Raw genomic sequence first — 53,842 nt, 5'->3', positions numbered from 1 at the left:
GGACTCGAATGCGAACAGCAGGGCGAGCACCTTGGATGTGACCGTGCGGCCGGGCTCGTTGCTGCCGCCCGCCATTCGCGCCTCCTCAGCCGGCGCCCGTCGCAACGCGCCGTGTCACGGCAACTCTAGCGCCGTCCGCTCGGGCCACAGGTTGGCCGACTCGATTGCCGCCAGGCCCCGCGCTAACGCCTTCGCCGCATCCGTGAACAGGTGCCCCTGCACGCGCGACGCGCACAGCCGCAGCGCCTGCCCCCTGTCCAGCCCGAACCAGTCCATGACCGTGTCCAGCCCGTGCGGCGAGAGCCGCCACACCTTGTCCGCGTCCTTGACAATCGCGTCCTCGACCGAGAGCGACTCCCGCCGCGAGTCGTGCCCGTCCACGATGTCCACGATCCGATCCGCGCGTTCCACCGGCACGCCGGCGTCCGCGAGGATCACCGCCGCGAGCCGCGCGCCCTCCTTCTCGTGCAGCAGGACCAGCTCCGGCCTCCCGCCGCCGGGCGCGATCGCCTCGAGGACCTCGTCCTCGGGCACCTGCGACCAGCCCACGTCGTGCAGCATTATCGCCGGGAGCACCACGGACGCATCCGCCTCCGGGTGCGCTGCGAGCAGCGACCGCGCGATCGCCACCGCGTACAGGGTGTGGGCGTCGTTGCTGCGCACCTTCAGATGCACCGCGGCGCGCGGCCAGATCCGCTCCAGTTCGCCCTCCAGCCTGTCACCCGGCCCGCAGGCAAGGCCGAAGACGCCGTCCGCCTCGGCGGGGACGGACGCGGTCAGGTCCCGCCCCGCGTGATTGGCGGACGGAGTGAGCTTGAGTGGCATAGCGACAGTGGACCCGAAAAACGCCGCGCATGCCACCCCGGACTTCCACTGGACGAAACCTAGACTGTGCCCCATGGCATCCCGCATCAGCGAACTTGTCCTCAAATGCGCCGACGCCGAGCTGCTCGCGCGGTTCTGGAGCTCGGTACTCGGCTACGTGGAAATCGACCGGGAGGACGGCGGCCTCATCGAGATCGGTCCGCCCGACGCCGGCTTCGGCGGCCTGCAGCCCACTATCCTCCTGATGCCCAGCGAGGACCCGCGCTTTGGACGGCTCCCGCTGCACATCGACGTCAATCCGGTGGACCGCGACCAAGACGACGAACTAGAACGGCTCCTCGCCCTCGGCGCTCGTCCCCTCGACATCGGGCAGCCCGCCGACGCGCCATGGCATGTCCTGGCCGATCCCGAGGGCAACGAGTTCTGCCTCCTGCGCCGCCAGCTAGAGCCCTGATTGGGCGGCGTGCGGCGCGGCCCCGCAGGGGTGTCAGCAGAGGTACCGTCCTCCTCGATCAGGACGGCGGTCGCGGGCGCGCCGCCGTCGAAGCCGCGTGCGATCTCGACCGTGGTCCCTCCGCCGTTTTTCCATCGTGTGGAGCGGAGGTCGGCAAAGCGGATGATGCGTGCGGGCAGGGGGCGCGTCTTTCTGATCGTCGGCAGGGCGCGGCCGGGGGCATCGAGGTCATGGCGCGTCATTGGCCAGGAGCGACGGGAGATCCCGGACGCCGCCCAGGATGTGCCCGTGCGGATGGGATTCCAGGTCAGCGCGGCTCAGCTTGCCGGTCAGGACGCCGACGGCGGTGACGCCCGCGTTGGTGGCCGCGAGGAGATCGTTGACCGTGTCGCCGGCGGCAAGGACCTCGCGCACGTCCTGGACGCCCGTGCGCTCCATGGCCCGGTGGATCATGTACGGGGCGGGGCGCCCGGCGGCGACCTCGTCCGAGCAGACGACTGCGTCCAGCAGCAGCCGAGGCGAGGCTCCGACGGCTGGGCCGCCGTTGCCGGCCACGTCGCCGGCCACGCGCTGAGGTGCGCTGGTCTCCGAAGCCACAGCCCATCCAAGGCATGCGAGCAGTGGTTCGGCGACATCCCGGGAAAAGCCGGTGGTCAGGGCCACCTTGACCCCGCGGCCGCGCAGTTCGGCCAGCGCCTCCTCGACGCCCGGCAGGGCGACCGGCGGCTGCTCGGTGTAGTACCTGGCAAGGACCGCCTTGAAGGCATCGAAACCGCGACGCACGAGCTCGGGGGTTGGCGTGCCTCCCACGGTCAGGACCAATGCCCCGATGGCCTCGGCCTTGTCCGCTCCCATCCAGTCCTGCACATCCGCGTCGCTCGGCCGGGCGCCGGCGATGTGCTGGACGGCGTCCGCGAGGGCGCGGTAGACCAGACCGTGCTCGTCGATGGTGGTGCCGGCCATGTCGCAGGCCACGAGTGTGATCATCTTGTCCTCATTCGCTCGAGGGGACGCGGGCCAGGCGGGCCCGGCTGTCCACGGTGTTGTTGATCGTGAAGCTCGTCAGTTGCGGCAGGTAGCGGTCGTCGGAGTACTCGATGGGCAGGACCTCGCGGGTTACAGTGACGCGACGCTCGCGCAGGAGCGCCGCTCCCATGGCACAGCCCAGAAGGGTGCTGTCCACGTCGTCCGCCAGAACCGCGTCGATCGTGTGCTGTGCCCCATGCAGGTCCGCTCCCCGGGCCTTGAGGAAGGCGAAGATCGACCCCGAGTCGGCGTCGAACTCGAAGAGGTGCCGACCCACATCCTGCACGAAGCTCGCGCGCTCCACCATGGCGGGAGCACCGTCGAGCGAACGCACGCGGAGCACGTTCACGACCTTCTCGTCGCCGTCGAGGTGTAGGGCCGCGGCCGCGGCAGCACCCGGCGCCCGCAGTGAGACCTCGATGGTCCTCTGGCCGGGCGTGCGTCCGATCCCGTGGGCCCATTCAGTGAAGGACATGAACGTCTCGAACGGCTGCGAAGGCACGGTTCCGCGAACTACGGGCGGACGCCCGCGTCCGCCCGTCACGAGGCCCTCGGCCCGCAGCGCCTGGAGCGCCTGACGGACAGGCCCCCGTGAGGTCCCGAACTCCTGGCAGAGCTCGGACTCGCTGGGGATCTTCGCCCCTACTGCCCAGACTTCCGCCGCGATCCTGTCCCGGAACTCCTCTGCGAGGAGGTGGTGGCGGGGTTCGGCGGACGGGGACGTGGTCATGAACTTGAGAATACAAGTTGTCCAGCCATCCACCAATCGTTTGATCCCCCTCGGTAAACACCATGTGAATCTTTGGCTGACGGTTGTAAACGCTCGGCCAACTTATCAATACAAGTGTCATTTGGATTTGAAGAAGTCGCCCTTCGCACCGCACGCTCTAAAGCGTGAACGATCAACTACCAGCTGTAGGGCCGGCACGCGCAGGCCTCTCCGATGATGTGGACCTCGTCGTCATCGGCGCTGGCATCGTAGGCCTCGCCCATGCCTCACTCGCCCTCGCAGAGGGGTGGAGCGTCGTCGTGGTCGATCGCGACCACGAGGCCGTCGGGGCCTCGGTCCGCAACTTCGGACACGCGTGCATCACGGCGCAGTCCGGCGACCTTCACACGATGGCGAAGTCCTCCCGCCGTCATTTGCTCGCCATGGCCGAGAAGGCCGGGTTCCGGGCAGCGGAAGCGGGGGCCGTGGTGATCGCGCGAACCCCAGCAGAGCTCGCCATCCTCGAGGAGCTCGCCGCGGCTCGCGAGGCGGGCGAGGTCCAGCTCCTCGATGCCGAGGAGACCTCGAGCCGGATCGGCCGCTCGGACGCCGAGGGCATCCTCGGCGGAGCCTGGCTTCGGGACGACCTCAGGGTCGACCCCCGCACCACGGTCGCGGCCCTTGCCGCATGGGTCGACGCCCAGCCCCGTGGAGAAGTCCGCTGGAACACGACGGCCCTCGGCGCTGATGGCGCGTCAGGTGCGCAAGGCGACCAGACCGTCGTCGTGCGCACCTCGCGCGGCACGCTGCATGCCCGCCGCGCCATCGTGTGCGTCGGGAACGATGTCGACCGGCTCTGGCCCGAGCTCGCCGCCGAGCATCAGATCCAGCGGTGCGTGCTCCAGATGGCCCGCGTCCAGATGGCCCACGACGAGGCCTCCGCGGAGCCCGAGATCGTGCCGGCCGTCCTGACTGCCACGTCGATGCTCCGCTACCCGGCGTTCACGGACATGCCTTCGGCGCAGGGCCTGCGCGAGCAGGTCGTGGCCGCGCAGCCCGAGCTGCTCGAGATCGGCGCGAACGTCATGTGCACGCAGCGTCCCGACGGCACACTCCTCGTCGGAGACTCCCACGCCTACTCGCTCACGGCCGCGCCGTTCCTCGACGAGCGCACGAGCCAGATCCTTCTCGACGAGCACCGAGCCGTGCTCGGGCGCGACCTCACCGTGATCGAACGCTGGCAGGGCGTCTACGCGTCGTCCGACGTCGCCCCCTACCTCGTGCGCGACGTCGCGCCGGGCGTCACGGTCGTCTCGGTGACGTCCGGCGTCGGCATGACGCTCTCCTTCGGCCTCGCCGAGCGCACGCTGGCCGCCATGGCCCCGACCCCCTGACCGCACCACAACACCCACCTCCGGAAGGCACAACCCATGAAGTTCCCCCTGAACCGGCCCATCAAGGCTGTCGCGCTTGCCCTCGGCGCCATGCTCGCGCTCAGCGCCTGCGGCGCCTCCGCCGCGAGCACCCCGTCCGCCGGCGCGGGCACGTTTGCGAAGGACTCCTCGACCCTCATCATCGGCATGGTCCCGGACGAGAGCGCCGCGACCTCGACGTGGCAGCCGATTGCCGACTACGTCGGCAAGGTCACCGGCAAGAAAGTCGAGGTCAAGGAGTCCTCGAACTACGCCGCCCTCATCGAGGCCTCCGTGGCCGGCCAGGTCGACGTGGTCTCCTTCTCCGGCTTCACCTACCTTCAGGCCAAGGCCAAGGGCGCGCAGTTCACACCCGTCGGCGCCTCCGTCGACGCGAGCACCCACGAGCCGGGCTACTACTCGACCGCGATCGTGCCGGCGAGCTCGTCCATCACGGACGTAGCCGGGTTCAAGGGCAAGAAGGTCTGCTTCGTCAACGAGAACTCGACCTCCGGCTACCTCTTCCCGACCTACATGCTCACCAAGGCCGGCCTGAACAAGGGCGACTACACACCTGTGTTCGCCGGCAAGCATGACGTCTCCGCCCAGAAGACCGCCCAGGGCACCGAGTGCGAGGCAGGCTTCGCGCAGGAGATCACGGTGACCACCACAGGCCCCGCGGCCGGCCTGTTCAAGAGCGGCGACCTCAAGGTTGTCCACAAGGAGTTCGTCCCGGGCCCGCCGTTCGCGGTCTCCGACGCGCTCCCCGCGGATCTCAAGGCCACGCTCAAGGACAAGATGTCCACCGTGACGACCAAGGACATCAAGGACGCCGGCATCACCACCACGGCCGCCTTCGACAAGTTCTTCGGCGAGGGCAACAAGCCGGTCGACGACAAGTACTACGACAACCTGCGCGACCTCTGCCACAAGCTGCCCGACGTCAAGACCTGCCAGGGAATCTGAGCCATGCCCGAGTCTCACGCCGTCGTCGAGATCAACGACCTCGTCAAGCAGTACGGCGACCTTCGCGCTCTCGACGGCGTGAGCCTCACGGTCGGGGAGGGCGAGATCGTGGTCCTCCTCGGCCTGTCCGGGTCAGGCAAGTCGACGCTCTTGCGGCACATCGACCAGCTCGACCTCCCCACCTCGGGCTCCATCCGAGTCCTCGGCGAAAACGTCCCCGCCTTGCGCGGCAGGGCACTGCGCCGGCTCCGTTCGCGGATCGGCGTGGTTTTCCAGCAGTTCGAGCTCGTCGGCTCCCTGTCCGTCCTCGAGAACGTGCTCTCGGGTGCGCTCTCCACCCTCGCCGGGCCGCGCCTCGGCGTCTGGTCCTACCCGACGTCATTGCGCACGACGGCGCTCGGTCACCTCGAGCGCGTCGGCCTGGCCGGGCGGGAGTATCAACGGGCCGACACACTGTCCGGAGGGCAGCAGCAGCGCGTCGCGATCGCGCGGGCGCTCATGCAGTCGCCTGAGATCCTGCTCGCGGACGAGCCCGTCGCGTCCCTCGACCCAGAGTCCTCGAGGCAGGTCATGGACCTCATCCGCGAGATCGGACGTGAGCGGGGCCTCACGGTGGTGTGCAGCCTCCACCAGATCGAGCTTGCGGCGTCCTGGGGAGACCGCCTCATCGGACTCCAGAGCGGGAGGGTCGTCCTCGACACGCCGGCTGCGGCCGTCGACCGGGAGGCTGTCATGCGGATCTACGGTCCGGTCGGCGCTGCACTGTGACCATCGCACCCCCCGCCCCGCCGCGGGCCAAATCGCCCGCGTCCGCGGTGACCACGCGCCGTCGTGCGGCGGGCATCACCGTTGCAGCGGTCCTCGGCGCCTTCGTTGCTGCCGGGGTCCTCGCGTTCATCGAGCTCGACTTCACCGGCGTGAGCCTGAACAAGAGCCTCGTCTCCGCCCAGCGGTTCTTCGCGCGCATGATGCCGCTCGACTTCTCCGAGCCCGGTGAGCTCCTGCGGCTCACCATCCTGACGCTCGCGATCGTCATCTGCGGAACCGTTGTGGCCGCCATCATCTCGGTGCCGGTCGCCTACTGGGCTGCAGGCAACACGAGCCCGCACCCCGTGCTCCGGTGGATCGGCCGGGCCATCACCGTGCTCGCGCGCGCCTTCCCCGAGCTGATCCTCATCATCATGCTCGCCACGATGTTCTCCCTCGGCTCGCTGCCTGGGATCCTTGCGATCGGCCTCCACTCGGTGGGCATGGTGGGCAAGCTCTTCGCGGACGCGATCGAGCAGATCGACGAGGGCCCCCGCACCGCCATCCGTGCCGCCGGCGCCACGAAGCTGCAGGAGTTCGCCACGGGGATCCTCCCGCAGGTCACCCCGAGCTGGATCGCGACCGTGCTGCACCGCAACGACATCAACCTCCGGGCGTCTGCGATCCTCGGCTACGTGGGCATGCCCGGTCTCGGGTACGAGCTGTCCGCGAGCATCCAGCGCCTCGACTACAAGAGGGCCATGGCCGTGGCGCTCATCCTGTTCCTCCTTTGCGTGGCCATGGAGCTGATCTCCACGGGCATCCGACGCATGGTGATGGGCTCTGGGAAGGCGTCCTCCATCAGCCCAGACGCCTGGCGTCGACGCCGCGGACCCGTCCTCGGGTGGACTGCGGCGGCGGTCGTGGTTGGCTCGACTCTCCTCGCGCAGCCAGCATGGGGAGACTTCCTCACGGTGTGGGGGGTCCTCCCGCAGCGGCTCGCGGCGTTCTTCCCGCTCTCGACGGGCGAGTACACGGCGGCCCAGGTGGTCAAGATGCTCTGGGACACGATCGCGATCGCGCTGGCGGGCACCCTCGTGGGCGCCGTCCTCTCCGGGATTGTCGGCTCCCTTGCCGCGTCGAATGTCGCGCCCGGCGGCGCCACGCACGCGGTGGCGCGTTTGGTCCTCCTTGCTGTCCGCGGAATCCCGGAGCTCATCCTCGCGATCGTGCTCATCCTCGTCACGGGGCTCGGTGGGAGCGCCGCGGCGTTGGCCCTCGGCATCGGCACAGTGGGTCTGCTCGGCAAGCTGCTGGCTGATTCCATCGAAGAGGTCGACCCCGGACCTGAGCGCGCGCTCAAGGCCGTGGGTGCCACCCGGCCGCAGGTGTACTTCTCGGCGACCCTCCCGCAGGCCGCCCCGGCCGTTGTCGGGCACCTGTTCTACGCGCTCGACGCCAACGTGCGTGCGGCGACCGTCCTCGCGGTGGTGGGCGCCGGCGGTGTGGGGCAGGCGATGTTCACGGCAGCCCAGCTGAGCCATTACAACGTGGTTGCGACCTTCGCCCTCCTCGTGGTCGCCGTGGTCCTAGCCCTGGAGGGCATCGCGGTCTTCCTGCGGAGGCTCCTCGCCGAGTAACCGGCACGCGCGGCGCGTGATGCACGAGGTTCACGCCGCGCCGGCGTCCCCGACCACGGAGACGACTGCAAGGAACCCGCGGCCGGACACCTCGGGCGCGGCACCCTCATCCGGCCCACCGAGAACGGTGTCGTACTGGGCGAGGGGAGTGGCGGCGTCGTGTGCGTCCGCGGCCTGGACCGCGGCCTGGCCGTGGAGGAGAACCCCCAGCTGGCCTGGCCCGAGTGGCAGGGGGCGCTTCTTGGAGAGTTCGAGGATCGTGACATACCCCGTGAACGCGCCGCGGCGGGTGATGAGGCCGAGGTCGCGGACCGAGCCGGTGGGCAGAATCGCGCTCGCCGGCGCACCGCCGTCGAACCGGAACGGACGGAAGCGCTCAAGGCCTTGCTCGGCTCCGCCGACGGTCAGGACGAGCAGCTCGCCTTCAATGACCGTGAGGACCCGCTCCATGCCGGGAAACTCGGAGAAGTCGCCAGCCCGCTCGACGTCCGCGATGCTGAGGCGCCAGTCCCAGTCCGCACCGGCCGCGCCTGCCGGGCCGCGGGCGATCTCGACGGTGGTGCCTCCACCGTTCGTCCAGCGTTCGGGGCGGAGCTCGGCGAAGCGGATGATCTGGGCGGGCATGGGTGTCCTTCCGTCGGTGCTCCAAGGCTACGCGGACCCGGCACTGGGTGTTTCCGCTGAGGGGCTATGATCCGCTTCCATGAGGCAGGCTGTGATCACCGCCCCCGGCGGCACCGACCGGATCGTCCTGAGGGACGCGCCGGACCCCACTCCGAGCGGACGCGAGCTGCGCATCCGCGTCCGCGCGAGCGGGGTGAACTTCGCGGACATCCTGGCGCGGCAGGGGCTCTACCCGGATGTGTCCAACTTCCCTGCAGTCGTGGGGTACGAGGTCTCGGGCGTCGTGGACGCCGTGGGGCCCGACGCCGACCCGCGTTGGGCGGGGCGCGACGTCGTCGCCGTCACCCACTTCGGCGGATACTCGGATACGGTGTGCGTGCCCGAGGATTGGTCGTTCGCCAAACCCGCGGGGCTCTCCCACGAGCAGGCGGCCGCTGTGCCCGTCACCTATCTCGCGGCCTGGCAGCTCATGGTGGTCATGGGCTCGCTCTCCGCGGACGAGACCGTGCTGATCCACAACGCCGGCGGGGGAGTCGGGCTCGCCGCCATCGACATCGGCCGGCACATCGGCGCACGCATGATCGGCACCGCGAGCTCGCACAAGCACGAGTTCCTCACGTCCCGGGGCCTCGACGAGGCCATCGACTACCGGACCAATGACTGGGCGGCGGAGACGATGCGCCTGACCGGCGGACGCGGGGCGGAGCTCATCCTCGACCCGTTCGGCGGAAGCCACTGGAAGCAGAGCTATAGGGCGCTGCGTCCTACCGGCCGGCTCGGCATGTTCAGCGTCTCCGGCGCGGTCTCCTCGAGGCTGCCCGGCAAGCTCAAGCTCCTCGGGCTCGTGGCGCGGATGCCGCTGTTCAACCCGGTCCCGCTCATGAACCGGAACCTCGGGGTGTTCGGCGTGCACGTAGGGCACCTCTTCGGCGAGGCTCAGAAGGTCCGCGGCTGGATGGGCTCGCTCCTCGAGGGCGTCGAGGACGGCTGGGTGCGCCCGCACGTGGACCGTTCCTTCCCGCTCGGGGCCGCGGGGGAGGCGCACGCATACCTGGAGGGGCGGCACAACATCGGCAAGGTCATCCTCGTGCCGTGAGGCGTGGCCGGCGACTTACGCTGGGAGCCATGACCACCGCCGCGCATGCTACGAGGACGTTCGGCCCCCGCGTTGCCGAGGCCGTGCAGACGCTGACGCCGGGGTACTTCGCGCTCACCATGGCCAGCGGCATCATCTCCGTGGGGCTCGAGCTCGAGGGCGTCCACTGGCTCTCGGCGGCGCTGCTGGCGGTGTGCCTGGTCTCCTACGCCGTGATCCTGGTGCTGAGCCTCGTGCGCCTGGTGCGGTTCCGCGCGGACATCACGCAAGACTTCATGGACCCCGGGCGTGCGTTCGGGTTCTTCACGTTCATCGCGGGGACGGACGTGCTCGGCGTGCGGCTCGGCATGGCGGGTTGGCCGGAGGCGACGGCCGTGCTCCTCGTCATCGCGGTGCTCGCCTCGGTGGTGCTCGGCTACGTTGTGCCGTGGACGGCCGTGCTGGGACGGGACGAGCGCCCCGTGGTGAAGGACGCCAACGGGACGTGGTTCATCTGGTGCGTGGCGAGCCAGTCCGTCGCGGTCGCGTCCGCGGCGCTCGAGCCCCTCGCCGGGCCGGACTGGCGGGCGGCCCTCGCGCTCGTGGCTGTGGTGGCCTGGTCGGTCGGGCTCATCCTGTACGCGGCCGTGGGGATCTTCGTCTCCCTCCGGCTCATGACCTACCCGATCCGGCCCGAGGACCTCCGCCCGCAGTACTTCGTGGCCATGGGCGCCATGGCCATCAGCGTGCTCGCGGGGGCGCGGATCGTGGAGATGGCCGGCGCGCCGATGGTCGACGCGACCCGCGGGCTCGTGGCCGGCTCCTCCGTGGTGTTCTGGTCCTTCGCCTCATGGCTGTTCCCCGTGCTGCTCGCGGCGGGGTGGTGGCGGCATGTCGTCCACTACGTGCCGCTGGCCTACGAGCCCGGCCTGTGGAGCGTCATCTTCCCCCTCGGCATGTACGCGGTGGCCGGGATCTATCTGGGCCGCACGGACCACCTGCCGATCGTCGCATTCATCGGCCGAGCAGAGCTGTGGGTCGCGGTCGCGGCGTTCCTTCTCACCTTTGGCGGAATGCTCTGGCATCTGTGGGCCACGCTCGTGCGGACGCGCGTCAGGGATTGACGTTCCGTCAGGCACAACCCACGCGCGCTTGGGCCCGGAAACGGCCTACCAGCGGCGTGAGTTGTGCTTGACAGGACGCGCCTACAGGTCCTTCCCAGCCACCACGTGCGGCACGGCCACGAGTGCGAGCACAGCCAGCACCGCCGCAGCGGCGAACACATAGAAGCCCCACGGGTAGGCGATATTGAGCGTCACGAGCGTGCCGGTCACCGCCGGGCCGAGGATCGCGCCGATGCGGCCCACGCCAGCGGAGAAGCCGAGCGCCGTCCCGCGCAGGTTGGCCGGGAAGAGCTGGGAGACCCATGCGTACACGAGCACCTGGGCGCTGAACACGAACACGCCGGTGACGAACACCGCGGCATTGAGCAGGAGCTCGTTCTGCATCTTGATGCTCAGCGCTGCCAGGAGTACCGCCGATAGCCCGAACCAGAGCAGCACCACGCGCTTGGCGCCGTGCCTGTCCGCGAGCCACCCGGCGAGGATGAGCCCCGCCACCGCGCCGACGTTGAGCACGAGCAGCAGGGTCAGCGACGAGCTCAGCGAGTAGCCGGCCTCGGCCATGAGCGTGGGCAGCCATGTGTTGAGCCCGTACACGAGCAGCAGGCCCATGAACGACGCCACCGCGATCCCCACCGCCACCACGGGGTACGGCTTCTGCAGCAGCGCACGGATGCCGTGCTTCTCGCCGGGCGCGGCGTTCGTTCCCGAGCCGGCCGGGTTGGACGGCGAGGTGGACGACGCCGGCGAGTCGCCGCCGTCGTGCGCGGAACCGTGCGCGGAACCGGCGGCGGTGCCCGCGGCAGAGGGCAGCGACTCGGGGAGCTTGGCCCACAGGAACGGGATGAGAACGAGGCCTGCCGCGCCGCCGGCAATGAACATGGCGCGCCAGTTCGGCATGATGAGCAGCGCGAGGAACGCGGTGGCGACGGCGCCTGCGTGGTAGCCGGTCATGGTGCGCGTGGTGTTGGAGGCGCCGGAGCCGGCCTTCGCGTAGTCGTTGATGTACGCGAGCGCAGCAGGGAGGCACGCGCCGAGGCCGAGCCCCGCGAGCAGGCGGAACGTGCTGAACAGCGCGACATTGGGTGCCACGACCACGGCCAGAGTGAAGACCGAGAACCACGCGACGCACGCGATGAGCAGCCGTCGCCGGCCGAACCGGTCCGAGAGCGGCGCGATGAACAGCGCCCCGAGGCCCACGCCCACGAGCGAGATGGTCGCCGCGAGGGTCGCGCCGACGGGGTCGAAGCCAATCTCGTGGGTCTTCAGGAGAGTGGGGATCACGGCCCCGAGGACCACGAGGTCGAAGCCGTCCAGGACCATCGCGAACCAGCAGAGCCACACGGGCCATGAGGAACGCGCGGAGGCGCGGGTCGTTGCGGGAAGGGTTGTGGACATGGAGAACCTCGCGGTGTGTTTCGGGGACCTGAGAGTTGTATCACCGATCGTCGTGGCCTCTGACACGTGAGACCATTGAACGGAATCTGCGGCTGTTGCGGACGTCATACAAGGGGGAGCGGGAATGGCGAATTCGATATCCGGCGACTCCGTCGTGGACAGAGTGGTGCGGATCCTCGAGGCCTTTCCGGAAGGTGTCAGCTCGCTGCCGCTCGGGGAGCTCGCAGCGCGTGCGGGACTGCCGCTCACGAGCGCGCACCGGCTCGTCAAGCAACTCGCGGAGCACCGCCTCCTCGAGCAGGCGCCGGGCGGGAAGGTGCAGCTGGGCCTGCGGCTGTGGGAACTGGTGAACCGGAATTCGCCCACGCTCGTGCTGCGCCAGGCCGCCCTGCCGTTCATGGACGACATCCACCAGGTGCTCAATCAGAACGTGAATCTCGCGGTGCTCCAGGGCGACGACGTGCTGTTCGTCGAGCGCCTCTCGCGGCGTGGTTCGGTGGCCAACCGGGCCAAGGTCGCCGGGCGCATGCCTGTGCACGTCTCCTCGGCCGGCGTGGCGCTCATGTCCGCGCAGCCCCCGCACGTCCAGGCCGCGTACCTCGCCCGGTTCCGCGACCCCACGGGCAAGGCGACCACCGAGCACGTCCGCCAGATTCTCGCCGCGGCCTCGACCCACGGGTACGCGGAGCTTGCGGGCGTGGTGGATCCGGACACCTGGGGGATCGCCGTACCCATCCATGACCGGCAGCGGCTCGCGGTGGCGGCGATCGGCGTCGTCGTGCCTCTCGCGGAGGTGCGGATACAGCAGCTGGTGCCCGCGCTCAAGACCGCCGCACGGGGAATCGGACGGCAGCTCGGGGCGCCGGGGGAGTAGGCCCCTCTCGGGCGCACGACGCCGGGAGTGCAGCTCTCGATTCACTCCCTCGCCGTTCCGATCAACGGAATTGGGGTTCGCCCTCGGAGCGAGCCGCGTCACACTCGATGCAGACGCTTCGCCGCTGCGGATCCCGCACGGCCCAGAACCCCCGAAAGGAACGATCATGGGCGATCGCACCGTCATCACCACCCAGGTGGCCATCATGGGAGCCGGGCCGGCGGGCCTCATGCTCTCCCACCTGCTCTCGCAGGCCGGGATCGACAATACGGTGGTGGAGATCCGCTCCCGCGCGGACATCTCGGCGACGATCCGCGCGGGCATCCTCGAGGCCGGCTCCGTGGACCTGCTCGTCAACTCCGGTGTGGACAACGTGCTCCGCAACGGCCACGAGCACGAGGGCACCGAGTTCCGGGTCAACGGCGAGGGCCACCGCATCGACTTCAAGGGCCTCGTGGGCCAGTCGGTGTGGCTGTACCCCCAGAACGACGTGTTCGACGACCTTGCTGCCCGCCGTGAGGCCGACGGCGGCGACGTGCGCTACTCGTGCTCCAACACCGAGATCGAGGACGTCCTCGGCAGGCCCAAGGTCCGCTTCACGGATTCGGAGGGCCGCGACTTCGAGCTGCAGGCCGAGATCCTCGTGGGCTCGGACGGCTCCCGTTCGCAGTGCCGCCGCCACGTCCCCGAGGCCAACCGCAAGACCTACTTCAACGAATACCCGTTCGCGTGGTTCGGCATCCTCACGGACGCCCCCCGCAGCGCCCCCGAGCTCATCTACGCCAACTCGGCCCACGGCTTCGCGCTCATCTCGCAGCGCACCGACACGATGCAGCGGATGTACTTCCAGTGCGACCCCACGACCAACCCCGATGACTGGACCGACGAGCAGATCTGGGAGCAGCTGCGCCTGCGGGTCAACGGCAACGGGTTCGAGCTCAAGGAGGGGCCGGTCACCGACAAGGTGGTGCTGCCCTTCCGCTCGTTCGTGCAGGCGCCGATGCGGCACGGCAACCTGTTCCTCGCCGGCGACGCCGCCCACACCGTCCCGCCCACGGGCGCCAAGGGCCTCAACCTCGCGCTGCACGATGTGGCGCTCCTGTTCGAGTCCCTCGACTCGTACTTCAAGTCCGGCTCCTCGGCTCTGCTGGACACGTACTCCGAGCGTGCCCTGGACCGCGTGTGGAAGGCGCAGTACTTCTCGTACTGGATGACCACGCTCCTGCACACCGTCCCGACCGAGAGCAACCACGAGTTCTTCCGCGCCCGGCAGCTCGGCGAGCTCCGCTCGCTGCTGGAGTCCGAGCGCGGCCGGGCCTACATCGCCGAGTGCTACACGGGGTGGCAGACCAAGTAGCAGCTGGCCCCTACTCTGGGGCGGCGTCCGCGCCGGGAGCCTGGCGCCCGGCATGATGGATCCATGACCCACGTGCCCGACCCTGACGAGCCCTCCTTCTACCTGGACAAGGCCAATCCCGCGGCGTGGAAGGCGCTCAACGGACTCGCCCTCGCGGTGCGCAAGGCGACCGACGACGCCGGCCTGCCGCGCGCCGTCGTCGAACTCGCCGCGGTGCGGATCTCCCAGATCAACGGCTGCGCGTTCTGCCTCGACCTGCACGGCAGGCTCGCGGTCGAGGCGGGCGTGCCTGAGCGGAAGCTCCACGTGCTCGCGGCGTGGCGCGAGGCCGGCCTCTTCTCGGTGCTCGAGCGCGCGGCGCTCGACGTCGCCGAGGCCGTCACGCTCCTCCCGGACGATGAGGCGCGCCTCGAGACGTTGGCCGGCGCCCGGGCCGAGCTCGGGGACGCCCGGTTCTCCGCCCTGTGCTGGGCGGCCGTGACCATGAATGCGTTCAACCGGGTCTCGATCGTGAGCCGGCACAAGGTTCAGCCGTAGCGCCCCAGTCCACCATGGGCCCATCGGGCTTCCCGAGCACCCTCCATCCCTGAACAGCTGCCCTCGCCCTCATGTGCTGCCCGGATCCGGGCAGCACATGAGAGCGAGGGCAGTTCGCGTTCCGGAGGATCTCCGGCAGCCTCTTGCCTTCCGACATTCATCGATATATCGTTAACTATCGGTTCCAGTCGGAGCCGCCCACGCATCGATTCGACAAGGAGAACACCATGCGCGGACATCAAGAACACTGCCGCCGAGAGGCGATGCACCACCACGACGGCCCTCGCCACCCCGGCGCTCGCGGCTTTGATCCCGGAGCCCCCGCCGGCTTCGGCCCCGGATTCCCGGGCGGCCCCGGTGGCTTCCCCGGGTTCGGTCCCGGGTTCGGGGGTCACGGCTTCGGCCCTGGGGGCCACGGCCACGGCCCAGGAGGCCACGGCTTCCCGCCGGGATTCGGCCCCCGAGGCGGACGGCGCGCAAGCCGCGGCGACGTCCGGGCCATGATCCTCTCGCTCCTGTCCGAGCAGCCGCTCACCGGGTACGGGATCATCCAGGCCGCGAATGCCAAGACCAACGGCGTCTGGCGCCCCAGCCCCGGCTCCGTGTACCCGACACTGCAGCAGCTCGTCGACGAGGAGCTCGTGGAGCAGGCCGGCGAGGGCAAGCGCACCGAGTACACGCTCACGGACGGGGGCCGCACATACGTCGCGGACCATGCTGAAGAGCTCACCAACGCGTGGGAGGCAGCGCCAGGAAGGAGCGAGGCCACCGAGGCGTTCATGGACAGCGTCGGCAAGTTCATGGGCGTCGTGCACCAGTTCCGGGCCGCAGCCACGGACGAGCAGCGCACTCTGGCCGCAGCGAAGCTCGACGAGGCCCGCAAGGCCCTCTACCTGATCCTCGCCGAGGACTGACCACAGCCAGCCCGGTCCCGGTGAACACCAAGAACTTGGGAGAACGCAGGAACCGGGCGGAAAGTAGGAGCATGTCACAGACCTGGCGAGGGGGAGCACCCAGCCGCGGAGGCCGCTTCTCCAGCGGCGATGCGGCCCTCCAGCGCAAGCTCAACGCCGAGGCGCCGAAGATCCCGCACCTCTTCCGGCGCACGGCGGAGCTGTTTGCGCCCCACCGGTTCGCGCTCGTGCTCACGGTGGTCCTGGTCCTGGCCTCCGCGGCGCTCTCGGTGGCCCCGCCGCTGCTGACCCAGCGCATCTTCGACCAGGGCCTGTTCCCCACGAACGGGCACCCGGACCTGAACATGCTCGTGGAGCTCGTGGCCCTCATGGTCGGCGCCTACGTCTTCTCCGCGCTGCTCGGGGTGTGGCAGACGTACCTCACCTCGACCGTGGGGAACGCGGTCATGGGGTCCCTCCGGGTGCGCCTCTTCACGCACCTGCAGGCCATGGAGTTGAGCTTCTTCACGCGGACCAAGACGGGCGTGATCCAGTCCCGACTGCAGAACGACGTGGGCGGCGTGGCGACTGTCCTCGCGAACACGGTGAGCGGCGTCGTGGGCAATATCGTCACTGTCATCGCGGCGTTCGTGGCGATGGTCGCGCTGAACTGGCAGCTGACGCTCATCGCTGTAGTGCTCATGCCGTTCCTCGTCGTGGCCCAGCGCCGCGTTGGCCAGGTCCGTGCGCGGATCGCCACGAAGACGCAGGAGTCCCTCTCGGACATGACGGCCATCACCCAAGAGTCGCTGAGCGTCTCCGGCATCCTCCTGTCCAAGAGCTTCAATCGGCAGCCGGACGAGATCGAGCGGTATTCCCGCGAGAACGGCAACCTCGTCAGCCTCCAGATCCGCCAGACCATGAGCGGGCAGTACTTCTTCGCGCTCGTGACGATCTTCATGTCCTCGATCCCCGCGATCGTGTACCTCGTGGCCGGGTGGCTCCTGACGGGCGGCGCCGGCCTCGGTGGCCCCGGAGCCATCACCGCCGGCACGATCGTCGCGTTCACCAATGTCCAGGCCCGCCTTCTCTTCCCGCTCATCGCACTCATGCGCGTGGCCCTCGACCTGCAGACTTCCGGCGCCCTGTTCGCCCGCATCTTCGAGTACCTCGATCTCAGGCCTGCCATTGCGGATACGCCCGACGCCGCGCCGCTCCCCGACGGGGACCCTCGTCTGGGCGAGGTGGCGTTCGACGGCGTGACGTTCCGCTACCCGGATTCCCGCGGCGAGGACCGGGCTACTCTGGACGGCGTCTCGTTTTCCATCGAGCCGGGCCAGTTTGCCGCGTTCGTGGGCCCGAGTGGCGCCGGGAAGACCACCGTCTCCTACCTCATCCCGCGCTTCTACGAGGCGAGCTCCGGCTCTGTGAGGTTCGCGGGGCACGATGTGCGGGACCTCCAGCGGGAATCGCTGGTGGGCCATATCGGCGTCGTGAGCCAGGAGACGTACCTGTTCCACGCCACGATCGCCGAGAACCTCCGGTACGCGAAAGTGGACGCCACGCCTGCGGAACTCGAGGCCGCGTGCCGCGCTGCGAACATCCACGAGACGATCGTTTCCTTCCCGGACGGCTATGGCACGATCGTGGGCGAGCGCGGCTACCGGCTCTCCGGCGGCGAGAAGCAGCGCATCGCCATCGCGCGAGTGCTGCTCAAGGACCCCGAGGTGCTCATCCTCGACGAGGCCACGAGCGCCCTCGACACCATCTCCGAGCGCGTGGTCCAGCAGGCCCTCGACGCGGCCTCCCATGGCCGGACCACGATCGCGATCGCGCACCGGCTCTCGACAGTGGTGGGGGCGGACGTCATCTACGTCGTGGACCGGGGGCGGATCGTCGAGCACGGCACGCACTCCGAGCTGCTCGCCGTAGGGGGTGCCTATGCCCGGCTGTACGCGGAGCAGTCGACGGCGCCCTCGCCGGCGCGCCACGCGTGACAGGAGATGTAGGCCCCGACCGGGCGGACTGGGCCGCCGGGGGGCGGATCGAGAGCGGAATCATAGTGCCCCGATTGGGCTTGGACCAAACGGGCGTGGGATGATGGACAGGATGACTTCCCCCACGCGAACCACGAACACCGAGAGCCAGTCCGCGAACAGAACGGCAGACCGCGCACAGGTCATGCCTACCGCGGAGGGCTGGGAGCAGCAGCGCACCTCCGAGGGACGCCCGCTGCTGCAGTTCGCGTCCCCGCGGGCCAAGCAGCCTCCCCAGCACCTTGCGGACCTGAGCCTTGAGGAGCGCCAGGCCAAGCTCAAGGAGCTCGGGCTCCCGGCATTCCGCGCCAAGCAGCTCAGCACGCACTACTTCCAGCACTGGACCACGGATCCCGAGGCTATGAGCGACCTGCCCAAGGCCGGCCGTGAGGAGCTCGCGAGCGCCGTGTTCCCGCCGCTGCTCACCGAGGTCCGCCGGCTCCGCACCGACGACGGCAACACGATCAAGGTCCTGTGGCGCCTCTTCGACGGCGCGCTCGTCGAGTCGGTGCTCATGCGCTACCCGGGCCGCATCACGCTGTGCGTCTCGTCCCAGGCCGGCTGCGGCATGAACTGCCCGTTCTGCGCCACGGGCCAGGCGGGCCTGACCCGCAACATGTCCGCGGCGGAGATCGTGGACCAGGTTGTCGCGGCGAACCGGCTCATCGTGGCCGGGGAGCTTGGCACCCCCGAACACGATCAGGAGCGCGTCACCAACATCGTCTTCATGGGCATGGGGGAGCCGCTGGCCAACTACAAGCGCGTGATGAACGCCGTGCACCGCTTCGTGGACCCGGTCCCGATGGGTCTGGGCATGAGCGCCCGCAACATCACCGTCTCGACCGTGGGCCTCGTTCCCGCGATCCGCAAGCTCGCGGACGAGGACCTTCCAGTCACGTTCGCTCTCTCCCTCCACGCGCCTGACGACGAGCTCCGGGACGAGCTCATCCCCGTCAACAACCGCTGGAAGGTCGACGAGGCCCTCGACGCGGCCTACGACTACTACGCCAAGACCGGTCGCCGCGTGAGCATCGAGTACGCGCTCATCAAGGACATGAACGACCACGCCTGGCGCGCCGCGCTCCTGGCCAAGAAGCTCAACGAGCGCGGCCGCGGCTGGGTCCACGTGAACCCGATCCCGCTCAACCCGACCCCAGGGTCGATCTGGACCTCCTCCGAGCGCCCCGTGCAGCAGGAGTTCATCGAGACGCTCCGCGCTGCGGGCGTCCCTACGACTCTGCGCGACACGCGCGGCAAGGAGATCGACGGCGCCTGCGGGCAGCTCGCGGCCGCCGAATGAGCCGTCCCTCCTCGAGTACTCCAGCGCACGACGGCGCCACCCACCAGGGCGTGTCCGATGGCTCCTCCTTCACTCGCCTCCGGGAGTTCCTCCGCCGGCTGTTCTTCAGCATCGGCCCGATGAAGAATGACCACCATGTGGCGGTGCGGGCCGCCGCGGGCGTCTTCATCCCGCTCATCACGCTTGCCCTCTGGGGCCGGCTGGACCTCGCGATCTTCGCGAGCTTCGGCGCGTTCACCGGGATCTACGGGCGCAACGAGCCCCACCGCGTGCGCCTCGTGACCCAGGTCCGTGCGGGCCTGCTGATGCTGGCCGTGATCCTCGCGGCCACGCTGACGGCCAGGCTCAGCCCGGGTGAGGCCACGAGCCCATGGACGATCGTCGTCGGCACCACCATCGTTGCCTGGGCCGCCACGATCGTGGTGGGCTACTGGCGCCTGCGGCCGGCCGGATCCCTCTTCCACATCTTCGCGTACGCGGCCGTCGCGTCCGTGCCGCACCAGCCCCCGTTGGGGCAGGCCATGTTCACGGCCGCGGTGACCGTGGTGCTATGCCTGCTCATCGGCGTCATCTCGCGCGTGCGCCCGTCGCGACGCACGCCACTCACCTGGGCCGGGATGCGGGCGGCCGCGCGGGTGCGCCTCGGCACCGAGGCGCGGCACGTTCTCTGGCTCGAGTCCGTGGGGTACCTCGTGGCGGCTGCGATCGCAGGCACTCTTGCGACCATCGTGGGGCAGTCGCTCGGGTTCGGGCACAACTACTGGGCGATGGTCGCCGCCGTCGTGCCCCTCGTGGGCCACACGACCCGGCACCGCGTGGCCCGCGGCCTGCAGCGTATCCTCGGCACGATCGTGGGCCTCGTGATGTTGGCCCTCATCGTCGCCGTGCGGCCGGACGCGTGGCTCATGGTCGTCTTCATCGCGGTGTGCCAGTTCGGGGCCGAGATGCTCATCGCGCGGCAGTACTTCCTCGCGCAGGTGTTCGTCACGCCGCTCGCGCTGCTCTCGACCCTCCTCGTGGTGCGCGTGAACCCGCTCGACCTCCTGCACGACCGCTTCATCGACACCGTGATCGGCGCGGTGATCGGCGTGGCCGTGGTGCTCGCGCCGAGCGTCTGGAGGCGGTGGACCCGTAGCCAGGCGTGATTTCTGGGCTGGATGTGGCTACGCTCACTCCCGGCCACTCCTGCGGAATCGGCCAGTCCACCTGCGGAAGGAACCCCCATGGAATACCGTCGGCTCGGCAGCAGCGGCATGTACGTCTCGGAGATCGCCTACGGCAACTGGGTCACGCACGGTGACCAGATCGACCAGGACACGGCCACCGAGTGCGTCCGCACCGCACTCGACCTCGGCATCACCACGTTCGACACCGCAGATGCCTACGCGGGCACGCGTGCGGAGTCAGCGCTCGGCGAGGCGTTGACGGGCGTGCGCCGTGAGGGCCTCGAGATCTTCACGAAGGTCTACTTTCCCACCGGCGAGGGCAAGAATGACCGCGGTCTCTCCCGCAAGCACGTCATGGAGTCGATCAACGGGTCTCTGCGCCGCCTGCGCACCGAGTATGTGGACCTCTACCAGGCCCACCGCTACGACTATGAGACTCCCCTCGAGGAGACCATGCAGGCGTTCGCGGACATCGTGCACGCGGGTAAGGCGCACTACATCGGGGTCTCGGAGTGGACCCCGGACGAGATCCGCGCAGCCCACGAACTCGCGACCGAGCTGGGGATCCGCCTTGTCTCGAACCAGCCGCAGTACAACATGCTCTGGCGTGTCATCGAGCCGGAGATCGTGCCGCTCTCCGAGGAACTCGGCCTGGGCCAGATCGTGTGGTCGCCGATCGCTCAGGGCGTCCTGACGGGCAAGTACCTGCCGGGGGCCCAGGCCGCGCCGGCCGAGTCCCGATTCTCCACAACCGAGGGAACCGTCAAGGCAGACCACCGCTACCTGCAGCCCGCCGTCCTCGAGCGCGTCCAGGCGCTGCGCCCGCTCGCCGAGGAGGCCGGGCTGTCCATGGCGGCGTTCGCGGTGGCCTGGGTGCTGCAGAACCAGAACGTCTCCGCCGCGATCATCGGCGCCTCGAAGCCGGACCAGATCAGGGACAACGTGACCGCCTCCGGTGTCACGCTAGACCCGGCGCTCCTCGCGCGCGTCGACGAGGTGCTGGGCGGCATTGTTGAACGCGACCCCTCCAAGGTCGAGTCCTTCCTCAGGCGCGCCTAGGACGCCCGGCATGAGAACAATCACCGGCTCACGCCCAAGGGGATGCTGAAGCTGATCGCCCCGCTGTTCGCGGCACTGGGGCGCAGGCAGGAGCAGCGGATCTGGTCCAGCCTCAAGGCGCATCTTGAAGCCGGAGACCAGCCGCCACGGAGCGGCGAGACCTGACGGCTGGCCGCAAGCGCTGAGGCCCCTTCTCTGCGGCGCGGGTCAGCCCGGCAGCGGCCGCCGCTCAAGGTCCTTCTCGGCTGGCCCCTGGATGACCCTCCCGTCGAGGGCGTACCGCGAGCCGTGGCACGGGCAGTCCCACGTGGGGGGTGCATCGCCGGAACCGGGGGCAAACTCCACCACGCAGCGCAGGTGCGTGCAGCGCGCCGAGAGGGCATGCGTCTCCCCGTCGGCGTCCGCGTACACGGCGGTGGCGCGCCCGCCGACGTCGAACACGGCTCCCTCCTTGGGTGCGAGGCGCGGAAGGCCGCGCCAGGGCGCGAGGTGCGGCTCCGCCGTCGTGCCCGCTGCGGGCGCTGGCCTGGGTACCGCACGGGTGCTGTCGAACACTGTGGCCCAAGGGCTTACTGCGCCGGTGACCGCATCGGTGACGAGAAGGGCTGCGGCTGTGCCGTTCGTGAGACCCCACTTCCGCAGGCCCGTGATGACGTAGAGGTGCCGGGAGCCGGGTGTCAGGAGCCCTGCGAACGGCAGGCCGTCCGCAGGGAGTGTGTCCTGGGTGGACCAGCGGTATTCCGCGTGCTCGCTGCCGAGGCGCTCGCGGGAAAAGCGCGCGAGCCGTTCGAACCGATCGGCGGAGCTACCCCCGGCAGCTCCGCCGTCCACGCCACCAGCGGAGACGCGATGGCCCTCACCGCCCACGAGAACGTAGTCGGTGCCGTTCTCGCGCGTGGTGAGGATTGAGCGCGTAGGCTCGTCGACGCTGATGAAGGTGGAGTCCCGCGGCATGCCCTCGGCCGGGCTGGCAACAATGTACGAGCGGTGGAGGGTGAGGCTCCCGCTGTACCGGCCCGAGTCGCCCATCGGCACGTTCGTCGCGACCACGATGTCCCGTGCCCGGACGGTGCCGTGGTCGGTCACTGCCAGGGCAGGAGTCCCGTCGCGGACCTCGCGCACCTCCGTGCGTTCGACGACGGTGCTCCCGCCGCCGTCCACGGCCCGCGCGAGCCCGTGGAGGTACTTCACTGCGTGGAACTGGGCCTGGCCCGCGAAGCGGACGGCGCCCGCGACAGGAAACGGCAGCGGGACGTCCGTGGTGAACGAGGCCGGGAGGCCGAGCCGCGCGGCAAGCTCCGCCTCGGCGCGGACGGCGGCGAGGTGCTCGGGGCCCTCGGCGTAGGTGAAGTTGGTGACCCGGCGGAATCCGCAGTCGATGCCCTCGGCCTCGACCGTGGCCGCGACGTGTGCGAGGCCTGCCTCATTGGCCTGCCCGTACGCGCGAGCGGTGTCCTCGCCGTGGTCCTCGGCCAGCTTCGTATAGGCGAGGCGGTGGAGGGAGCTGACCTTCCCTGTCGTGTTGCCTGTCACGCCGGTGCCGATCCGCGACGCCTCGAGGACCGCGACGGTGAGTCCCCGGCGCTTGAGGCCCAGTGCCGCCGTGAGCCCGGCGATTCCGCCGCCGATCACCGCGACGTCGACCTCGAGATTTCCATCGAGGCGGGAATACTGGGGGCTGTCGGCGGTTGCTATCCACAAGGACATGACCTTGGATCGCGCTATGTCGGCCACGACTGCCTCCTTGGCCCCATCCTATGTAAAATCGGTTTAACTCATTTTAGAGTGCGGGACCGTCAGAGAGAAGGGGCCATGTCGAGACCAGAGGTGCGCACGCGGGTACGGGTCCCCCTGAAGTTTCCGGACGGCTTTTCCACGGGTGCGGACGTCTTCACGTTCCGCCACCTTGCGGACCGCGGCGAGCACCTGCTCCTCGGCCTCGGGGACTGGGAGGACGCGCTCGCCAGGTCGCACGACGGCGGCGACGCGCCTCTGGTCCGCCCGCACAGTGAGTGCCTGACCGGCGACGTCTTCGGATCCCAGCGCTGCGACTGCGGCCCGCAGCTGCGTGAGGCTGCGGAGCGCATCACCGAGGCCGGCGGGTTCCTGCTGTACCTTCGCCAGGAGGGGCGCGGGATCGGGCTGTACGCGAAGCTTGACGCCTACGCGCTCCAGGACCAGGGCCTCGACACGTACGCCGCGAACCGTGCCCTCGGGCGCGGCGAGGACGAGCGCGACTACCGCGCCGCCGCACAGATGCTGCGCACCGTCGGGGCCACCCGGATCCGGCTCCTGTCCAACAATCCTGACAAGGCCCACCAGCTCGAGTCCCTCGGGATCGAGGTTGCCGAGCGGGTGCCCACGGGAGTGCATCTCTCCGAAGCCAACGCCTTCTATCTGGCCACCAAGCGCGACCACACGTTGCACACGCTCGACCTGGACGGCTACGAGGACGGCTCCCTCGAGCTCACTGGCTGATTGACCCTATTGCGCCTTGGCGCCTCGCTGCGGCGCGCCACTACGATCTGGCAGGAGCGGCCCAGTCCACCGGCGTGGTCCCGGAGCTAGCGCGCGGCGGCGATCGCCTCGTCCAGCGCCCCGAGCACGAGGGTCACGGAGGCGGGGCTCGCGTTCGGCCCCATGAGCCCGATCCGCCAGACCGTGCTCGCGAACTCGCCCACCCCGGAGCCGATCTCGATCGAGAACTGCTCGAGGAGGATCTGCCGCACGCGCGCCGAGAAGACCCCCTCGGGCACCTTGACGGTGGTGAGGCTCGGCAGGCGGTGGCCCTCGGCGGCGAAGAGTTCGAGCCCCATGTGCGTCAGGCCCTCGCGCAGGGCTGCGCCTGCGGCCTCGTGCCGGGCCCATACTGCGGACAGGCCCTCGGCGAGGATGCGGTCGAGGCCGGCCTCAAGCCCCGCGATCATGGTGACGGGCGCCGTGTGGTGGTACGTGCGCGAGTGGCCCTCGGCCGCGCCGACGTACCCGCCGAGCAGGCCGATGTCGAAGTACCAGGACCGCGGGTCCTTGGCTCGCCGCTCGAACGCGCGCTCCGAGACCGTGAACGGGGCGAGCCCGGGCGGGACGCCCAGGCACTTCTGGGTGCCGGCGTAGCCGATGTCGATGCCCCACGCGTCCGCGCGCAGCTCGAGCCCTCCGATCGAGGTCACGGCATCGACGAGGAGGAGGGCATCGCCTTTGCTGGCGCCGAGCGCGGCGATGTCCGAGCGGACGCCCGTGGACGTCTCGGCGTGGACGGCCGCGATGATCTTGGGGTTCGGGTGGGCAGAGAGAACCCGCTCGGGGTCGACAGGCTGACCCCACACATGGTCCACGCGCACCACCTCGGCCCCGCACCTGCGTGCGACCTCGCACATCCGCTGGCCGAAGAGCCCGTTCACCGCGACCACCACGGGGTCTCCGGGCTCCACGAAGTTCACGAACGCGGCCTCCATGCCGCCCGAGCCAGTCGCTGACACCGGCCACGTGCGCGCGTTCTCGGTGCCCCACACCTTCCGCAGGCCGTCCGAGACGCGGTCGAGCCGGTCGATGAACGCCGGGTCCAGGTGCCCGATTACCGGGTACGAGAGCGCCGCCATGACCTCGGGGTACGCGTTCCCCGGGCCCGGCCCGAAGAGGTAGCGGAACGGCAAGATCTGGGCGTGGGGAGCGGCCATGGCCCAACCCTACCCGCGCCGTGCGCGGAAACTTCAGGCCGGGCGCACTGCCCCCACGATGGACCACACTCGGCCCTTGCGCTGGAGCACCGGCTCCAGGCCCGCCTTCCGCACCGTGCTGACCATCGCAGCGGGCGAGTGCACGAACCCCCGGAAGGAGCGCCCGCCGAGCGCGAGGAACGCATTGGTGGCCGCAATTCCGGAGCGCGTGAACACGTTCCGCGGCGGGTGGCTGAACACGAGCGCGCGGCGGGCCTTGGCGGCTGCCGCGCCGAGAAGGCGCTCGTAGTCGGGGTAGCAGCACACCACGCGGTGGAGGACGACGACGTCGGCCGGCTTCACGGCATCGGGGGTCGCCGCGAGGTCCACGCCCAGGAGCCGGTCGGCGCGGGCGCTCAGCCCGGCCTCCTTCAGGAGCCTGGCAGCCTCCGCCTCGTAGCCGTCCGAGAGCTCGAGATTCGTCGCGTGCCCGGCGCCGCGGGCGAGCATGTCCATCTGGATTTCGCCGACGCCACCGCCCACCTCGAGGACGCTCGCTCCTGCGAGGCTCCCGCCGAGCGCCTCTTCGGCGAAGGCGACAATGCGCCGCTCGATCGGGGTCAGTCCCTTCCGCTCGAACCGCCGGGCCACGGAGGTGGAGAACCGCGAGTTGAACACGGCGCTGTAGGCGTCAGGCCGACGGCGCGGATCGTTCGGATCGGCTCCGGTCGGGCGGGAGGGGCCACAGCAGGACATGCTGCCAGTATGCGGCACGGTTGACTCTTCTGGCATGGGCCGAAAGGCTGGGTCCATGGCTGCAGATGAGATGGTGCATGCGGACGTGTGCGTGGTCGGGGCCGGCCTCGCGGGGCTCGTCGCGGCGGTCGAGGCCGCGGACGCGGGGCGCGAGGTGGTGGTCCTCGACCAGGAGCCGGCGCAGTCCCTCGGCGGCCAGGCGCACTGGTCCCTCGGCGGACTGTTCCTCGTCGACTCGCCCGAGCAGCGCCGCATGGGCGTGCGGGACTCGTTGGCGCTCGCGCGCCAGGACTGGTTCGGCTCGGCGCAGTTCGACCGCCCGGAAGACTACTGGCCGCGTCAGTGGGCCGAGGCATACCTCGACTTCGCCGCCGGGGAGAAGCGTGCATGGCTGCACGGGATGGGTGTGCGGTTCTTCCCTGTCGTCGGCTGGGCGGAGCGCGGCGACGGGCGCGCGGACGGGCACGGCAACTCGCTGCCGCGCTTCCACCTGGTCTGGGGGACGGGGCCGGGCCTGCTCGCGCCGTTCGTCCGTCGTGCCCGAGCGCACGCCGACGCCGCGCGCATCCGCTTCCTTTACCGGCACCGGGTGGACGAGGTGGTGACGCACGACGGCGCGGTGACCGGCGTGCGCGGAGCCCGCCTCGCGCCGTCGTCCGTCGAACGGGGCAGGGCGAGCAGCCGCGAAATCGCCGGGGAGTTCGTGGTGGAGGCTGGCGCCGTCGTGATCGCCTCCGGCGGGGTGGGCGGCAATCTCGGGCTTGTGCGGAAGCTGTGGCCCGAGCGGATGGGGACGCCGCCGCAGACCATGGTGGCAGGGGTGCCCGCGCACGTGGACGGCCGGATGCTCGGCATCGCGGAGGCGGCAGGTGCGCGCTTGATCAATACGGACCGCATGTGGCACTACACCGAGGGGATCCGCAACTGGAACCCGGTCTGGGAGAATCACGGCATACGGATCCTGCCGGGGCCCTCGTCGATGTGGCTCGACGCGCTGGGACGTCGGCTCCCCGCGCCGCTGTTCCCTGGGTTCGACACGCTCGCCACGCTCAGGCACCTCCGCGGGACGGGGTACGACTACTCGTGGTTCGTGCTGACCCAGTCCATCATCGAGAAGGAGTTCGCGCTCTCCGGCTCCGAGCAGAATCCGGACCTGACGGGCAAGGACCTGAGGCTCCTGGCCGCGCGGGTGCGGCCCGGTGCACCCGGGCCGGTGGAGGCGTTCAAAGAGCATGGGGAGGACTTCGTCGTCGCGTCCTCCTTCACCGAGCTCGTTGAGGGGATGAACCGGGTGGGGGAGCCGGGCCTGCTGGATGAGGCGGCCGTGCGCGCCGTGATCGAGGCGCGGGACGCGGAGATCGAGAACGCCTTCGGCAAGGACGCGCAGGTGACGTTCCTGCGCGCGCACCGGCGCTACCTCGGGGACCGGCTCATCCGCACCGCCGCGCCGCACCGCATCCTGGACCCGAAGCACGGCCCGCTCATCGCAGTGCGGCTGAACGTCCTGACGCGCAAGACGCTCGGCGGCCTCGAGACGGACCTGTCGGGGCGCTGCCTGGCCCCTGCGGGCCACGTGGTGCCTGGGCTGTTCGCTGCGGGGGAGGCTTCCGGGTTCGGCGGCGGCGGGATGATGGGCTACAACGCCCTCGAGGGGACGTTCCTCGGCGGATGCCTGTTCTCGGGCCGGGCGGCGGGGCGGGCTGCGGCGGCCCCCTGAGGAGCCCGCAGGACACACCGCAAAGGCCCCCGATCGATGTGGATCGGGGGCCTTCGAGTGGTTGCGGGGGCAGGATTTGAACCTACGACCTCTGGGTTATGAGCCCAGCGAGCTACCGAACTGCTCCACCCCGCGGCGCTTCATCGACTATACACCAGCGCGTTCGCTGGTGCGAATTGCGTGGTTGCCCTCGCCGGGTTGTGGGTATGAACGGCGCATGGGAGAACAGACCAGCGAAACATCGACCGAGCGCAAGGCTGACACAGCGGTTCCACCGGACGATTCACGCAAACCAGGCCGTGTCCGTGACATCAAGAAGCATTCCTGGAAGTACATCGGCGGCAAGACGCTCCGGGAGTTCGGCAACGACAACTGCGCCGACCTAGCCGCCTCCCTCACGTACTACGCTGTCCTCTCGCTCTTCCCCGCGCTCCTCGCCCTCGTCTCCCTGCTGGGGCTCTTCGGCCAGGCGGAGAAGACGGCGAGCGGGATGTTGGACATCCTGCAGTCGGTGGCCCCCGGGTCCTCGGCGGAGGCGGTGCGAGGGCCCGTGGAGGAACTCGTGAACAGCCCAGCGGCGGGCCTCGCACTCATTGGCGGCGTCCTCGGCGCCCTGTGGTCGGCCTCCGGCTACGTGGGCGCGTTCGGACGCGCCATGAACCGGATCTACGAGGTGGAGGAGGGGCGTGGCTTCGTCCGGCTGCGCGGCACCATGCTCGCGCTCACGGTCGGGGCCGTGGTCATCGTCGCCATCATCTCCGCCATGCTCGTGCTGAGCGGGCCCGTGGCCGAGGCGGTCGGAAGCACGATCGGGCTTGGAGGGGCCACGGTGCTTGTCTGGGACCTCGCGAAGTGGCCTGTGGCGCTGATCCTCATCATCGTCCTCATCGCGCTGCTGTACTACTTCACTCCGAACGTGAAGCAGCCGAAGTTCCGCTGGATCAGCATGGGGTCCATTATCGCGATCGTAGTGCTGGCTGTGGCAACCGTCGGCTTCGGCTTCTACGTGGGCAACTTCGGCCACTACAACAAGACCTACGGCGCGCTCGGCGGCGTCGTGATCCTGCTGCTGTGGCTCTGGATTGTGAATATGTCGCTGCTCTTCGGCGCCGAGTTCGACGCCGAGACCGAGCGCGGCCGCGAACTCCAGGCCGGCATCGGGGCGGAGGAGATGATCCAGCTTCCGCCGCGGGCCACCGTCGGGTCGGAGAAGAAGCGGAAGGCAAAGGAGAAGGACCTCCAGCATGCCCGAGAACTGCGTCACGGAGCCGGACGCACCGGGCACGGCGCCCGGCAGGACTAGGGCGTGTTGCTAAACCGCGCTGGGCCGGGTCTGCGGGCGCATGGGCAAGCGTGATGTGGTTGTACCTGGCTAGGCTGCTGCGCCTGGACGACCTGATGGCCGGGTACGCCTAGGCCTTGTGGCACAGCACGCTGAGGCTCGTCACCCCATACTTGTCGGTGGCCTTCCGCGCGCGGCGCGAGAGGAACCGGTAGTCGTCGTTGGCGCGCGTCGTATCCACGAGGAACCCGGCGGCGTCTAGGGATGTCATCAATGATTCGACTCGCATCGCCCCGCCGATGCAGGCGGCCCACAGTGAGGCGTCGCACGTGACGGTCTCGGGCATCTGGGACCGCGTCACGATATCGGATAAGACGAGCCGGCCGCCTCGCCGGAGGGCATCCGCTGCGGCGGCGAACACGATGTCCTTATCCGGAGCGAGGTTGATGACGCCGTTCGAGATGACGCAGTCCATGGAACCCGCCTCGACCGCCGGCGATTCGATGCGGCCCTCACGGAAGTCGATGTTGTCGAAGAGGTTCCCCGCCTCCGCCGCCAGTCTGCGCGCCTTGGCGAGCTGCGCCGCCGTCATGTCGATGCCGATCACGGAACCGCGGGCGCCCACGGAAATCGACGACAGGAAGCTGTCCGTCCCCGAGCCGCTGCCCAAATCCAGGACGCGCTCGCCTGGCTTGAGCGCCGCGAGATCGTGGAAGTACCCGACGCCCGCGAACGAGTCGACCGCCGCGGACGGGATCTGGTCCAGGTCCCAAGGTGGGTAGCCGAGGCGTTCCGCAAGGGCGCGCCCCGTCTCGAAATGGAACTCCTGGGAGGGGTTGTCTGCGACTTGCTCGTAGATCCCCTTGACGCGGGCCTCAAGATCAGCGGTATCGAGGTGGAGCTCGGGTTCGATGCTCATGACAGACTCCTGCGCGGTCCATTGCTGGGCCAAGGTTCCACTCCCGCATCCATTGGAACACCGTGCCGCAACGTTGTCACCTGGAGCCAGCCGCCCCGAAAGGGGGAGCCGCTCAGCTGAGGTGGTCGACGAGCTTGCCGGCGATGCCGTTGTACGTGGCCGGGGTGAGGGCCAGAAGGCGCGACTCGGCCTCGGAGGAAAGGCCGAGCTCGGAGACGAACTCCTTCATCCGGGCCGCATCGACCCGCTGCCCGCGCGTGAGGTCCTTGAGGCGCTCGTAGGGGTTGTCCATGTTCGGCACGCCCGCGATCGCTTCCGCGCGCATGACCATCTGGATCGCCTCGGCCAGGACTTCCCAGTTCGTGTCGAGGTCCTCGGCTAGCACCTCCTCGGCCACGTCGAGGCCCTTGAGGCCGCGGGCCACGTTGGAGACCGCGAGCAGCGAGTGGCCGAACGCGACTCCGATGTTGCGCTGCGACGAGGAATCGGTGAGGTCCCGCTGCCAGCGTGACGTCACGAGCGTAGCGCCGAGTGTGTCGAGGAGGGAGCAGGAGACCTCAAGGTTTGCCTCGGCGTTCTCGAAGCGGATCGGGTTCACCTTGTGCGGCATGGTCGAGGAGCCCGTCGCGCCAGCCACAGGAATCTGCCGGAAGTAGCCGATCGAGATGTAGCTCCAGACGTCCGTGCACACGTTGTGCAGGATTCGGTTGAAGCGCGCCATGTCCGCGTAGAGCTCGGCCTGCCAGTCGTGGCTTTCGATCTGCGTGGTCAACGGGTTCCACGTCAGGCCCAGGCCCTCGACGAAGGACTCGGAGACTTCCTGCCAGTCCGCGCTCGGCACCGACGCGTAGTGGGCCGCGTAGGTGCCAGTGGCGCCGTTGATCTTGCCGAGGTACTGGGTGCGGGCAATCCTGGCGAGCTGGCGGCCCAGGCGGTGCGCCGCCACGGCGAGTTCCTTCCCGAGCGAGGTCGGGGTGGCCGGCTGGCCGTGGGTGCGCGAGAGCATCGGAACGTCCCGGCTGGCCCGCGCCATGTCCGCGATCTGCCCCACGAGCGCTCGGGCTGCGGGCAGCCAGACGTCCTCCACGGCGCCCTTGATCCCGAGCGCGTAGGAGAGGTTGTTGACGTCCTCCGATGTGCAGCCGAAATGCACCATCGGGGTCAGGTGCTTGATGCCCAGAGGCTCAAGGCGACGGCCGATGTAGTACTCGACCGCCTTGACGTCGTGGACCGTGACGGCCTCGATCTCGGCGAGCTCGGCGACCGAGGCGGTGTCGAACTCGGTGACGATCTTCCGCAACCCCTCCTCCTGCTCGGCGCTGAGGGGTCCGGCGCCCGGGAGCACGGAGTTGCGCGTGAGGTGGATGAGCCACTCGACCTCGACGGCCACGCGATCGCGGTTGAGCGCGGCCTCGGACAGGTAGTCCACGAGGGGCGCGACGGCGGGGCGGTAGCGGCCGTCGAGCGGTCCGAGGGCGATGGGCCTGGCGGCTGTCTCGCCGGCAGCGGCCAGGGAGAGACGTCCGGACGGGATGCGCGAGGGGGAATCAGCCATGGCCTCCATTCTTCCACGCCCTTTCCGGTGGCTTTCGGGGACGGTTGTGCTGCCCCGGGACGAGGCGTCACTTGTCCTCCACAGGTATCCGTTCGGGCGTGCAGTCCACATACGACGCCGCAGGCCAACCATGGGTGCCGAAGGCCGCCTAGCGTCGTGGCATGGCCGGGCTGAACGAGCCCGGCAGGGCTGGGGAGGGGAACCATGACCGGATCGATGCGCGACGCCGACAAGTACGTCATCGGCACAGGGAGCTCGTCTGGGTTCGACCCTGCATGCGGCCATGACGAGACAGAGCTGCACGCGGCCGCGGCCGGGCTCGCGAAGGCGCAGGAGGCCGTCGAGGACGCCCGGGCCTTCGTGGCACGCGCGGAGGACGCCGAATGGTCCGGTCCTGCCGCCGCGGCGTTCAGGACATCGACGGCTTGCCTCGCGGCGCGGATGGCCACCGTCGCGGCGGGCCTGGCGGCCCTCGCCCTCATGATCGCGGCCCTGCAGTCCGAGGTTTCCGCGTGCCCCCGGGTGCCCATCGCCTCGCGAGCTCCGAGCGGTGCGGCCAGCCCGCAGTCGCTGGTGGCGGAGGGGCGCACGGGTCCGCTCGTGCCGCTCCCCTCCCGCACGCCCGCACTGCGCCTCTCCGTGCAGCCTCAGCCCGCGTTCACCCAGGGCCTCGGTCCCCGCGAGGGACGAGTCTGCCCATGAAACCCGACCCGCACGGTGGGGAGCGGGATGCCGCGGCGTTCGTCGTCACGGGCGGGACCGCATTCCGTGTGAACCTCGAGGCCCTCGACACGGCTCTCGGGGCACTCACAGCTGCCGCGTCGCTCGCCGAAGCGGTGCCGAGCCACCTCGAGGCGGCGCGTGCCGCCGTTTGGCGGGGTGCATGCGCAGCGAGCCCTGGTGTCAGGTCGTTCGATGCCGAGGCGGCGGAGCTCGTCGCTTCTACGGGGCATCTGGCGCTTGACGCCGCGGCAGCTGCCCGGGGCGTGGCCGTGGCCGTCGGCAGCTACCGGGCGGCGGAGGCGATGACCGCGGGCGAGGCTGGCGGCCGCCAGCTGGCCATGCGCGGTCTCGTCTGGGGCCTGGTACCGCCCGGTCTGTGGCGGATCGAGGGGGATACTCCCGCGCGCGGCGGTGCCCAACTCCTCCGGTCGATCCTGGCGGAGGGGTCCACAGTGCCACCACTCGTCCCCTGGGTCCCTGCTGGGCGAGCGAAGGATCCGATCAGCATCATCCGAGCACAGATTTCGGCCGGCGCGGAGGACGCCTCGACCTTCGCGTATGCGGGGCGGAGCCTCCAGCAGGCACAGCGCACGCCGTCGTCGATCCTCGTGGAGCGGATCCCGCGCACGGACGGCTCGACAGCAGTGATGGTGACCGTGCCCGGCACACAGACCTGGTCGCTGGACGATCCCTCCGGCGGCGTCTTCGACACCGAGGGGAACCTCGATGCGATGGCGGGGCGAGACAGCCACGTGCGCCAGCTCATCGCCCGGGCACTGGCCGATCAGCAGGTCCGCACCGGGGACGCGATCGTCTTCAACGCGCACAGTCAGGGCTCCCTGCACGTCTTCGGCCTCCTCGAGGACCCGGACTTCCGGGCGCGCTACCCCGTGGCGGCGGTGACGGTGCTCGGCGGGGTGCCGACGGCGTTCCGCGTGCCCGAGGAGGTAGCCGTCCTCAGCATCGCCAACCGGGACGATGTCGTGCCGGGGCTTTCCGGCCTCCCGCCCGTTCCGCGTCCGAACGTCGTCGACGTCCAAACTCCTTCACACTCCGACATCCGGGCAGGGGGACTCCTCAAAGCGGTAGTCGATGCCCATGACCTGGACGCGTATGCCGCCGACGCACGCGCGCTGGACGGGTCGACGAACCCGTCGGTTCGGGGCTACGCCGAGGTCCTCGGCGCCATCGTCGGAACGGGGATCGTGGGTGCTGCCCCTGGACCCGTCGGTGTCCCCCGTCGCGAACGGTTCGTCTACACCGGCACGGACACGGCGACCCCGGCCGCGGCCTCTAGCTCTTCTTCCTCAGGCCCACAGCCCAGCCCGTCAGCGCCGAGACGATCGAGACGATGATCGCCCCGAGCACGGCCGTCACGAACGAGTCGAGAGTCAGATGGACGGGGGTGTAGCTGGAGATCCAGGCCGTCAGCCCAAGCATCGCGGCGTTGATCACAAGGGCGAACAGCCCGAGGGTGAGGCATGTGATCGGCAGCGACAGCACGCTCACAATCGGCCGCACCACCGCGTTAACGAGGCCGAAGATGAGTCCGATGAACAGGTAGGCCACCACGAGGCCCGCTGTCCCGCTGGCATCGGCGCCGCCGGCGTTCGCGGCCACGCCGGGGGTAGTGGACGTCGTGATATCCATGCCGGGGAGGATCCACGCGGCCACCCAGAGGGCGAGCGCGCTGACGATGACGTGCAGCAGGAAGCGCATGCGCCCATACTCCCACGGCTACGCTGTATGGCATGACTTCACCGCTGAACGAGCAGGACGGCACCACGCCCGCCGTCGAAGCCGGGACCACGGGCGTCACCCCTCGACCCGTGATGGACCGGCTCCCCAAGTACGTCGCCGGACGCCCACCTGCACCCGTGGAGGGCCTGACGAGCTACAAGCTGTCCTCAAACGAGAACCCGCTCGCGCCGCTTCAGGCCGTGACCGACGCGATCGTCCACGAGTCGCGCATCAACCGATACCCGGATGCGGTGGCCACCCGGTTGCGGAACGCACTGGCAGGCTTCCTCGGCGTCCCGGCGGACGACATCGTCACCGGCGGGGGCAGCCTCGGCGCCCTGAATCAGATCCTCGCGGCCTTCGCCGGCCAGCAGGACGATGGCACGCAGGACGAGGTGGTCTATGCATGGAGGTCCTTCGAGGCCTACCCGATCTCGGTGGGGCTCGCGGGCGCCAAGAGCATCCAGGTCCCCGTCCTGCCCGACGGCCGGCACGACCTCGACTCGATGGCCGCGGAGGTCACGGATCGCACCCGCGTGATCCTCTTGTGCACGCCGAACAACCCCACCGGGCCCGCCCTGCGCCGCGAGGAGACCGAGCGCTTCATCCAATCGGTCCCAGGCAATGTCCTCGTTGTCATCGATGAGGCCTACCAGGAGTTCGTCCGCGACCCGGAGGCCGTGGACGGGATCGAGCTCTACCGCAAGTACCCGAACGTTGCCGTCCTGAGGACGTTCTCCAAGGCCCACGGCCTCGCGAACCTGCGCGTCGGCTACTCGGTGTCCCACGCGGACGTGACCCAGTACCTGCGCGTCGCCGCTGTCCCGTTTGCCGTGTCCTCCGTCGCCGAGAGCGCGGCCATCGCCTCGCTCGAGAACTACGAGGCCGTTGTAGGAAGGGTACAAACGCTCGTCGACGAGCGGGATCGCGTCACGGCTGGTCTCCGAGACCTCGGCTGGGACGTCCCGGATGCACAGGGCAACTTCGTCTGGCTCGCACTGGGCGAGTCGACACCGGAGTTCGCCGTGCAGGCAGCCGCCCGGGCCCTGTCCGTCCGCGCCTTCGGGGCTGAGGGCGTGCGCGTGAGCATCGGGGAGACCGAGGCGAACACCCGCTTCCTCGAGCTCTGTAGGTCCTTCACAAAGGTCTCACAGGCTTCCTAGAAGGAATCGACTTCGCGGTGGTCCGGGATCACTGGGTAGAGTAACTCTGGGCCGCCGCCTATATGCTGTATCTGGAATGAATGCTCCGAAGGGAATACTTCGGCAATGCCCTTCCCAGAAGACGCGGCAGAAGCTGCGGGCCCCGCCCGGCTCCCCCCGGGCTGGTCATCAGACGGCAGGCGAGGAGGCGGTATGGGAGTCGAATTGCCCACTACCGAGTTCAGCGACATCCCCGATGAGCTCTGGCTCGAGCTCGAGACGCACGCCCATGAAGGCACAGAGGGCCACGGCGAGATGATCCAGCTTCTGGACGAGGAGGGCCGCTTCCGGTCCGACTCGAAGCTCGCCGGGCTAATCGGCGAGCTCGGCCCAGATGCCCTGCTCGGCATGTACCGCGACATGGCGATGATCCGGCGCTTCGACGCCGAGGCCACCGCCCTCCAGCGGCAGGGTCAGCTCGCCCTGTGGGTCCCCCTTCGGGGCCAGGAGGGGGCACAGATCGGCTCCGGCAGCGCAACCCGGGCCCAGGACTACATCTTCCCGTCCTACCGCGAGCACGGTGTGGCGCTGACCCGCGGGGTGGACCTCGCCGAGCTCCTGCGCCTGTTCCGTGGCCTCTCGAACGGCGGCTGGGACCCGCGGGCCACGGGCTTCCACCTCTACACCATGGTGCTCGCAGCCCAGGTTCCGCACGCTGTCGGGTACGCGATGGGTATCCAGCGCGATGCGGCCCGTGCAGCGGCCAAGGGCGCCGCGGACGGCACCTCCCGCGGCCAGGCCGCGGTGGATCCCGCCGCCGTCGTGGCGTACTTCGGCGACGGGGCAAGCTCTGAGGGCGACATCCACGAGTCCATGGTCTTCGCCGCGAGCTTCAAGGCCCCGATCGTCTTCTTCTGCCAGAACAACCAGTGGGCCATCTCGGTTCCCGCCGAGGTGCAGTCCCGCGTCCCGCTGTTCAATCGGGCCAAGGGCTACGGCTTCCCTGGCGTGCGGGTTGACGGCAACGACGTCCTCGCCGTCCACGCCGTGACGCAGTGGGCGCTGGCACGCGCTCGGAACGGCAAGGGGCCCGTACTGATCGAGGCCTTCACCTACCGGCTCGGTGCCCATACCACCGCGGACGACCCGACGAAGTACCGCCTCAGCGATGAGGAGAAGTCCTGGGCTGCGAAGGACCCCGTAGCCCGGTTCGAAAAGTACCTCCGCGCCGAGGGCATCGCCGACGAAGCCTTCTTCGCCCAGGTTGCCGCGGACGGCGACGCGCTCGCCAGCCAGGCACGCCACGACATCCTGGACTTCGCCTCCCCGGATATGCAGGAAGCCTTCGCGCATGTCTATGCCGAAGCGCACCCGCTTGTCGCCGAGGAGCTCGCATGGCACCGCGAGTACCAGGCCGGCTTCGCGGACCAGCCGGCCGTGCAGCAGACCACGGAAGGCGGCCGCTGATGCCAACGATGACCATCGCCAAGGCGATCAACGAGGGCCTGCGTGCAGCCCTTGAGCAGGACGAGAGCGTCCTGCTCATGGGCGAGGACATCGGCACCCTCGGCGGCGTCTACCGCGTGACCGAAGGCCTCAAGTCGCAGTTCGGCGGTGATCGGGTCGTCGACAGCCCCCTGGCCGAATCGGGGATCATCGGCACGAGCGTCGGCCTGTCGCTGCGCGGCTACCGCCCGGTCGCCGAGATCCAGTTCGACGGCTTCGTGTTCCCGGGCTTCAACCAGATCACGACTCAGCTTGCCAAGCTGCACGCCCGCAGCAACGGCCAGCTCACCGTCCCCGTGACCATCCGTATCCCGTACGGCGGTGGGATCGGCTCGATTGAGCACCACTCGGAGTCGCCGGAGGCCCTGTTCGCCCACACGGCGGGACTGCGCATCATCACCCCGTCCAATGCGCATGACGCGTATTGGATGACCCAGCAGGCGATCGCCTGCGAGGACCCCGTCATCGTGTTCGAGCCCAAGCGGCGCTACTGGCTCAAGGGCGAGGTCAATACCGAGGACCCTGGCGCGAGCGGGGACCCGTTCCGTGCCCACGTGGTCCGCGAGGGGACGGACGCGACCATCGTCGCCTACGGCCCCCTCGTGCCCGTGGCCCTCGCCTCGGCAGAGGCGTCCGCCCAGGACGGCCGGAGCGTCGAGGTCCTCGACCTGCGCTCGATCTCCCCCATCGACTTCGACGCGGTGGTCGCCTCGGTGACGAAGACAGGCCGCCTCGTGATCGCCCACGAGGCGCCGACCTTCGGCGGGATCGGCGGCGAGATCGCCTCCCGCGTCTCCGAGAGGGCGTTTCTCTCACTCGAGGCGCCTGTGATCCGCGTCGGCGGGTTCCACATGCCCTACCCCGTGGCGAAGGTCGAGGGCCAGTACCTCCCGGACATCGACCGCATTCTCGAAGCCCTCGACCGCGCCTTCGCGTACTAGGAGCAGCCCGTGACGCAGCAGCCAGCGACACCGCAGACCTTCACCCTCCCCGACGTTGGCGAGGGCCTCACCGAGGCCGAGATCGTCTCGTGGAAGGTCCAGCCGGGCCAGACCGTCGCGATCAATGACGTCCTGTGCGAGATCGAGACCGCCAAGAGCCTCGTCGAGCTCCCGAGCCCCTATGCGGGCATGGTCGTGGAACTTCTGGCCCCTGAGCACCAGACCATCGAGGTGGGGACTCCGATCATCACGATCGGTGAGGCGGCGGGCGCACCGCACGACGGCGCGGCCGCACCTTCCGGCGCCCCGACCTCGCCTTCCGCTCCCGTCGCCGCAGATGCCGAGGCCCCGGTGCCGGTGATGCAGGAGCCGGGTGTCGAGAGCGGGCCTCTCGTCGGATCGGGCCCGAAGGCCGATGCCGTCAAGCGCCGCCCCAGGAAGGCAGCCGCACCCGCGCCCGCTAAGGCACCGGCGCCCGCTCCTGCCCCTGGCGAGGCTCCCCAACCCGTGGCGACCGAACCCGCTCCGTCGGGCAACGCCGTCGTCGGACTCCTGGCGCGCGTGCTGGCGAAGCCGCCCGTGCGCCGCATCGCGAAGGAACTCGGCGTCAATCTCGCGGAGGTCCCCGCCACGGGGGCCCGGGGCGAGGTGACGCGGGCGGACCTCGAGTCGTACCAGGCGCAGCGCGAGCGCGAGCAGGACGGTGCCCGCAAGTTCTGGACCCACGACCGGGCCCATCAGGAGCAGCACATCGAGGTCATCCCGGTGCGCGGTGTGCGCAAAGCGACCGCGAAGGCCATGGTGGACTCGGCGTTCAGCGCGCCGCACGTGAGCATCTTCGTGGATGTGGACGCGTCGAGGACGATGGAGTTCGTCCAGCGGCTCAAGAAGTCCCGCGACTTCGAGGGCGTGAAGGTCTCGCCCCTGCTCATCCTCGCCAAGGCCGTGATCTGGGCGGCGGCGCGGAACCCGAGCGTCAACTCGGAATGGGTCACTGCCCCGGGCGGGGACGAGATCCACATCAAGCACTTCATGAACCTCGGCATTGCGGCCGCGACGCCGAGGGGCCTGCTCGTGCCCAACATCAAGGATGCCCAGGACCTCTCCCTCAAGGAGTTGGCCATCGCGCTCAACGAACTCGCTTCCACGGCCCGCGCCGGCAAGACCAGGCCCGCGGACATGACCGGCGGCACCATGACGATCACGAACATCGGCGCACTCGGGATCGACATCGGCACGCCGATCATCAACCCGGGCGAGGTGGCAATCGTCGCGTTCGGCACCATCAAGCAGAAGCCGTGGGTCGTCTCAGGCGAAGTCATCCCGCGCTGGATCACGACCCTCGGCGGCTCTTTCGATCACCGGGTGGTCGACGGCGACCTCTCCGCGCGCTTCATGGCGGACGTCGCCGCCATCATGGAGGAGCCGGCGCTGCTGCTGGACTGAGTCCCTTCAGAGGGTTCCGCCTGCAGCACTGGGGGCGTTGGGGTCTCGGCCGTGGTCTCCGATCGCTTCGCGGGCAACATAGTTCTCGAGGTCGAAGAGGTTGTTCTCGGCCCTGCGGGCTACGTTCAGGAGCGTGGCCATGGACGCAACTTCTTCGACCTGCTCCTTGAGGAACCAGAGCATGAACTGTTCCCCGAGCGCGTCCTCCTCGGCTCTCGCGGCCCGGAAGAGGTCCTTGATCCGGGTCGTGACCTCCTCCTCCTGAGCCAGGGCCAGGGTGAGGGGTTCGGTGGCGTCGCCGAAGTCGTTGCGGACCTCTCCGACGGCCGGGATGTGAACAGGGAGGTCCCGGTCCAGCATGTATTGGACCATCATCATGGCGTGGTTCCGCTCTTCGAGCGACTGGCGGTAGAAGTGTGCCGCAAGACGCGGCAGGTCACGATCCGCATACCAGACGGCGACGGCGATGTACTGGTGCGAGGCAGTGAATTCGTTGGCGATCTGCTCGCCGAGCATGTCGTTGAATCCCATGCCGCTACCATCGGTACTCGCGCCCTGCTGGTCAATGGTCCAGCGCTCTTTTCGTTGTCTGACCGCCAGCGCCACGAGGAAACTCAGCAGTCGACCGGCGCTCGGCGACCCACGGCGGCGGGAACGGCGCGCGAACGCACGACGGCTCCGCCGTGAAACACTGGAACCGTGCTGAGCCGTCCTCGCCCCGCGACTGCAGCGTCCCAGCAGGGGCGGCCCGCGGTGGTCGCCCGTGTGCTCAGCGAGGTGTTCCAGCCGCCCTTCACGGTGGGGGCCGCACTGCTGCTGAGCCCGGGCGGGAGCCCGGGCTGGCCGGGGACGTGGTGGTTCGGCGCGATTGCGGCCCTGTTCACGTGCGTGCTGCCGTTCGCGATCCTCCTCGGGCTCGTGCGCGCCGGGAAGGTCGTGGACCATCATGTGAGCGAGCGGTCCCAGCGCGCGCCCGTGCTCGCGATGTCCATTGTGTGCGTCCTGGCCGGCCTCGTCCTGCTCGTTGTCCTTGGCGCCCCGCCCTCCGTCGTCGCGATGGTGGGCGCGCTCATCGCGGGGATCGCGGTCCTGGCGGGCGTGAGCCTCTGGTGGAAGGTCAGCGGGCACGCCGCCTCCGTCTCAACGGCGGCGGTCGCCATGCTCTTCCTGTTCGGCGCGGCGTGGTGGCCACTGCTGTTCGTCGTGCCGGCGGTCGGCTGGGCGCGCGTGGCGCTGCGCGCCCACACTGTCGCCCAGGTCATCGCAGGAGCGCTCTTCGGACCGCTCGTGATCGTGGGCCTGTGGCAGATTCTTCTCAGGCTTCAATAAGACTCAAAAAGTCCGAATAATGGTCTAATGCATATTTCCTCAACCTAATCTTCGGACCTACGCTGGTCACCATGGAGACACGACACCTGCGATATTTTGTCGCCGTCGCCGAGGAGCGCCACTTCGGGCGCGCCGCCCAACGCCTCCATATGGCCCAGCCGCCCCTGTCCCAGCAGATCAAGCAGCTCGAGGAACAGCTTGGCACCCCGCTGTTCGAGCGGACCACGCGTAAAGTCGAACTGACCCCGGCAGGCGAACTCCTCCTCGAGCGCGGTCGGCGCATCCTCCAGGACCTCGAAGAGCTCGAGTCGGACGTGGCACAGGTCGGGGCGGGCGCCTCGGGCGTACTCCGTGTGGGACTCGCGGGCTCGGCCACCTACCGCCTCCTGCCCCCGCTCGTGCAGAGGGTCCGCAGCGAGATGCCGGGCCTGAAGCTCACGGTGCGCGGTGAGATGCTCACCCCGCAGATGGTGGTGGACCTCGAGGAGGGCAGGCTCGACGTCGCCGTCCTGCGGCCACCAGTCAACTCGCCGGACATCGAGCTCGTCTACCTCGAGCAGGACCGCCTCGTGGCCGCACTTCCCGCCGAGTCGCCGTGGGCGCAGCACGCCCAACTGGACCTGGCGGAGCTCGCGGGGGAACCGTTCGTGGGCTATCCCGCCCAGTCAGTGGTGACCCGGATCTTCCGCGACGCGTGCCGCCGCGAGGGTTTCATCCCCAAGGTCGTCCAGGAGGCGGCCGAGACCTCGACGCTCCTGGCCCTTGTCGCGGCGGGGATGGGCATCGGCCTCGTTCCCATGACCACGCATCGCTTCGCGTTCGAGGGCATCTCCTTCAGGCCAGTGCGCAGCGCGCCCTCGGTGGACCTCGCCGTCGCCTGGCGCGGAGGCGAGAAGACCCCCCTCGTCCGCCGCTTCCTGACGCTCTTCGACACCGTGCCTGCTCCCGGGCCCGCCCGACCCGAGCCCACCGCCCAACCCGCGGACGACGGCGAGACCTCACCACGCGCCGTCGTCCGCACCGCACCCGTTGCCGCACCCCACCTAGGAGACCGCGCATGAAGATTGAGCGCATCGAAGCCATCCCGTATTCGATCCCCTACACCCACCCGCTGCGCTTCGCGAGCGGCGAGGTGCACGCGGCGGAGCACGTACTGATCCGGGTCCACACCGACGAGGGGCTCGTGGGAACCGCTGACGCGCCTCCGCGCCCGTACACGTACGGCGAGACGCAAGCCTCGATCATCGCGGTAGTGCGGGACATCTTCGGCCCGCAGCTGGCCGGGCTGGATCCCCTCGACCGGGAGAAGGCCCAGCAGATCATGCGCCGGACCATCCACAATGACACCGCGAAGGGCGCAGTCGACATCGCCCTGTGGGACCTCATCGGCCAGTCCCTCGGAACACCCGTGCACCAGCTCTTAGGCGGGTACGCGGACGGCATGCGGGTTTCCCACATGCTCGGATTCCGCCCGGCTGCGGAGCTGCTCGAGGAGGCCCAGCGGTTCCGCGAGCAGTACGGCATCACCACGTTCAAGCTCAAGACCGGCCGGCGCCCGCTGGGCCTCGACGTCGAGGCCGTGCACGTGCTGCGCGAGGGCCTGGGCGAGGAGGTGGAGATCTATCTCGACGCCAACCGCGGCTGGACGGCCAACGAGGCGCTCGAGGTGCTGCGCCGCACCGAGGGCATGGGCCTGACCGCGCTCGAGGAGCCGTGCGATGCCTCGGAGGCCCTCAGCCGCCGCCGTCTTGTGCAGCACTCGGCCATCCCGATTGTGGGGGACGAGTCCGTCCCCACCCCCGGGGATGTCTCCCGCGAGCTCCTCTCGGGCGGATGCAACGCGATCTGCATCAAGACTGCGCGCAGCGGCTTCACCCAGGCCACCGAGATCCTCGGGCTCTGCACCGGCCTCGGTGTGGACGTGACCATGGGCAACCAGATCGACACCCAAATCGGCTCCCTCGCGACCGTCACGTTCGGGGCCGCCCACGAGGCGAGCCAGCGCCGCGCCGGCGAGCTCTCCAACTTCCTCGACATGGCAGACGACCTGCTCGCCGAACCGCTGGTGATCCGCGACGGCGTGATCCGCGTCCGCGAGACGGCGGGCGTGGGCGCCGTGATCGACGAGGACAAGCTCGCACGCTACCGCCAGGACTGACACGACCCCACCGAAGGAGAGAGCCTCCACATGCTGTTCATGGCCCGCATGGACGTGACGTTCCCGCCCCACCTCACCCCCGAGCAGGTCGCGGACTTCCAAGCCCGCGAGAAGGAGTACTCGGGCGGCCTCCAGCGCTCGGGGAAGATGGCCGGGATCTGGCGGATCGTGGGCGAGTACGCGAACCACTCGCTGTTCGACGTCGAGTCCAACGACGAGCTCCACGAGATCCTCTCGGGCTTCCCCATGTACCCCTACATGAAAATCAAGGTCACCCCGCTGGCGAAGCACCCGAACTCGATCAGGTGAGCTCCTCCGGGAGCTTCTTGACGGCGTCCTCGATGGCCCGGTGGAACGTGGGGTACGCGTAGACCATGTCCCTCAGCCGGGCCAGCGGCGTACGCTCGTGGACCGCGAGGGTGAGCATGGAGAGCACTTCGCCTCCCGCTGGGCCGGCCGAGGTCGCGCCGACCAGGATGCGCCGCTCAGCGTCCGCGACGAGCTTGATGAACCCCCGGTTGCCCGACTTCTGGATCCAGCCCCGGGTGGAATCAGGAATCTGGGACACGGCGGTGGCCACGGACACGCCCTGCTCCCGCGCCTGCTTCTCGGTGAGCCCGACGGCGCCGACCTCCGGGTCCGTGAACGTCACCCTGGGCACGGCCCGGTACTCGGCGGCGACGGTCTCGTCGCCGAGGATGTGGGCGGCACCGATCCCGGCCTCGTACATCGACATGTGGGTGAACGCGCCGTGGCCGGTGATGTCGCCGACCGCGTAGACGCCCTCGGCGATCCGCATCTGCGGGTCGGTCTCGAGGGTGTGCTTCGTCGTGTCGACGCCGATCGAGCCCAGGCCCAGGCCGTCGAGGTTCGTTCGGCGGCCCGCGGCCACAAGGAGGCGCTCCGCCTTCAGCTCGGTGCCGGCCGCCCGCACGGAGAAGCCCGCGTCGTCGTGCGTCACGGATTCCGCGGCGGCACCCGTGTGCACGTCAATCCCCTCGTCGGCGAACACCTCGGCTACGAGCGCGCTCGACTCGGGCTCCTCCGGCGAAAGGATCCGCTCGGCCGCCTCGAGCACCGTGACCCGCGTCCCGAAGCGCGAGAAGGCCTGGGCGAGCTCGAGTCCGACCGCCCCGCCGCCGAGGACGAGCATGGACTCCGGAGCCTGGGTCACGGCGACGATCTCGCGGTTCGTCCAGAAGGGGGTGTCCGCGAGGCCCTCGATCGGCGGGACCGCCGGGTCGGTCCCGGTGTTGATCAGGATCGCCCGCGAGGCCTCGAACTCGCGGTCGCCAACCGTCACGGTTCGAAACCCGGTGACCCGCGCGGTGCCGCGGACAAAGTGCCCACCGGCCTTTTCAAAGCGCTCGACAGCGACCGCATCGTCCCAGGAGTCCGTCGCCTCGTCGCGGATGCGCTTCGCGACGGGCGCGAAGTCTGCCCTCACCTCGGACCCGCCGGCCAGGCCCGGGACGCGCCGCGCCTCCGCGAGCGCGTCCGCCGCCCGGACCATCATCTTGGTGGGGATGCACGCGTAGTAGGGGCATTCGCCGCCCACGAGGTTCTTCTCGATGCCCACCACGGTGAGCCCGGCCTGCGCGAGCTGCCCCGCCGCCGACTCGCCGCCGGGGCCCATGCCGATCACGATCACGTCTGCTTGTTCGGCCATCGCCGGTTCCTCCCTGTCCGCTGCTGTGGACATGTCTGTGTCCTGCATTGCTGAATCGGCGGCTGCTAGGTCTGGAGAGGCGGGGCCGCCGGCACGTCGAGCTCGGTGCCGGCGTAGTGGTTGAAGTAGTTGGTGAACATGTTCGCCATGACGTAGGTGAAGGCCTCCGCGAGGTCCGATTCGGTCCATCCGGCCTCGAGCGCGGCCTGCCAGACGGGCTCGGGCACGTAACCGGACTGGGCGGCTGCCGCACGGCTGACCTCGGTGATGGCAGCGAGCTTCGGGTCGAAGTCCACCTCACCGGCGCGGATCGCGAGCATCTCCTCGTCGCTGAGCCCGGCGCGGCGCCCCGAGGCCGTGTGCGAGGCCTGGCAGTAGTCGCAGCCGTTCTGATTCCCCACGGCCAGCGCGATCGCCTCCTTGATGCGCGCATCGAAGGTGCCGTGCTCGGCGATCGCTTTTTGAATGCCGCTGTACGCGGCGATCACGGCAGGCGCGTGCGCCATCTCGGCGTGGATGTTCATCAGCCGTCCCATGCGCCGCTCGAGCTTTTCCGCGTACGGGCGGGAGGTCTCGGGGGCGTTCTCGACGGTGTGGACTGGGATGCGGGTCATCGGTTCTCCTTCGCTGGCTTCAGGTACCTGATACCCACTTCATCCGATTCGCCCCCATACCGGGCGACCACGGATCTGCGGCACCGGGTCAGGCAGGCTCGCGGATTGTCAGCGTGCCCGCGAGGTCGAGGTCTGCTTGCGTGCCGGGGTAGCCGGACTCGGCGATGAGGATCGCCCCGAAGGCCGCGGCCCAGAACGTCTTGACCTCCTGCCGGGGGCTGCGGTCGATCCGCCAGCCGCGCACCGCCAAAACGTTCTCGAGGTGGTGCTCGGAGATGCGGAACAGAAGGCTCAAGTGGCCCTTGACCACGGGGCCGAGCTTGGGCTTGGCCCGCGCGAGCGCGACGGCGCTGATCACCACGGGGAGCGACGGGGTCACGAGTACCGTCCGGGCGATGGCGCGCCGGAACGCCTCGGCCGTTGAGAGCCGGGCGCCGACGCCCTCGATGCGCTCCGCATCGCGGAGGAGCAGTGCGAACGCGGCGTGGACGAAGAGCGAGTCCTTGGAGCCGAAGTGGTACGTGATCTGGTTCGGGAAGACGCGGGCGGCGGTTGCGATCTGGCTGACCGTGACCGAATCGGCGGGGCGCGCGGCGAACAGGGCCGCGGCGGCGTCGACAATCCGTTTGCGGGTCGCCGCGCTCTTGCCCTTGCGCGGGCCCAAGAGGCGGCGGGCAGTTGCTGCGGCGCGAGTCTCGACTGAACCCATGGATGAATTGTATGCTGTACAATCAATGACTCTTCTTGTATTGCATACAAGCTTGTATCCCATACAAGCACAGGGGGAGGATTCTTCTACCAGAGGACAACCGTGGGGAACACCGAGATCGTCATCACCGGCATGGGCGCCACCACGCCGCTCGGAGGTACGGTGGCCGAGCTCTGGGAGGGAATGCTCGCCCTTCGCTCCGGCGTGCGCACCCTCACGGACCTAGGCTTCGACGCCACACTCCCCGTCCACATCGCGGGCAGGCTCGCCGTCGAGCCCGAGCACGCCATGCCGCCCGTCGAGGCCCGTCGCCTCGACCGTAGCCAGCAGGCAGCTGTCGTCGCCGCCCGGGAAGCGTGGGCCGATGCCGGTGCGCCGGAGGTCGACGGCGACCGGCTCGCCGTCGTGATCGGTACCGGGATCGGCGGGGTGCAGACCCTCCTGGCCCAGGACGACGTCCTCGAGGCCGCAGGCTCCCGCCGGGTATCGCCGCGCACCGTGCCCATGCTCATGGCCAACGCGGCCGCGGCCCAGCTGAGCATCGAATTCGGCGCGCGTGCCGCGGCGATGTCCCCGGCCTCCGCGTGCGCCTCGGGCGCTGAGGCGATCGTCCACGCCGCCCGGCTCATCGAATGCGACGAGGCCGATATCGTGATTGCCGGCGGCGCCGAGGCCGCCATCACCCCGCTGACCATCGCCGGGTTCGCACAGATCGGCGCCCTCTCGAAGGACGAGGGCGACCCGCAGGCCGCGTCCCGCCCATTCGACGTCAACCGCACCGGGTTCGTGCTCGGCGAGGGGGCCGGCGTCGTGATCCTCGAGCGCGCCGACCACGCCCGTGCGCGCGGCGCCCGCACCCGCGCCGCGCTGTCCGGCTACGGAATTACCGCGGACGCGTTCCACATCACCGGTACGGACCCGGCGGGCGTCGGCCAGATCAAGGCGATCCGCAAGGCCCTCCGCAAGGCGGACGTCGCCCCCGCGGACGTCCAGCACGTGAACGCCCATGCGACCGCGACGAGCGTGGGCGACGTGAGCGAGGCCCTCGCCGTCCGCGAGGCCCTCGGTGACCATGCCGCCGTGACCGCGCCCAAGGGTGCGCTCGGCCACCTCGTCGGGGCGGCCGGCGCAGTCGAGGCGATCATCACCGCCCTCACCATCGAGTCTGGCGTCATCCCCGCGACCCGCAACTTGGACCACCTCGACCCGGAGATCGACCTCGACGTGGTGGTCGGCGCCCCGCGCGAAACCCGCGTCCAGGCGGCCATCTCGAACTCGTTCGGGTTCGGCGGCCACAACGTGAGCCTCCTGCTCACCCGCGTGTAGGCGCGGCTGGCCGCGGAGCGCTCACCAGAGCCGCGGCTGGTCCATCAGGAGCCTGCGCCGCACCTCGTCCCGTTCGGCGTCGAAGCCGGCCTCCCGCTCGGCCGCCTCGTGCCACACGCGCACGACGGCGCGCACCGCCCGCCGTGGCCAGCTCGCCCCTGCTCGGGGCTCGCGGGGGAGTGGCGTGGCCGCGCGGGCGCTGCGGATCGCGGCGAGCTCGCGCTCGACCGCCTCCTCGAGTGAATCGAACTGCGCGTCCGTCAGGCGTGGCGCATGGAAATTCGTGGATACAAAGCTCATGGTGTGCCGTCCTGTATGAGTAGCGTCCGTTGGAGGGATGGTGCGTCCGTGGTCCACCCGGTACGCGACCGTTCGTGATGACATGACCCTCAACCTTCTGTTTCGCTGTCCCGCATCCAGTCTCCCGGTGGGTCAGGACAGCATCGGTCCGCTGCAGAAACACGATATATCGCGTCTAATGGAATCAAGATATATCGCGTTTTCCCCGTCTTCAAGAAGTGACGGAGAGGTGCTTTCAATCAGGACAGATTCTGTCCGTCTCCGTGGGTGATGATGGAGGCATGAATGACACCACCCAGCGGGTGCTCAGCCTCCTGAGCCTCCTGCAGTCGCGCCCCGTGTGGACCGGGGCGGAGCTGGCGGAGCGACTCGGCGTGACCACGCGAAGCATTCGGCGCGACGTGGACCGCCTGCGGGGGCTCGGCTATCCCGTCCGCGCTGAGCACGGGACGGGTGGTGGGTACCAGCTCGGCGCGGGCAAGGCCCTTCCCCCGCTCCTGCTCGACGACGAGGAGGCCGTCGCGGTCGCGGTGAGCCTGCGCCTCGCCGCGGGCGGAACGGTTGCGGGACTGGGGGAGGCTGCCGTCCGCTCGCTCGCCAAGCTCGACCAGGTTCTGCCAGTACGGCTGCGCGCCGAGGTCAAGGGTGTCATCGACGCGACCGTGAGCCTCGACGGGCCGGTCACATCCGTGGATGCGGATGTCCTCGTAGCCCTCGCCCGTGCGATCCGCACCCCCGAGCGGGCAACATTCGACTACACGAAGCCCGGCGGCGAGCGCTCGGAGCGGCGCGTGGAACCGTACCGCCTGGTCGCTGCAGCCCGCCGGTGGTACCTCATGGCCTGGGACCTCGACCGCGAGGACTGGCGCACGTTCCGCCTCGACCGCATGGCCGCCGCCCGCGGGACCGGCTGGCGATTCAAACCGCGTGAGGCGCCGGACGCCCTCGAGTATGTCCAGGCGGCGATCACCCAGGCGCCGTACCAGTTCGTCGCCAAGGTCCGCGTCCACGCGCCCGCACACCAGGTCGCCGAACGGGTCCCGACGACGATGGCCGTGGTGGAGCCCGACGCCGAGTACGGCAGCGAGGCGTCGATCCTCACCGCGGGCGCGGACGATCTCGACTACTTGGCGTACCACGTGGTCCGGCTCGGGTGGCCCGTGACCGTGATCGAGCCGCCGGAGCTGCGGGACACCATGCGCGTGCTGGCCGAGAGGCTGACAGCTGCAGGAGCGTGAGGGGCGCTACCCGCGGGTAACATTTGCCTTCCACCTCTTGCCCCCGGGCGCCCGGAAACCGAGGATGGGCACACGAGGCGAGCGCCGCCGTCGTGCGCTGCAGCCAGCTAAGGAGAGCCATGTTCGCGAGCCCCTACCCCGACGTCGAGATCCCGGAGGTCACCCTCTACGAGTACCTGTTCGGCGGGATAGCCCCGGAGGACCTGGACCGGGTGGCCATCGTGGACGGCACGAGCGGGGCCACCACCACGTACCGTGACCTGACAGCGCGGATCGACGCGCTAGCGGGCTGGCTCGCCGGCCAGGGGGTAGGACCTGAGACCACGCTCGGCATCCTGTGTCCGAACATCCCCGCGTTCCCGGTGGTGTTCCATGGGGTGCTGCGCGCCGGCGCGGTGGTCACGACGATCAACTCGCTCTACACGTCCGCGGAGATTGCGCGACAGCTCACCGACGCGGGGGCCACCTGGCTGTTCACCATCTCGCCGTTCCTGGACCGTGCCGAGCCCGCCGCGCAGGAGGCCGGGATCCCGCCGGAGCGGATCGTGGTGCTCGACGGCGGCCCCTCGCCGTCCGGCGCGGTGCACCCCTCGCTGGGCGAGGCGGTGTCCGCCGGGCTTCCCGCGCCGGACGTCCACGTCGACCCGCACGGCGTCGCCGTCCTGCCATACTCGTCCGGCACGTCGGGTACGCCCAAGGGCGTCATGCTGAGCCACTACAACCTCGTGGCCAACGTGGCCCAGGGGCGGCCGCTGTTCGGCATCACCGACCAGGATACGATCCTCGCCGTGCTGCCGTTCTTCCACATCTACGGCCTCACGATGCTCGTCAATGCCGCGTTCCTGCATCGCGCCCGGCTCGTCACGATGCCCAAGTTCGATCTGGCCGAGTTCCTGCGCATCACCCAAGACCACCGCTGCACCTACCTGTTCATCGCGCCGCCCATAGCGGTGGCGCTCGCGAAGCACCCGCTCGTGGACCAGTACGACCTCTCGAGCGTCCGCGTGGCGTTCTCCGGTGCGGCCCCGCTTGACGCGGACCTCGGCAATGCCGTCGCGGCGCGACTGAACTGCGTCATGATGCAGGGCTACGGCATGACAGAGATGAGCCCGGCCTCGCACATCATGCCCCTCGCCGAGGCCCGCCGGCTGCCGGTGAGCTCTGTAGGGTTCACGATTCCGAACACGGAGTGCAAGCTCCTGGACCCTGCGACGGACGAGGAGATCCCCGTGCCGACCACGGGAGTGAGCGCCCCGGGCCAGCTCCTCGTGCGGGGTCCGCAGAACATGGTCGGCTACCTCAACCGGCCAGACGCAACAGCCGCGACTGTCGACCCCGACGGATTCCTCCGCACCGGGGATATCGCCACGGTCACCGCCGAGGGCGTCGTGACCATCTCGGACCGGCTCAAGGAGCTCATCAAGTACAAGGGCTACCAGATCGCCCCCGCCGAGCTCGAGGCCGTGCTGCTCACTCACCCGCAGATCGCGGATGCGGCCGTGATCGGGATCCGGGCGGAGGACGGCGAGGAGGTTCCGAAGGCGTTCGTCGTGCCGCAGGCGCGAGATACCGCGCGGGACGAACTCAGCGCCGAGGACGTCATGGCGTTCGTGGCCGAACATGTGGCGCCGTTCAAGAAGGTCCGGGTGGTCGAGTTCGTCGACGCGATCCCGAAGTCCTCCTCGGGGAAGATCCTGCGGCGGGAGCTCAGGGCTCGGGCGTAGGGATCTGACCCCTCAAGTCAGGGACGGCTGCCGCGTACTCGCGCGGGGTCATGCCGAGCACCGCGCGGAAGTCCCGCGTGAGATGGGGTTGGTCCGCGTAGCCGAGCTCCTGCGCCAGGTCCGCGAGGGCGGCATCCGGCTCGGCGCGGAGCCGCTCGGCCGCCATCTGGATGCGCCGACGCCGCATGATCGCCGCCGGGGTGGGCCCGAAGAAGTCCGCGGCGAGGCGCTCGAGCGTGCGCACGGACGCGCCCATCGCCGCCGCAAGGTCGGGCACGCGCAGCAGGCCGGGCTCGGAGTCCGCGAGCTCGGCCATCCGGTTTGCCTCGAGCCCCCGCGCGTCCGCGGCCGGCATCCGCTCGACGACCCAGCGCACGACGGCGCCGCTCGCCTCTGCGTGCCGCTCTGCCGGATGGACGCCGCCGTCGTGGGTCCGTAGACGGCGAGCCGGGCCGGCTCGGCGACGATGTTGAGCGCGGGGTAGGTCAGTGCTGCCTGACGCAGCACCTCGCCGGGCGGAAGGTCCCATTCGACGATCCAGGTGTGTCGTACGGCGTGCGCGGCCCAGGCGGGCGGGGCGATGCGTGTGATCGGGGCGCGCGGGTCCGGGGTCAGCTCGCCGCGCGAGGTGGGCTTCACACCGGACAGCCTAGGCCCGGCACACTGGCGCGAATGTTCAAGCACCCGGCCGGGGTCCCCGCATAGCGTGGGGTCCATGAGCGAAGAGACCCAGACCGACGAGACGCAGACCCAACCCGCTGACGGCAAACACACTGTGAACGGCACCCCCCGAGGCTCGACGTCGCTGACACCGTTCATCGTCGTGAACCGCGCTTCGGACGCGATCGGATTCTACGAGGAGGTGTTCGGCGCGACGCTTCTCTCCCGCACCGACTTCCCGGGGCCGGACGGCGCGCCGGTCGTGGCGCATGCGGTCCTCGACTTCGGCAACGGCCGCCTCGAACTCGGTGATGCGAACCCCGAGTACCATCTGGTGCTCCCACCCGCCGGGGAGGGCGACTGCTTGTCCCTGGCCGTGTACCTGCCGGACGTCGACGCCGCGGTGCAGCGCGCCGTCGAGCGCGGGGCTACGGTGCGCGAGCCCGCAACGAACTTCGTCTCGGGCGACCGGTTTGCGAGCATCCGCGACCCATTCGGCATCCGCTGGTCCATCATGACGCGCGTCGAGGACCTCTCCGACGAGGAGGTCAAGGCCCGCATCGAAGCATGGGCGGCGTCCATGCAGAACGGCTGAGGGCTGGGCTACCCGAACCGCACCGGGTCCCAGTCGAGCACGTGCGGCTCGGCGAGGCCCTCGGTCACGAACGGGTCGGAGGCCACGAAGCGCTCGGCCTCCGCCCGGTTCGTGAACAGCCCCATCGACCCGGCGACCGGGTTGGGTGGGAACGGCCCGAGTGCGAGGAGGCCGCCGCCGTCGGCCTCGAACTGCTGGTAGTACGCCTTGTGGCGCGGGTACGCCGCCATGACCTGGGCGCGGTCCACGCCCTCGCGCATCCGGTACAGAACAACGGACTCCATGCCGGGATCGTATCTCCGCACTGAGTCCGTTGGTGGGCTGGCGCCCAAGTTCATGCTGGACTCGCTGTTCGTGATGCTCCCGCCAGATTGGGGAATGCCGCGGGACCACCGCGCGTTGAAACCCCTCGAAGGTAGTTGACGAATCAACCGGAGGGCATCGTATGGAGCAGGGCATCAGGACCGTCGGGATCCTCGGGGCGGGCCGCGTCGGCACCGCGGTGGCCCGCGAGGCGCTCAAGGCCGGGTACGAGGTCCGGATCGCCACCGCCAAGCCCGTCGAGGACATCGCACTCATCGTCGAGATCATCACGCCCGGCGCCACGGCGGTCACGGCCGCGGAGGCGGCGCAGTCCGACGTTGTGGTCCTCGCACTCCCGCTGCACAAGTTCCGCACGCTCGACCGGGCCACACTCGCCGGCCGCGTCGTCATCGACGCGATGAACTACTGGGAGCCCACTGACGGCGCCATGCCCGAGATGCACGCCGGCCGCGGCACGTCCGAGGTCGTCCAGGACTTCCTCGCCGCCTCCCGCGTGGTCAAGACCCTCAACCACATCGGCTACCACGAGCTCGAGTCGGACGGCCGGCCCGCCGGTGCCGCGGACCGCCGCGCGCTCGCCGCAGCCGGTGACGACGAGGCCGCACGCGCCGTCGTGCTCGCGTTCATCGCCTCGCTCGGCTACGACGCGGTCGATGCCGGGCCCCTCGCCGCCGGCCGCGCCCTCGAGCCCGGCACGAGGATCTTCTCCGAAGCGCACGACGCCGAGCGGCTGGGTGAGGCGCTCGAGCGCGCCTGCGCGGGAGTCGCCGCCTGAGGCGACCGGCCCTCGGAGCGGCCTATGCCTCCAGGTCTGCGACGGCCACGACCATCGGCCGGCCCTGACCTGGCTCGGGCTGCATGTCCACCAGCGCGATCTGGGTGAGCTTCAGCTCCTGCCCCTCCTCTGCCTCACCGCGCTTCGTGGCGGTGATGTGCGCCCGGAAGCCGTCACCGGCGAAGTCGGGGCGGCGGAACGTGGGGACGTGGATGTCCAGTTCCTCTCTGAATGTCTTGTGCAGAGCGCGGATCTCCGGGGAGTCAACGAGGGCAACGGGAGTGTCATGCTTGGGCCCGAACAGCTCACTGGCGCCCGCCACCGCGGCGATTGGGGCGGTGTGGGCGGCGACCTCGCCCATGCTCGCCGCGAGCTGCGCTGCGTTGGCCCAGGTCGCGAAGACGGGCATCACCGTGATGTGCAGCGGCCAGTCCCGCACGGCATAGCGCTCGCCGACGCCCAGGGGGGCAAGGGGCAGGACGATCGCGTAGCGGTGCATCCCTCGATGGTAGGCGTGCGGGCGCGCGGCCCCGGACGGGGGACCGCACCCGCACGGTGAACCCGCCGCTAGGCTGAGCCCATGACCACCGCGCCCCTGAACTCCGGCACCCCCGTCCGCGTCGCCATCCATGGCGAGCCGCTGCCCTTCCTGACCGCGGCGATCGAGGCTGGAGGAGGCGCCATCGTCGGCCTCGGGGAGCAGCCGGAGGCGCTCATCCTCGACCACGGCAACCCCAAGAAAGAGCTCACAGCGGTGCTCGACTCCACCCCGTCGATCCGCTGGGTCCAGCTGCCCAGCGCAGGGATCGAGGCGTACACGGACGCGCTCACCGCCCATCCGGAGAAGGTGTGGACTAGCGCGAAGGGCGCCTACGCGAAGCCCGTCGCGGAGCATGCCCTCGCCCTCACGCTCGCGCTCTTGCGGCACCTGCCCGAGCGTGCCCGCGCCCGCTCATGGGGCGAGTCCGCCGGCACGTCGCTGCACGGCTTGCGCGGACTGGTCATCGGCGCCGGCGGCGTGGGCCTGGAGACCCTGCGGCTGTTTCGCTGCTTCGACATGGAGGTCGATGTCGTGCGCCGCACTCCCACCGCGGTGCCGGGAGCCAGGAGCACGACGACGCCGGCTCACCTCGCCGAGCTGCTGCCTGCGGCGGACGTCGTGGTCGTCTCCGCTGCCCTCACTCTGGACACGTCCAAGCTCATCGGCGCCCCCGAGCTCGGGCTCATGAAGCCGTCCGCCATCGTGGTCAACATCGCCCGCGGGGGCCTCCTCGACACGGACTCCGTGGTGGAGGCCCTCCGAGCAGGGACCATCGCGGGCGCGGCCCTCGATGTGACGGACCCCGAGCCGCTCCCGGACGGACACCCCCTCTGGGACGAGCCCCACGCACTCATCACGCCGCACGCGGCAGACACCCTCGAGATGATCCGACCGCTCCTCGGCGAGCGGGTCACCGAGAACCTCAAGCGGTTCGCCGCGGGAGAGCAGCTCGAGGGCGTCGTCGACGCGGCCGCTGGGTACTGACGCTCTCGTTCCAGTTCGCACGGCACGGGGAAGCGCCGCGAAGCCTTGCCGCGGCTCAGGGGTGGATTTAGCGTCGAGTCGCTCCCTGTGACGGCGACAAGCCATGCCAACAGCCGAGGAGAATGCCATGCCCGATCGTCCAGCCGATATCGTCAGCCCCATCAGCGACAGCGCCCTTCCGCTCAAGGTCTCGCCCGCCGATGCCGCGGCCGCCGGCCGCGTCCCCTACGACAAGCCGACGCCCCAGAACTCGGTGATGCTCTTCATCGACCACCAGATCGGCCTCATGGCCGG

General features: G+C 69.6%; 56 protein-coding genes and 1 tRNA gene (2 of these 57 running past the window's edge). 36 read left to right on the top strand and 21 right to left on the bottom strand.

Annotated elements, in window-relative coordinates; translation table 11 throughout:
• Positions 1 to 75: the beginning of an IclR family transcriptional regulator gene (locus LF262_RS08325; RefSeq protein WP_235779834.1), read on the bottom strand. The gene continues 717 nt to the left of window position 1, outside the view; only the first 75 of its 792 coding nucleotides appear in the window; the start codon lies at positions 73 to 75; its stop codon lies beyond the left edge, outside the window.
• Between the two features lie 39 nt (positions 76 to 114).
• Positions 115 to 825, bottom strand: a complete 711-nt coding sequence (locus LF262_RS08320; RefSeq protein WP_235779833.1) for an HD domain-containing protein — start codon at positions 823 to 825, stop codon at positions 115 to 117.
• 73 nt (positions 826 to 898) lie between these two features.
• Between LF262_RS08320 and LF262_RS08315 the strand changes: the two genes are divergently transcribed.
• Complete coding sequence (locus tag LF262_RS08315; RefSeq protein ID WP_235779832.1) at positions 899 to 1,279, top strand: VOC family protein; 381 nt, start codon at positions 899 to 901, stop codon at positions 1,277 to 1,279.
• A 228-nt stretch (positions 1,280 to 1,507) separates the two neighbouring features.
• On the opposite strand, the gene LF262_RS08310 is transcribed toward LF262_RS08315, so the two are convergent.
• Positions 1,508 to 2,266 carry an HAD family hydrolase gene (locus LF262_RS08310; RefSeq protein WP_235779831.1) on the bottom strand — a complete coding sequence of 253 codons (759 nt, stop codon included), beginning with the start codon at positions 2,264 to 2,266 and terminating at the stop codon, positions 1,508 to 1,510.
• A 7-nt stretch (positions 2,267 to 2,273) separates the two neighbouring features.
• Complete coding sequence (locus LF262_RS08305; protein WP_235779830.1) at positions 2,274 to 3,035, bottom strand: GntR family transcriptional regulator; 762 nt, start codon at positions 3,033 to 3,035, stop codon at positions 2,274 to 2,276.
• A 164-nt stretch (positions 3,036 to 3,199) separates the two neighbouring features.
• Between LF262_RS08305 and LF262_RS08300 the strand changes: the two genes are divergently transcribed.
• The 4 genes from LF262_RS08300 to phnE are packed head-to-tail and all read left to right on the top strand — an operon-like array spanning position 3,200 to position 7,779.
• Entirely contained in the window at positions 3,200 to 4,408 is a 1,209-nt protein-coding gene (locus LF262_RS08300) for a TIGR03364 family FAD-dependent oxidoreductase (RefSeq protein WP_235779829.1), read from the top strand.
• Between the two features lie 36 nt (positions 4,409 to 4,444).
• Positions 4,445 to 5,392: a phosphate/phosphite/phosphonate ABC transporter substrate-binding protein gene (locus LF262_RS08295; RefSeq protein WP_235779828.1), complete on the top strand. Its 948-nt coding sequence runs from the start codon at positions 4,445 to 4,447 to the stop codon at positions 5,390 to 5,392.
• 3 nt (positions 5,393 to 5,395) lie between these two features.
• Positions 5,396 to 6,160 carry a phosphonate ABC transporter ATP-binding protein gene (gene phnC, locus LF262_RS08290; protein WP_235779827.1) on the top strand — a complete coding sequence of 255 codons (765 nt, stop codon included), beginning with the start codon at positions 5,396 to 5,398 and terminating at the stop codon, positions 6,158 to 6,160.
• Positions 6,157 to 7,779, top strand: a complete 1,623-nt coding sequence (phnE, locus tag LF262_RS08285; RefSeq protein ID WP_235779826.1) for a phosphonate ABC transporter, permease protein PhnE — start codon at positions 6,157 to 6,159, stop codon at positions 7,777 to 7,779. Before phnC ends, phnE begins: the two co-directional genes overlap by 4 nt.
• Before the next feature lie 30 nt (positions 7,780 to 7,809).
• On the opposite strand, the gene LF262_RS08280 is transcribed toward phnE, so the two are convergent.
• The gene (locus LF262_RS08280; protein WP_235779825.1) at positions 7,810 to 8,403 is read right to left on the bottom strand and encodes a HutD/Ves family protein; all 594 of its coding nucleotides are present in this window, start codon (positions 8,401 to 8,403) and stop codon (positions 7,810 to 7,812) included.
• A 79-nt stretch (positions 8,404 to 8,482) separates the two neighbouring features.
• On the opposite strand from LF262_RS08280, the gene LF262_RS08275 reads away from it, so the two are divergent.
• Complete coding sequence (locus tag LF262_RS08275) at positions 8,483 to 9,499, top strand: zinc-binding dehydrogenase (RefSeq protein WP_235779824.1); 1,017 nt, start codon at positions 8,483 to 8,485, stop codon at positions 9,497 to 9,499.
• Between the two features lie 29 nt (positions 9,500 to 9,528).
• Complete coding sequence (locus tag LF262_RS08270; protein ID WP_235779823.1) at positions 9,529 to 10,602, top strand: tellurite resistance/C4-dicarboxylate transporter family protein; 1,074 nt, start codon at positions 9,529 to 9,531, stop codon at positions 10,600 to 10,602.
• 81 nt (positions 10,603 to 10,683) lie between these two features.
• Here the strand turns inward: LF262_RS08270 and LF262_RS08265 are convergent, their stop codons facing one another.
• Positions 10,684 to 11,997, bottom strand: coding sequence for an MFS transporter (locus tag LF262_RS08265; RefSeq protein ID WP_235779822.1), 1,314 nt, complete (start codon positions 11,995 to 11,997; stop codon positions 10,684 to 10,686).
• A 124-nt stretch (positions 11,998 to 12,121) separates the two neighbouring features.
• Between LF262_RS08265 and LF262_RS08260 the strand changes: the two genes are divergently transcribed.
• The 9 genes from LF262_RS08260 to LF262_RS16925 all read left to right on the top strand — a co-directional run bounded on the left by LF262_RS08260 (position 12,122) and on the right by LF262_RS16925 (position 21,384).
• Positions 12,122 to 12,871 carry an IclR family transcriptional regulator gene (locus LF262_RS08260; RefSeq protein ID WP_235779821.1) on the top strand — a complete coding sequence of 250 codons (750 nt, stop codon included), beginning with the start codon at positions 12,122 to 12,124 and terminating at the stop codon, positions 12,869 to 12,871.
• 166 nt (positions 12,872 to 13,037) lie between these two features.
• The gene (locus tag LF262_RS08255; RefSeq protein ID WP_235779820.1) at positions 13,038 to 14,228 is read left to right on the top strand and encodes a 4-hydroxybenzoate 3-monooxygenase; all 1,191 of its coding nucleotides are present in this window, start codon (positions 13,038 to 13,040) and stop codon (positions 14,226 to 14,228) included.
• A 63-nt stretch (positions 14,229 to 14,291) separates the two neighbouring features.
• Positions 14,292 to 14,765 (top strand): carboxymuconolactone decarboxylase family protein, encoded by a 474-nt coding sequence (locus LF262_RS08250; RefSeq protein WP_235779819.1) that lies wholly within the window; start codon positions 14,292 to 14,294, stop codon positions 14,763 to 14,765.
• Between the two features lie 227 nt (positions 14,766 to 14,992).
• Positions 14,993 to 15,679, top strand: a complete 687-nt coding sequence (locus LF262_RS08245) for a PadR family transcriptional regulator (protein ID WP_235779818.1) — start codon at positions 14,993 to 14,995, stop codon at positions 15,677 to 15,679.
• Between the two features lie 71 nt (positions 15,680 to 15,750).
• Positions 15,751 to 17,655: an ABC transporter ATP-binding protein gene (locus tag LF262_RS08240; protein ID WP_235779817.1), complete on the top strand. Its 1,905-nt coding sequence runs from the start codon at positions 15,751 to 15,753 to the stop codon at positions 17,653 to 17,655.
• Between the two features lie 112 nt (positions 17,656 to 17,767).
• Complete coding sequence (gene rlmN, locus LF262_RS08235; RefSeq protein WP_235779816.1) at positions 17,768 to 18,994, top strand: dual-specificity RNA methyltransferase RlmN; 1,227 nt, start codon at positions 17,768 to 17,770, stop codon at positions 18,992 to 18,994.
• Positions 18,995 to 19,113: 119 nt separating this feature from the next.
• On the top strand, positions 19,114 to 20,139 hold the full coding sequence (locus LF262_RS08230; protein ID WP_235779933.1) for an FUSC family protein: 1,026 nt from the start codon (positions 19,114 to 19,116) through the stop codon (positions 20,137 to 20,139).
• Positions 20,140 to 20,217: 78 nt separating this feature from the next.
• On the top strand, positions 20,218 to 21,219 hold the full coding sequence (locus LF262_RS08225; protein ID WP_235779815.1) for an aldo/keto reductase family protein: 1,002 nt from the start codon (positions 20,218 to 20,220) through the stop codon (positions 21,217 to 21,219).
• A gap of 42 nt (positions 21,220 to 21,261) precedes the next feature.
• Complete coding sequence (locus LF262_RS16925; RefSeq protein ID WP_268933693.1) at positions 21,262 to 21,384, top strand: SRPBCC family protein; 123 nt, start codon at positions 21,262 to 21,264, stop codon at positions 21,382 to 21,384.
• Between the two features lie 42 nt (positions 21,385 to 21,426).
• On the opposite strand, the gene LF262_RS08220 is transcribed toward LF262_RS16925, so the two are convergent.
• Positions 21,427 to 22,953 carry an FAD-dependent oxidoreductase gene (locus tag LF262_RS08220; RefSeq protein WP_235779814.1) on the bottom strand — a complete coding sequence of 509 codons (1,527 nt, stop codon included), beginning with the start codon at positions 22,951 to 22,953 and terminating at the stop codon, positions 21,427 to 21,429.
• A 78-nt stretch (positions 22,954 to 23,031) separates the two neighbouring features.
• Between LF262_RS08220 and LF262_RS08215 the strand changes: the two genes are divergently transcribed.
• Entirely contained in the window at positions 23,032 to 23,697 is a 666-nt protein-coding gene (locus tag LF262_RS08215) for a GTP cyclohydrolase II (RefSeq protein ID WP_235779813.1), read from the top strand.
• An 86-nt stretch (positions 23,698 to 23,783) separates the two neighbouring features.
• Here the strand turns inward: LF262_RS08215 and LF262_RS08210 are convergent, their stop codons facing one another.
• Entirely contained in the window at positions 23,784 to 24,896 is a 1,113-nt protein-coding gene (locus tag LF262_RS08210) for a pyridoxal-phosphate-dependent aminotransferase family protein (protein WP_235779812.1), read from the bottom strand.
• A 33-nt stretch (positions 24,897 to 24,929) separates the two neighbouring features.
• Positions 24,930 to 25,667: a class I SAM-dependent methyltransferase gene (locus tag LF262_RS08205; protein ID WP_235779811.1), complete on the bottom strand. Its 738-nt coding sequence runs from the start codon at positions 25,665 to 25,667 to the stop codon at positions 24,930 to 24,932.
• Positions 25,668 to 25,686: 19 nt separating this feature from the next.
• Between LF262_RS08205 and LF262_RS08200 the strand changes: the two genes are divergently transcribed.
• A complete protein-coding gene (locus tag LF262_RS08200) occupies positions 25,687 to 27,348 on the top strand; it encodes an FAD-binding dehydrogenase (protein ID WP_235779810.1) in 1,662 nt (553 codons plus the stop codon).
• A 58-nt stretch (positions 27,349 to 27,406) separates the two neighbouring features.
• Here LF262_RS08200 and LF262_RS08195 read toward each other — a convergent pair.
• A tRNA-Met gene (locus LF262_RS08195) sits at positions 27,407 to 27,483 on the bottom strand.
• An 82-nt stretch (positions 27,484 to 27,565) separates the two neighbouring features.
• On the opposite strand from LF262_RS08195, the gene LF262_RS08190 reads away from it, so the two are divergent.
• Positions 27,566 to 28,651 carry a YihY/virulence factor BrkB family protein gene (locus LF262_RS08190; protein ID WP_235779809.1) on the top strand — a complete coding sequence of 362 codons (1,086 nt, stop codon included), beginning with the start codon at positions 27,566 to 27,568 and terminating at the stop codon, positions 28,649 to 28,651.
• Between the two features lie 109 nt (positions 28,652 to 28,760).
• On the opposite strand, the gene LF262_RS08185 is transcribed toward LF262_RS08190, so the two are convergent.
• A complete protein-coding gene (locus LF262_RS08185; protein ID WP_235779808.1) occupies positions 28,761 to 29,549 on the bottom strand; it encodes a methyltransferase domain-containing protein in 789 nt (262 codons plus the stop codon).
• A 112-nt stretch (positions 29,550 to 29,661) separates the two neighbouring features.
• On the bottom strand, positions 29,662 to 31,104 hold the full coding sequence (purB, locus tag LF262_RS08180; protein ID WP_235779807.1) for an adenylosuccinate lyase: 1,443 nt from the start codon (positions 31,102 to 31,104) through the stop codon (positions 29,662 to 29,664).
• Positions 31,105 to 31,308: 204 nt separating this feature from the next.
• On the opposite strand from purB, the gene LF262_RS08175 reads away from it, so the two are divergent.
• On the top strand, positions 31,309 to 31,806 hold the full coding sequence (locus LF262_RS08175) for a hypothetical protein (protein ID WP_235779806.1): 498 nt from the start codon (positions 31,309 to 31,311) through the stop codon (positions 31,804 to 31,806).
• Positions 31,803 to 33,182, top strand: a complete 1,380-nt coding sequence (locus LF262_RS08170; protein WP_235779805.1) for a hypothetical protein — start codon at positions 31,803 to 31,805, stop codon at positions 33,180 to 33,182. Before LF262_RS08175 ends, LF262_RS08170 begins: the two co-directional genes overlap by 4 nt.
• Here the strand turns inward: LF262_RS08170 and LF262_RS08165 are convergent.
• Positions 33,121 to 33,546: a phage holin family protein gene (locus tag LF262_RS08165; protein WP_235779804.1), complete on the bottom strand. Its 426-nt coding sequence runs from the start codon at positions 33,544 to 33,546 to the stop codon at positions 33,121 to 33,123. The two genes, LF262_RS08170 and LF262_RS08165, sit on opposite strands and share 62 nt — an antisense overlap.
• Positions 33,547 to 33,578: 32 nt before the next feature.
• Between LF262_RS08165 and LF262_RS08160 the strand changes: the two genes are divergently transcribed.
• The 4 genes from LF262_RS08160 to LF262_RS08145 all read left to right on the top strand — a co-directional run bounded on the left by LF262_RS08160 (position 33,579) and on the right by LF262_RS08145 (position 38,602).
• Positions 33,579 to 34,730 carry a histidinol-phosphate transaminase gene (locus LF262_RS08160; protein ID WP_235779803.1) on the top strand — a complete coding sequence of 384 codons (1,152 nt, stop codon included), beginning with the start codon at positions 33,579 to 33,581 and terminating at the stop codon, positions 34,728 to 34,730.
• Between the two features lie 192 nt (positions 34,731 to 34,922).
• On the top strand, positions 34,923 to 36,176 hold the full coding sequence (pdhA, locus tag LF262_RS08155) for a pyruvate dehydrogenase (acetyl-transferring) E1 component subunit alpha (RefSeq protein ID WP_235779802.1): 1,254 nt from the start codon (positions 34,923 to 34,925) through the stop codon (positions 36,174 to 36,176).
• A complete protein-coding gene (locus LF262_RS08150) occupies positions 36,176 to 37,156 on the top strand; it encodes an alpha-ketoacid dehydrogenase subunit beta (RefSeq protein WP_235779801.1) in 981 nt (326 codons plus the stop codon). Before pdhA ends, LF262_RS08150 begins: the two co-directional genes overlap by 1 nt.
• A gap of 9 nt (positions 37,157 to 37,165) precedes the next feature.
• Entirely contained in the window at positions 37,166 to 38,602 is a 1,437-nt protein-coding gene (locus tag LF262_RS08145) for a dihydrolipoamide acetyltransferase family protein (protein WP_235779800.1), read from the top strand.
• Positions 38,603 to 38,608: 6 nt separating this feature from the next.
• On the opposite strand, the gene LF262_RS08140 is transcribed toward LF262_RS08145, so the two are convergent.
• The gene (locus LF262_RS08140) at positions 38,609 to 39,133 is read right to left on the bottom strand and encodes a ferritin (protein WP_235779799.1); all 525 of its coding nucleotides are present in this window, start codon (positions 39,131 to 39,133) and stop codon (positions 38,609 to 38,611) included.
• Positions 39,134 to 39,301: 168 nt separating this feature from the next.
• Between LF262_RS08140 and LF262_RS08135 the strand changes: the two genes are divergently transcribed.
• The 4 genes from LF262_RS08135 to catC all read left to right on the top strand — a co-directional run bounded on the left by LF262_RS08135 (position 39,302) and on the right by catC (position 42,398).
• The gene (locus LF262_RS08135; protein WP_235779798.1) at positions 39,302 to 39,931 is read left to right on the top strand and encodes a phosphatase PAP2 family protein; all 630 of its coding nucleotides are present in this window, start codon (positions 39,302 to 39,304) and stop codon (positions 39,929 to 39,931) included.
• A 71-nt stretch (positions 39,932 to 40,002) separates the two neighbouring features.
• Entirely contained in the window at positions 40,003 to 40,992 is a 990-nt protein-coding gene (locus LF262_RS08130; RefSeq protein ID WP_235779797.1) for a LysR substrate-binding domain-containing protein, read from the top strand.
• Positions 40,989 to 42,089, top strand: a complete 1,101-nt coding sequence (locus LF262_RS08125) for a mandelate racemase/muconate lactonizing enzyme family protein (RefSeq protein WP_235779796.1) — start codon at positions 40,989 to 40,991, stop codon at positions 42,087 to 42,089. The genes LF262_RS08130 and LF262_RS08125 overlap by 4 nt, the downstream gene beginning before the upstream one ends.
• Before the next feature lie 30 nt (positions 42,090 to 42,119).
• Positions 42,120 to 42,398: a muconolactone Delta-isomerase gene (gene catC / locus LF262_RS08120; RefSeq protein ID WP_235779795.1), complete on the top strand. Its 279-nt coding sequence runs from the start codon at positions 42,120 to 42,122 to the stop codon at positions 42,396 to 42,398.
• On the opposite strand, the gene LF262_RS08115 is transcribed toward catC, so the two are convergent.
• The 3 genes from LF262_RS08115 to LF262_RS08105 form a co-directional block, all read right to left on the bottom strand.
• Positions 42,391 to 43,791, bottom strand: coding sequence for a dihydrolipoyl dehydrogenase family protein (locus tag LF262_RS08115; protein ID WP_235779794.1), 1,401 nt, complete (start codon positions 43,789 to 43,791; stop codon positions 42,391 to 42,393). The genes catC and LF262_RS08115 overlap by 8 nt on opposite strands.
• A 32-nt stretch (positions 43,792 to 43,823) precedes the next feature.
• Complete coding sequence (locus tag LF262_RS08110; RefSeq protein WP_235779793.1) at positions 43,824 to 44,372, bottom strand: carboxymuconolactone decarboxylase family protein; 549 nt, start codon at positions 44,370 to 44,372, stop codon at positions 43,824 to 43,826.
• Positions 44,373 to 44,460: 88 nt separating this feature from the next.
• Complete coding sequence (locus LF262_RS08105; RefSeq protein ID WP_235779792.1) at positions 44,461 to 45,081, bottom strand: TetR/AcrR family transcriptional regulator; 621 nt, start codon at positions 45,079 to 45,081, stop codon at positions 44,461 to 44,463.
• Positions 45,082 to 45,183: 102 nt separating this feature from the next.
• Between LF262_RS08105 and LF262_RS08100 the strand changes: the two genes are divergently transcribed.
• Positions 45,184 to 46,407 (top strand): beta-ketoacyl-[acyl-carrier-protein] synthase family protein, encoded by a 1,224-nt coding sequence (locus LF262_RS08100; RefSeq protein WP_235779791.1) that lies wholly within the window; start codon positions 45,184 to 45,186, stop codon positions 46,405 to 46,407.
• Positions 46,408 to 46,428: 21 nt separating this feature from the next.
• On the opposite strand, the gene LF262_RS08095 is transcribed toward LF262_RS08100, so the two are convergent.
• A complete protein-coding gene (locus LF262_RS08095; RefSeq protein ID WP_235779790.1) occupies positions 46,429 to 46,707 on the bottom strand; it encodes a hypothetical protein in 279 nt (92 codons plus the stop codon).
• A 281-nt stretch (positions 46,708 to 46,988) separates the two neighbouring features.
• Here LF262_RS08095 and LF262_RS08090 point away from each other — a divergent pair, with 281 nt between their 5' ends.
• Both LF262_RS08090 and LF262_RS08085 read left to right on the top strand, forming a co-directional pair.
• The gene (locus LF262_RS08090; protein WP_235779789.1) at positions 46,989 to 47,945 is read left to right on the top strand and encodes a helix-turn-helix transcriptional regulator; all 957 of its coding nucleotides are present in this window, start codon (positions 46,989 to 46,991) and stop codon (positions 47,943 to 47,945) included.
• 119 nt (positions 47,946 to 48,064) lie between these two features.
• The gene (locus LF262_RS08085; RefSeq protein ID WP_235779788.1) at positions 48,065 to 49,669 is read left to right on the top strand and encodes an AMP-binding protein; all 1,605 of its coding nucleotides are present in this window, start codon (positions 48,065 to 48,067) and stop codon (positions 49,667 to 49,669) included.
• Here the strand turns inward: LF262_RS08085 and LF262_RS08080 are convergent.
• A complete protein-coding gene (locus LF262_RS08080; RefSeq protein ID WP_235779787.1) occupies positions 49,653 to 50,045 on the bottom strand; it encodes a helix-turn-helix transcriptional regulator in 393 nt (130 codons plus the stop codon). The genes LF262_RS08085 and LF262_RS08080 overlap by 17 nt on opposite strands.
• 339 nt (positions 50,046 to 50,384) lie before the next feature.
• Between LF262_RS08080 and LF262_RS08075 the strand changes: the two genes are divergently transcribed.
• Positions 50,385 to 50,924, top strand: coding sequence for a VOC family protein (locus tag LF262_RS08075; protein WP_235779786.1), 540 nt, complete (start codon positions 50,385 to 50,387; stop codon positions 50,922 to 50,924).
• Positions 50,925 to 50,932: 8 nt separating this feature from the next.
• Here LF262_RS08075 and LF262_RS08070 read toward each other — a convergent pair whose 3' ends face one another.
• Positions 50,933 to 51,208 (bottom strand): YciI family protein, encoded by a 276-nt coding sequence (locus LF262_RS08070; RefSeq protein WP_235779785.1) that lies wholly within the window; start codon positions 51,206 to 51,208, stop codon positions 50,933 to 50,935.
• A gap of 161 nt (positions 51,209 to 51,369) precedes the next feature.
• Here LF262_RS08070 and LF262_RS08065 point away from each other — a divergent pair, with 161 nt between their 5' ends.
• Positions 51,370 to 52,023 carry an NADPH-dependent F420 reductase gene (locus LF262_RS08065; RefSeq protein WP_235779784.1) on the top strand — a complete coding sequence of 218 codons (654 nt, stop codon included), beginning with the start codon at positions 51,370 to 51,372 and terminating at the stop codon, positions 52,021 to 52,023.
• Between the two features lie 22 nt (positions 52,024 to 52,045).
• On the opposite strand, the gene LF262_RS08060 is transcribed toward LF262_RS08065, so the two are convergent.
• Entirely contained in the window at positions 52,046 to 52,522 is a 477-nt protein-coding gene (locus LF262_RS08060) for a 2'-5' RNA ligase family protein (RefSeq protein WP_235779783.1), read from the bottom strand.
• Positions 52,523 to 52,603: 81 nt separating this feature from the next.
• Between LF262_RS08060 and LF262_RS08055 the strand changes: the two genes are divergently transcribed.
• The gene (locus LF262_RS08055; RefSeq protein ID WP_235779782.1) at positions 52,604 to 53,548 is read left to right on the top strand and encodes an NAD(P)-dependent oxidoreductase; all 945 of its coding nucleotides are present in this window, start codon (positions 52,604 to 52,606) and stop codon (positions 53,546 to 53,548) included.
• A gap of 127 nt (positions 53,549 to 53,675) precedes the next feature.
• Positions 53,676 to 53,842: the 5' portion of an isochorismatase family protein gene (locus LF262_RS08050; protein WP_235779781.1), read on the top strand. It continues 595 nt past the right edge of the window; 167 of the gene's 762 nt are visible here — the first part of the coding sequence; it begins with the start codon at positions 53,676 to 53,678; its stop codon lies beyond the right edge, outside the window.

The organism is Sinomonas notoginsengisoli (assembly GCF_021554725.1).
Classification (GTDB): domain Bacteria; phylum Actinomycetota; class Actinomycetes; order Actinomycetales; family Micrococcaceae; genus Sinomonas; species Sinomonas notoginsengisoli.
The sequence above is the reverse complement of the archived record's forward strand: the minus strand, read 5'-3'. Positions and strand labels throughout refer to the sequence as shown.

What these genes read in the sequence shown, in the direction of transcription:
- LF262_RS08320 (WP_235779833.1), bottom strand. Translation starts at nt 825, where the DNA reads ATGCCACTCAAGCTCACTCCGTCCGCCAATCACGCGGGGCGGGACCTG.
- LF262_RS08315 (WP_235779832.1), top strand. Translation starts at nt 899, where the DNA reads ATGGCATCCCGCATCAGCGAACTTGTCCTCAAATGCGCCGACGCCGAG.
- LF262_RS08310 (WP_235779831.1), bottom strand. Translation starts at nt 2,266, where the DNA reads ATGATCACACTCGTGGCCTGCGACATGGCCGGCACCACCATCGACGAG.
- LF262_RS08305 (WP_235779830.1), bottom strand. Translation starts at nt 3,035, where the DNA reads ATGACCACGTCCCCGTCCGCCGAACCCCGCCACCACCTCCTCGCAGAG.
- LF262_RS08295 (WP_235779828.1), top strand. Translation starts at nt 4,445, where the DNA reads ATGAAGTTCCCCCTGAACCGGCCCATCAAGGCTGTCGCGCTTGCCCTC.
- phnC (WP_235779827.1), top strand. Translation starts at nt 5,396, where the DNA reads ATGCCCGAGTCTCACGCCGTCGTCGAGATCAACGACCTCGTCAAGCAG.
- LF262_RS08280 (WP_235779825.1), bottom strand. Translation starts at nt 8,403, where the DNA reads ATGCCCGCCCAGATCATCCGCTTCGCCGAGCTCCGCCCCGAACGCTGG.
- LF262_RS08275 (WP_235779824.1), top strand. Translation starts at nt 8,483, where the DNA reads ATGAGGCAGGCTGTGATCACCGCCCCCGGCGGCACCGACCGGATCGTC.
- LF262_RS08270 (WP_235779823.1), top strand. Translation starts at nt 9,529, where the DNA reads ATGACCACCGCCGCGCATGCTACGAGGACGTTCGGCCCCCGCGTTGCC.
- LF262_RS08265 (WP_235779822.1), bottom strand. Translation starts at nt 11,997, where the DNA reads ATGTCCACAACCCTTCCCGCAACGACCCGCGCCTCCGCGCGTTCCTCA.
- LF262_RS08260 (WP_235779821.1), top strand. Translation starts at nt 12,122, where the DNA reads ATGGCGAATTCGATATCCGGCGACTCCGTCGTGGACAGAGTGGTGCGG.
- LF262_RS08255 (WP_235779820.1), top strand. Translation starts at nt 13,038, where the DNA reads ATGGGCGATCGCACCGTCATCACCACCCAGGTGGCCATCATGGGAGCC.
- LF262_RS08250 (WP_235779819.1), top strand. Translation starts at nt 14,292, where the DNA reads ATGACCCACGTGCCCGACCCTGACGAGCCCTCCTTCTACCTGGACAAG.
- LF262_RS08245 (WP_235779818.1), top strand. Translation starts at nt 14,993, where the DNA reads ATGCGCGGACATCAAGAACACTGCCGCCGAGAGGCGATGCACCACCAC.
- LF262_RS08240 (WP_235779817.1), top strand. Translation starts at nt 15,751, where the DNA reads ATGTCACAGACCTGGCGAGGGGGAGCACCCAGCCGCGGAGGCCGCTTC.
- rlmN (WP_235779816.1), top strand. Translation starts at nt 17,768, where the DNA reads ATGACTTCCCCCACGCGAACCACGAACACCGAGAGCCAGTCCGCGAAC.
- LF262_RS08230 (WP_235779933.1), top strand. Translation starts at nt 19,114, where the DNA reads ATGAAGAATGACCACCATGTGGCGGTGCGGGCCGCCGCGGGCGTCTTC.
- LF262_RS08225 (WP_235779815.1), top strand. Translation starts at nt 20,218, where the DNA reads ATGGAATACCGTCGGCTCGGCAGCAGCGGCATGTACGTCTCGGAGATC.
- LF262_RS16925 (WP_268933693.1), top strand. Translation starts at nt 21,262, where the DNA reads ATGCTGAAGCTGATCGCCCCGCTGTTCGCGGCACTGGGGCGCAGGCAG.
- LF262_RS08215 (WP_235779813.1), top strand. Translation starts at nt 23,032, where the DNA reads ATGTCGAGACCAGAGGTGCGCACGCGGGTACGGGTCCCCCTGAAGTTT.
- LF262_RS08210 (WP_235779812.1), bottom strand. Translation starts at nt 24,896, where the DNA reads ATGGCCGCTCCCCACGCCCAGATCTTGCCGTTCCGCTACCTCTTCGGG.
- LF262_RS08205 (WP_235779811.1), bottom strand. Translation starts at nt 25,667, where the DNA reads ATGCCAGAAGAGTCAACCGTGCCGCATACTGGCAGCATGTCCTGCTGT.
- LF262_RS08200 (WP_235779810.1), top strand. Translation starts at nt 25,687, where the DNA reads ATGGCTGCAGATGAGATGGTGCATGCGGACGTGTGCGTGGTCGGGGCC.
- LF262_RS08190 (WP_235779809.1), top strand. Translation starts at nt 27,566, where the DNA reads ATGGGAGAACAGACCAGCGAAACATCGACCGAGCGCAAGGCTGACACA.
- LF262_RS08185 (WP_235779808.1), bottom strand. Translation starts at nt 29,549, where the DNA reads ATGAGCATCGAACCCGAGCTCCACCTCGATACCGCTGATCTTGAGGCC.
- purB (WP_235779807.1), bottom strand. Translation starts at nt 31,104, where the DNA reads ATGGCTGATTCCCCCTCGCGCATCCCGTCCGGACGTCTCTCCCTGGCC.
- LF262_RS08175 (WP_235779806.1), top strand. Translation starts at nt 31,309, where the DNA reads ATGACCGGATCGATGCGCGACGCCGACAAGTACGTCATCGGCACAGGG.
- LF262_RS08170 (WP_235779805.1), top strand. Translation starts at nt 31,803, where the DNA reads ATGAAACCCGACCCGCACGGTGGGGAGCGGGATGCCGCGGCGTTCGTC.
- LF262_RS08165 (WP_235779804.1), bottom strand. Translation starts at nt 33,546, where the DNA reads ATGCGCTTCCTGCTGCACGTCATCGTCAGCGCGCTCGCCCTCTGGGTG.
- LF262_RS08160 (WP_235779803.1), top strand. Translation starts at nt 33,579, where the DNA reads ATGACTTCACCGCTGAACGAGCAGGACGGCACCACGCCCGCCGTCGAA.
- pdhA (WP_235779802.1), top strand. Translation starts at nt 34,923, where the DNA reads ATGGGAGTCGAATTGCCCACTACCGAGTTCAGCGACATCCCCGATGAG.
- LF262_RS08150 (WP_235779801.1), top strand. Translation starts at nt 36,176, where the DNA reads ATGCCAACGATGACCATCGCCAAGGCGATCAACGAGGGCCTGCGTGCA.
- LF262_RS08140 (WP_235779799.1), bottom strand. Translation starts at nt 39,133, where the DNA reads ATGGGATTCAACGACATGCTCGGCGAGCAGATCGCCAACGAATTCACT.
- LF262_RS08130 (WP_235779797.1), top strand. Translation starts at nt 40,003, where the DNA reads ATGGAGACACGACACCTGCGATATTTTGTCGCCGTCGCCGAGGAGCGC.
- LF262_RS08125 (WP_235779796.1), top strand. Translation starts at nt 40,989, where the DNA reads ATGAAGATTGAGCGCATCGAAGCCATCCCGTATTCGATCCCCTACACC.
- catC (WP_235779795.1), top strand. Translation starts at nt 42,120, where the DNA reads ATGCTGTTCATGGCCCGCATGGACGTGACGTTCCCGCCCCACCTCACC.
- LF262_RS08115 (WP_235779794.1), bottom strand. Translation starts at nt 43,791, where the DNA reads ATGTCCACAGCAGCGGACAGGGAGGAACCGGCGATGGCCGAACAAGCA.
- LF262_RS08110 (WP_235779793.1), bottom strand. Translation starts at nt 44,372, where the DNA reads ATGACCCGCATCCCAGTCCACACCGTCGAGAACGCCCCCGAGACCTCC.
- LF262_RS08105 (WP_235779792.1), bottom strand. Translation starts at nt 45,081, where the DNA reads ATGGGTTCAGTCGAGACTCGCGCCGCAGCAACTGCCCGCCGCCTCTTG.
- LF262_RS08095 (WP_235779790.1), bottom strand. Translation starts at nt 46,707, where the DNA reads ATGAGCTTTGTATCCACGAATTTCCATGCGCCACGCCTGACGGACGCG.
- LF262_RS08090 (WP_235779789.1), top strand. Translation starts at nt 46,989, where the DNA reads ATGAATGACACCACCCAGCGGGTGCTCAGCCTCCTGAGCCTCCTGCAG.
- LF262_RS08085 (WP_235779788.1), top strand. Translation starts at nt 48,065, where the DNA reads ATGTTCGCGAGCCCCTACCCCGACGTCGAGATCCCGGAGGTCACCCTC.
- LF262_RS08075 (WP_235779786.1), top strand. Translation starts at nt 50,385, where the DNA reads ATGAGCGAAGAGACCCAGACCGACGAGACGCAGACCCAACCCGCTGAC.
- LF262_RS08070 (WP_235779785.1), bottom strand. Translation starts at nt 51,208, where the DNA reads ATGGAGTCCGTTGTTCTGTACCGGATGCGCGAGGGCGTGGACCGCGCC.
- LF262_RS08065 (WP_235779784.1), top strand. Translation starts at nt 51,370, where the DNA reads ATGGAGCAGGGCATCAGGACCGTCGGGATCCTCGGGGCGGGCCGCGTC.
- LF262_RS08060 (WP_235779783.1), bottom strand. Translation starts at nt 52,522, where the DNA reads ATGCACCGCTACGCGATCGTCCTGCCCCTTGCCCCCCTGGGCGTCGGC.
- LF262_RS08055 (WP_235779782.1), top strand. Translation starts at nt 52,604, where the DNA reads ATGACCACCGCGCCCCTGAACTCCGGCACCCCCGTCCGCGTCGCCATC.